The sequence below is a fragment of the Ruegeria meonggei genome, assembly GCF_900172215.1.
Taxonomy (GTDB): domain Bacteria; phylum Pseudomonadota; class Alphaproteobacteria; order Rhodobacterales; family Rhodobacteraceae; genus Ruegeria; species Ruegeria meonggei.
Genome location: NZ_FWFP01000012.1, coordinates 1 through 56,991 on the forward strand (window position 1 = coordinate 1; position 56,991 = coordinate 56,991).

Genomic DNA, 56,991 nt, shown 5'->3' on the forward strand with positions numbered 1-56,991 from the left:
GCTTCCTGTTCTTTGATCATCCCGACTATCTGGGCTTCCGTGAAACGACTCTTTCGCATCTGTTTGCTCCTTCGAAACGTTGAGCAAACTCTACATTAAGGTGAGGGAAGTTTCGGGGGGCAGGTCACAACCTGGAGCGCGTTGCTAAGACCCGAGACATCAATTGCGCTGTTTGGACCAATGTTCAGCTAGGCGCAGAATGCGGAGCCGTTGCTGTCGGCATTCGTCAAAGTGTTTAGAAAAAACGGGTGTTTTTCGGAAGCATCTTCTGCCTTCTTGAACCCTAGATTTGTTCTTTAACTGACAGCTTCCACTGCTATTGCAGTTGCAATATATCCGGAACGCAAAGCTGTCTTCTTGCCGGCATTTTGTCCGCACCATCCGATCGTTTCAGCCGTTTCGGACCGTCTTTGACCTTGATCTTCGGCTTTGCTAGTGGACCCTTCAAGTTCACGGGCCAGGGGCTCTTCGAAAGAGGTTCGCCAATCTTGCGGGGCTGCAGATTTAGGTCCAAAACCTTGCCCGCCACATTAACACCGCCAAAGACGACGACTTGGACATGATCTGTCTCCAATGTGGTTTGTTTCGTCGAAATACTTCCATTTGAAATACTAATCGGCGCGCGCAAACATACAATTGGAGCAACCTTCTGTTTCTCTTTGGTAAACACCCAAGGTAGCACCCCCAATCCTGCCAGATCTAAAAGCTGGGTCTCGATCGAGCCATCACGCATTGAAACTGTGGCATTGCCGCTCATGCTATTGGCAAAATGCTTGGCTGAATCGGTTCTGCCGGTCACCGAAAAATCTGCATAGATCGTACCGCTTGCGCCTTTTTTGAAGTTCAGACCATGAAGAATATCATCCAGCTGCCAGCCGCCCGCTTTGCCGGTCAACGTGAGTAGATGCGCGTCGTTCGAAAGATCCATCTGCCCGCTGACGTCGAAATGAGCACCTCCGTATTCAAACTTCAAAGGTCCGGCCTTAAGCTCATTTTCGTTGAGCGTCAGTTCGCTCTGCAAACTGCTGATGCCCTTGGCTCCTTCGATGTGCCGAAGGTCAACGTCGACATCCATATCCATGCCGGACAAGAGAATTGAGCGCCCGATAGGTTTAAGCGTTACATCTCTTAACGCGCCTTGGTTGCCCTCGTCTTCTTTCTTAGATTCTTTCTCTTCCGGATTTGGGCCGCCTAATTTCCGCAACTGAGCGGCAGCCTGAACGATAGTTCGGATCTGATCTATCATTATCAGGTCACTCTCAATGGAACCCTGCAGCACCGGGTCGCTTGTTGCATCATCAAGATCGGCCATAATCTGCAAGATAGAGTCGGCGACCTCAACATTGGCACTCGCGTTCCAATCAGTGCCTTCGCTAACAAGGTTGATTTCAAGGCGAGCCTGCCCGGTTGCCACACGTTCAAGCGATAGTGCCTCCAAAAGATCCGCTCCGGATGGAACTGCGACATCAATTGCCAAATCCAGGTCCTCGAATTTGAGTACATTCTCGACAGTGCCATGCACCTCAAGGTTCCAGACGTCCGTATCGCTTGTCTTTCCATCCAAATTCGTCAGCGAAAGCTGATTGATGTCGCCGTTCAAATGGAAGTCACCGGAAAACCTGCCAAGCTGGTTGTCTGGTCCCAACAATTCTGGCGATATCAAACTGCTTGCCGGTATATCCATTAGGCCTTCTGCTGATATGCCTTGCAACTGAAGCGCGTCATCGACCGAACCGTTCAAAATGATAAACGGGTCGGCTGGGTTCCCAATTCTAAGGTTGATGTTTCCGACTTTTATAGCGCCTTCTGGTGTTCTGGAAAGCTCGGAGAACTTAATCGGGGGCGGGCCTTCGCCGGACGTGTCCAACGTGAAACCGTTGGTCTTAATGACCATTTGCCGCCGTGGAACTTGCCCGGGTACGCTGTCGATAACCATGTCGACTGCGATAAGTTTAAGATCATATCGCGAGGCGGCTGGGGCTGGTTCCGCATCTTCTGGGTACAACCTAATTCGGGTTGTTAGCGATACGTCTTCCGGATTTCCCAATTCCCCGATCTGCCCCGTCAACGAAAGGCTTTGTCCGCCGGCCAATTCAGCCAATACAGATAGGTCGTCAATTCGTGCTACACCGTCGACTGATGTGAACGTTGCGCCAATATTCCCTGTACCTTCCAAAACGCGGCTCAGCTTCAGGATATCGAGAAGCTGGCCAAGTTCGGCAATCTCTACGGTCGTGGCCACTTGCAGACCGTTCTCTTGAGGAACTTCCTCGGCAACAATCGAAATCTGTTCGAAGTTCACCGCCAACCGAAACGGGTCTTCCGTGGGGAATGTCGCGTTCAGATCAAACCTCTCTCCGTTCAGCGAACCGGCCCCGATTGCCGTCGCAACATCGGTTTCCGTATTACGCTTTAAGAGCAGTTCAGGAAGCTGCAGATCTAGCTCAAGTCCATTTAGGTCGTTCTGGTAAAGAACGGTAATATCGGTCAGGTGAATTCTTTGGTCCGTTAGAATTCCGGCCAACAGCGGCGTCGGGGAATTCGCAGGTTTCCCGGCTTCAGCTTCCGTTTGGGAAATGGACTGCCAGTTTCCGAAGCCGTCTTTGTCTGTGATTAGGTTCAGATGAACACCTGAGAGTGAAAGACCACTCAGTGACAGTTTACTGCTCCAAAGGTCGCGCGCGGAAACTTCAAACTCGATCTCATCGATTGCTGCAAGTTTCACATCAGCATTCGGAGATCCGGGTAATTCCAGCCCTGCCGCTGACACCTGCAATTGCCGGCCAATACCCAGACGCACTTCATCTTCAATTCTAACCTCATGGCCAAGTTTCTTAGAGATCAGATTTTCGACGAAAGCAGCCCTGACCGAGGAAAACAACGCAGAAGACAGGAAAAGCCAAGCTGCAAACACAGCGACAATCGCGACAGCGCAACAAATCAAAATACCTTTTGCAACGTATCGCACGTTCTTCTCCTAAAATTCCGATTCATCCAATGGGCAGCCTAGACCATTTAATCATTAAGTTAATGGAATATATGGTCGGTAAATGATCTGAAATCTGAATGATCTTGACCATATAGGTGATATTCTCGCCTGTTTAGTCGAGCCGCCAAGAAGCGGGTAAATGACAAACGTACGGCTAGTGTTGCGCGCCCGGTTACTAAACGGCTGGCTCGAAGAGAGTTTTACTAGCCAAAACGGATGCGCTGCATGAGCTTTGAACATAGCGGCACGACGTAAGCTTCAACCGACAGGCAGCCAGGTTCCTCCGATTTTCCAAATTTATCTAATTACTGCTATGTGTGAATGCATCAAACGATGAGGGCATGATGAATTCACTAACCAGAATAACACGTGGGATAGGCGTCGCTTTCAAGGACGGTAGAGTGAAAGGCATTCTTGCCTTCACAGTTGGAATGATTTTATGGGCCTCGGTCTTTTATCACTTTGTCGAAGGTTGGAGTTGGCTCGACTCAATCTACTTTTCTGTCGTGACCATTTCGACCGTGGGGTTTGGTGACTTCTCACCTGAGACTGCGGCAGGGAAGATTTTCACAATGGTATACATCATCGTGGGTCTCGGTGTCTTCGTAACCGCAGCGACGACAGTGGCAGATACAATCTTGTCCCAAGACGACAAAAAAGCGGACTAAGAGATCACACTCAATTGAGCCAAGCCGAGTTCGTGCATAGGCATAAGTCTGCCTGTGCACCTCAAGCCGTGATCCAGATTCATTTGCGTCTTCAAGCTGATAGATGATCATCAAAACTCAAAAAATATACATATTATGTTTTTTGAGTGTAATATTCAAAAAACACGGAGGGATGGAATGGAAAAGACTCAGGACGCGAAGATCGTCGATCTGGCAATACGATTGCTCTTTCTAGGACTATTCCTCTACAGCGCCCTGGTCATGGTGGCCCCGCTTGCGAGCGTGGTTATCTGGGCAATGATCCTCTGTGTGGCGCTGTACCCGGCATTTGATTGGCTGCAATCCAAGCTGGGAGGGCGGAAAAAACTTGCCACGACGATCTTGGTTTTGTTGGGCCTTGTTCTGACCCTCGGGCCTGTCGCTACGGCGGTGTCTGGTGCCGCAGAACTTGGGTCTGAATTCGCGGAACAAGCAGACAAGGGTGAGTTGAAAGTCCCACCTGCGCCCGAGGGCCTAAAGGAATTGCCCTTAGTGGGAGACAAAATTGCCGAAGTCTGGGGAATGTTCGAGCGCAATCTTGACGGCGCGCTTGCAAAGTATGGCACGCAAATCCTTGAGATCACCAAATCGCTCTTCGGAAAGGTGCTGGGCATCGGAATAGGGCTGCTTGGCTTAGCTCTGTCCGTATTGATTATGGGGGCTTTGTTCAGCCCCGGGCCAAGTTTGGTCCAGGGTCTTCAGCGCTTTGCCAACCGTGTTTTCGCTCCGCGCGGTGGAGAATTCATAACACTGGCAGGTGCAACAATTCGGAACGTGACAAAAGGCGTGATTGGCGTAGCGGCCATTCAGGCGGTCTGCGTTTGGATACTATTGGCTTTGTTTGGGATTTCTTCGGCCGCCACGCTAGCATTTGTCTGCCTGATACTCTCGATTATCCAAATCGGGCCCGGATTGGTTCTCATACCGGTAATTATATACGCGTGGAGTTCTATGTCCGGTGGCACTGCTTTGATCTTCACCATACTGGCCGTTCCCGTCATGATAATGGACAGTTTCCTGAGACCCGTGTTCATTTCAAAAGGCCTTGAGACTCCCATGTTAGTCATCCTCATCGGTGTTCTCGGAGGTATGATGGCGTACGGTTTGATCGGCGTCTTTATGGGGCCGGTTCTCTTCGCGGTCTTCTATGAGCTGTTCAAGGTTTGGATTGATACCTCGCCCGAAGCTGAGGGTGCTGTTGAAGGTGCGGCGAAATGAGGAAGACGATATGGACAACCCTGGCTGTCATTCTGATTTTTCTTGTCTGGTACCTGGTCGCTGATCGGAAAACGCCATTTACCGGAAACGCCAGAGTAAAAGCCGTGGCGACCCAGATCGTCCCCCAGGTGACAGGAACTGTAACTGAAGTCTTGGTCGAAAATGGTCAGATAGTCTCGGCCGGAGATGTCCTCGTCCGGATCGACTCTCGATCCTACGAGATTCAGCGCGACAAGGCGGAAGCTGACCTCGAGGCAGCCACTCAGGAAGTGGGCGCATCTTCGGCAGAGGTAAGAGCGGCACAAGCCAAACTGGCAAGATCGCAAAGCGATCTGGATACAATGCGCATTCAAACGGAACGTGTATTTGCGCTCGAAAAGAAAGGGTTGGTTGCCGTCTCAAAGGCCGATGATGCACGAGGGCAACTGGCAGAGTCTGAGGCAAACTATGAGAACGCAAAAGCGGATCTGGAAAAAGCAAAACAGAGACTAGGTGACGACGGGATTGAAAACCCGAAAATCCAGCGCGCTCTGGCCGCTCTGGCGGATGCGGAACTGAACCTTGAATGGAGCGAACTACGCGCTCCGGCGACGGGCGTCATTTCCAATCTACTAATAGCGCCCGGGACGTATGCTCGATCCGGTCAGAATCTATTGACGTTTCTGGACGCAACTGACGTCTGGATCGAGGCGTATTTTACTGAGAACAACCTAGGAAGAGCCTCGATAGGGTCTCCGGTTGACGTGGTGTTGGATATGCATCCAGGTCAGATTGTTCCGGGTGTTATTGAGAGCTTTAGTTCGGCGGTTTCCCTAAGCGGCGGTGATGTGCCCGGGCAATTGGCGAGCCCGCCAAGCACCAAAGGTTTTTTACGAGAGCCTGAGAGATTCCCAGTCAGGATCGTTTTACCCGGCTATGAAGCCGGAAGCACCGAAGATGACCTTCGCTTTCAGCTGAATGGACAAGCCGATGTGATCATGTACTTAAGCGACAACTCGTTGCTGAACCTCGTGGGCCGTACCTACATCCGTGTGGTTTCAATTCTGTCCTATGCGTACTGAGGACCAACGCTCTGTCGCCCGGCTTGCGTTGGGTGTTACCGGCGTCTTTTCATTGGGCCTATTTCTTGGGTGGCCGCTTGCCGTCGTTGGGGCGGTGTTTGCCGCACTGTTTTTGCAGGCGCCCGCCGCATTGCCTTTAACAGCATTTGCTAAGCTTTTTGTCTTCTCTATTGGGTTGATGGTCATTTCGTTCCTGTTGTCGTCAATCTTCTCACCATATCCGCTTGTATTTCTGATGCTGGTGGCGATTGGAATAATCCTGTCTTTCATGTGGTCAGTTTCGGGTGCCGGAGTTTTACCCGGTGTCATAGCTCTCATGGGCGCATTGATGATTCCGAACCTGGTTCTGCAATCACAGGACCTGGCTTTGGTGCTCGTGTATTGGATACCGTTGAACCTGCTGTTCGCAGGCTTCGTATCGACACTGATGTTCGTGTTGATACCCGCAGAACCTCAAACGGCGGCTCAAAAAAAAGCTGCAGCGCCGCCGAGTTTCGACCCACATCGCCGAATTGTCAGAATGTCTCTTGTCACAGTGCCGTTTGCTATGGCTTTTTTTGTTTCCGGCGCGTCTGCATTACTGGTTCTGTTCTTTGTCGCGCTCCTGAGCCAGCAACTTGCGGCGATGCCTGCCGCGGGTAAAACGGTTGCAAAAGCTATGCTGACGGCAAATCTGCTTGGGGCGGCAGTATCCATCATTTGCTATGAGATAAACGTAATAGCTCCGGTTATTCTGACGCCCATTTTGCTGTGTTTTTTCTTTTGCCTGACACTCGGAGCACTTGGAAAATCTCAAGTTCCGCTCGCCGCCGCTGCCGGCTCCGCTATTACAACGGCTCTGATTGTATACGGCGGGTCGGTTGCACCGTTTTCAGACGAGGCTGACGTCAAGAGCATCACTCGAGTTTTACAAGTTGCCAGCGCCGCTTTCTTTGTAATCATCGCATATTTCGTGGTGGATGAATTCTGGCCGGAAAAAGAGCGCCAGGCGGCTCAATGAAGTTAGTTGCGATGTGGCGTGGTTCAGAAAGAAGTAGAGTTTCCAGTGTGACCCCCTTTTATTTGATTTATCCGGTCCGAAAGAAGTCAGCTTTGTCCCGCATTGCTGACATTCAGACTTCGTACCTTTGAAATGAAAAGGGGCGCTCTGACGAGCGCCTCCCGTTTCTTTTCTGTCAAAATGCTGGATCAGCCCAGTAATCCCCTGACCTTGGCAACTGTCGCCTCGGCGGTGATGCCGAAGTGTTTGTACAGTTCACCCGCGGGTGCCGAGGCTCCAAAGCCGGACATGCCAATAAAGCCTGCCTTGGCTTCGCGGCCGCGTTCGCCCAGCAGCCAGCGATCCCAGCCTCCGGCGCGGACTGCAGCCTCGATGCCGACACGAACGGGTCCGCCGGGCAGTACGCGTTTGCGATAGGCTTCGTCCTGCTGCGCGAAAAGTTCCATACAGGGCATAGAGACGACGCGGGTGCCAATACCCTCCGCCTCGAGCATGGCCTTGGCTTCCATCGCCAGCGAAACTTCGGACCCGGTGGCAATCAGGATGGCCTGACGCTTGCTTTCAGCATCAGCCAGAACGTATGCGCCCTGAGCGGTCAAGTTTTTGGCCTTGTGGTCCGTACGTACCGTTGGAACGCCCTGACGGGTTAGTGACAGGACCGAAGGGCAGTCTTTGATAGTCAGTGCCAATTCCCAGGCTTCGGCGGTCTCAATCACATCGGCGGGGCGAAACACAAGTGTATTTGGCGTCGCGCGCGAAATGGCCAGATGTTCAACCGGCTGGTGGGTCGGGCCGTCTTCGCCCAAGCCGATCGAGTCATGGGTCATGACGAAAACGGTGGGCACTTTCATCAGCGCCGCCAACCGCATGGACGGGCGGGCATAGTCGGTGAAAGCCATGAACGTGCCACCATAGGGGCGGATGCCGCCGTGCAGTGCCATGCCGTTCATCGCGGCGGCCATGCCGTGTTCACGGATCCCGTAGTGGATGTAACGGCCCTTGCGGTTTTCCGGTAGGAACACGCCCATATCGGCGGATTTGGTGTTGTTCGATCCAGTCAGATCGGCCGAGCCGCCGACGGTCTCGGGCATGATCGGGTTCACGACGTTCAGAACCTTCTCAGACGCCGCGCGGGTCGCCAGTTTTGGCTGATCTTCCGACATCAGTTTTTTAAAGGTACGGATCGCCCCAGCCAGCTTTTTGGGGGCCTCGAACGCATAGGCGCGGTTGAACTCGGCCTGTTTGCGGTCGGATATGGTTGCAAAACGCTCTTCCCATTCGGCGCGATCAGAGGCGCCACGGGCCCCGATGGCCTCCCAGGCAGATTTCACATCGGCCGGGATTTCGAAGGCGTCATGTGGCCAGCCGTAACCGTCTTTCGCAGCTTTCAGCTGCCCCTGATCGGTCAAGGCGCCGTGGCCTTTCGACGTATCCTGTGCCGCGTGACCCAACGCAATGTGGCTTTCGCACGCAATCATCGTCGGCTTGTTGGATTCTTTTGCCTGCACGATGGCTGCATCGATGGCTTTGGGATCGTGTCCGTCAATCTCAATCACATGCCAGCCTGACGCTGTAAAACGGCGCACCTGATCAGTGCGGTCGGCGATGTCGACTGTGCCGTCGATGGTGATATTGTTGTTGTCCCAGAAGACGATCAGCTTGCTCAACTCGTGTCGACCAGCCAGTGTGATGGCCTCTTGGCTGACACCCTCCATAAGGCAGCCGTCGCCGGCGATTACATAAGTATAGTGATCGACGATCTTCTTGCCGTATTGCGCGCGCTGAATTTCCTCGGCCATGGCAAAGCCAACAGCGTTCGAGATACCCTGACCCAACGGGCCAGTGGTCGTCTCGATCCCGTCAACCAGGAAGTTTTCGGGGTGGCCTGCAGTCTTTGCGCCCAACTGGCGGAAATTCTTGATTTCATCCAGTGTTACATCGGCATTGCCCGTCAGGTATAGCAGCGAATACACCAGCATCGAGCCATGGCCCGCCGACAGGATAAACCGATCGCGGTCAGGCCAGTTCGGGGCCGAGGCGTCGAATTTGAGGTGCTTTTCAAACAGGACAGTCGCAACATCGGCCATGCCCATCGGCATACCGGAATGGCCGGAATTGGCGGCGGCGACGGCGTCAAGGGTCAGGGTGCGGATGGCGGCCGCCTTGTCCCAGTGTTCGGGGTTGGCATTGCGCAGCGCAGTCAGGTCCACGGGCGTTGTTCCTTTGGATTACAGGCAGATGGGGCGCTCAATACCATTCAGCCCCCAAAGTGCAAGCAGAACTGGGTTTTGCGGCTGGCAATTGGTTAAAGAAAACGGTCCAAGCTGTTGAAAGCAAACAGTGGGTATTTTCCGCCCCGTTGGGTTAGACTGGGGCAAGCGCGCGGAAATGTTGATTCGGACACTCCGCGAGACAAGGAACCTTGATCAAGAGGTGGCAGGGGCATGAGCCAGATCGAAGAACTACAGCGCCGTATTGTTGCCGCGATGGAACGGATCGGTACCGGCGTCGAGGTGTTGCGGAATGTTGCACCACCCAGCGGCGGCCAGGACGACGCAATACGCGCAGCTTTGGATGATGAACGCGTCGCCAATGCACAGCTGGAAGAACGGTTAACGACGCTGAAGGACCGTCATCAGCAGGAAGTCGACGCGATGCGCGCCGATATGGAAAGTCTGCGAAACGTCCCAACTGAAGACCCGGAAAAAGGCGCGTTGCGCGAACAGCTTGCTGAGGCTACCGCACGGCTGACCTCGGTTGAGGCAGCCCGGGCCGAGCTGGCCGAGGCCAAGGCCGCACTGGAAAACCAGGACGAGTTGGAAGCGCTGAAGGCGGAAAACACAAAGCTGGTGGCTGCCGCAAACAGCACACAGGAGTTGCAGGCCGAAAACAACCGCCTGAAATCCGAGCTTGCCGACAGCGAACGCGTGGCCGAACTGAGCGCTGAGCTTGAGATGTTGCGCGCCGAACGCTCAAGCCATGGAGCGGCGATGTCGCGCCTTGATGATGATTTGCAGCGCATGCGCAAGGCAAACGATCAGCTGCGCAAATCGGTGGATGAACTGCGGGCTGCAGCCGAAGACGGCGTTCCGGATGCCGAGCTTCTTAACCGCGCGACAGTGGCCGAGCTTGAGGCAACACGCGCGGCTCAGGCGACGGATGCCGCCGAGGCGCACGCTGTGCTAGCCCGGTTGGAGCCGTTGTTGTCACAAGCGAGACTGGCCGAGGGAGAGGTAGAATAATGCCTGAATTAACAATTCAAATCGGCGGTCGTGGTTTTGACGTGTCGTGCCAGGAAGGCGAAGAGGTCTTTCTGCAATCAGCCGCGAAGATGCTGGATGACGAAGCGCAAGTCCTGTCCGATCAGATCGGCCGGATGCCGGAATCACGGATGCTACTGATGGCGGGTCTGATGCTTGCCGACAAAGTTGCCGGAACCGATGACAAGTTTAAGTCGCTTGAGGCCAAACTGACTGCGGTCGAGGCCGAGTTACAGTCCCTGCGCAACATGCCTCAGCCCGAACCCGAGAGGATCGAAGTGGCCGTTGTACCGCCGTCCGTGACTGATACGCTGGCAGAATTGGCTGCACGGGCCGAGGCTTTGGCCTCTGTGATTGAGGAAAGCTCTGCCACATGAACACTCTGAAAACTGTCGCTTATGCTGCGGCTCTCGTATGTTCCGCCACGGTGGCCTTGGCCCAGATCGACATTTTGCCGGTCACTTTCACCTGCGACAATGACGTACCTTTGGAAATTGCCTATTTCAACGCCCAGGACGGGTCCAGCGCGGCTGCGATGATAGTTGATAATCAGCTGGTCACGTTGCGCCAAGCTCAAAGCGGATCAGGAATTCGCTATGAATCCGAAGGCGGGGTAGGGACGTATGTCCTGCGATCCAAAGGCTGGGATGCGACGGTGAGCTTTCTGGCGACAGATGCGGATGCCGCCAGTGAGCAGGTCATTTTGGAAAACTGCGTCAGCCGTTGATCAGGCGTTTGCTTCGCGGATTTTGTCGGCTGCTTCCTTGTCATAGCCGACACCGTTCTCTTCAAAAAGAGTATCCAGTTCGCCAGACAGGGTCATTTCGGTGATGATGTCGCATCCGCCGACAAACTCGCCTTTGACATAAAGCTGCGGCACTGTTGGCCAATCGGAATAATCCTTGATACCCTGACGCAGGTCCTCGTCAGCCAGGACATTCACATCTGCAAAATCCACGCCCATATAGTTCAGCACACCGGCCACGCGCGAAGAAAACCCGCATTGCGGCATCTCTTTGGTGCCTTTCATATACAGCACCACGGTATTGGCTTTGACGGTTTCGTCGATCTGCGTTTTAACGTCGGTCATCTTGCATATCCTTTTCACCCGAATCCGGGGCGGTCGTTTCCTCTTGTGACGGGTTGTTGGCCCATCCTTCTTCCTCTAGCCGCCGATGTTCAGCCTGCGCCAAAGCCAGCGGATTCAGCCCATATCTATCAATGCCGTCGACTTTGCTGATTTTGTCCGGGTCTGGACGCATGTCAGCCAGTTTTCGTTTTCTGTTGCGCTTCACATAGGCTTCGATCAACGCGGCGGCAACTATCAATGCTGCGATTGCTGCTATCCAGAACAGCCAACCATTCATTCTTTTGGGGCCATGGCTTTGGCGTATTCATGAGGATCTCTTGGTAATGGGCCAGCTTGTCCTTGATCGCTATTCAGACCGTTATAGCTTGATGCTACGAATGTAGCGTTTTGGCTGGGTGTTGTTCCGCGTTTAGTTAAATAGCGTTTTTTACCAAACGTCGATTTGATGATGAGTACGATACCAATACACGTAATCACCCCGGAAACTGTATGTATCCAAGCAGTGAACGTCATTCAGGCACTTTCGTTGTCAACGCCAATGCATGCAATTCGCCAGCCGGGCCATCCATCTTACCCTTCAATGCCGCATAGACCGCACGTTGCTGTTGCACCCGGTTTTTCCCGCGAAAGCTTTCGTCCACGACCATGGCGGACATGTGCACACCGTCACTGCCGCCAACCTGAATCTCCGCATCTGGAAAGGCTTCGCGCAGCAGGTGTTCGATATCGTTGGCGCTCATCGGCATGTAGGTTTCTCCTGAAGGTCTTTCCCAAGATGTAGAGCGCCGGGCCGGGGCGTGCAAGGGTCAGATAGGCTCCTTGAAACGACAAAACCTGCACCGGTGAAGGCGCAGGTTTCCAGACACTTTACTTTTGATGTCAGGCGACGGCTTCGGCAAAACTGGTGCGGAATGTCGCTGTCATCTCCTCCAGCGGAGCCTCGGAGGTACCGATGCAGACGTTGTCGCCTGTGAACCGCCCGACCGAGACCAGCGGAACACCCGCCTGACCCGCGGCGATCATCAGCGCCTCAGCCTGATCAAAGTTGCAGGCGACTAGATAGCGCGCCTGATCCTCACCAAACAGGAACTCTGTCGGGGCATCGTCCAGACAGACACCAACCCCGGCGGCTTCGGCCAGCTCGAATGCAGCCAGAGCAAGGCCACCGTCGCCCAGATCAGTACAGGCTTTGATCATATCGCGGTTGGCGCTGATGAAGTCACCGTTGCGCTTTTCCGCGTCCAGATCGACATACGGCGCGTCACCGTCTTCGCGGTTGAAAACCTCAGCCAGCAGTGCGGATTGACCTAGATGACCGCTGGTATCGCCGATCACCAGTGCGACGTGGCCCTCGCGGACCTCATTGCCGATGATCTCATCGGTGTGGGTCAGCAGGCCTACCGCGCCAATGGTCGGCGTGGGCAGGATCGCTTGACCGTCGGTCTCGTTATACAGCGAGACGTTGCCGGAAACGATCGGCATATCCAATGCTTCAACTGCGGCACCGATGCCTTTGATCGCTCCGACGAACTGGCCCATGATCTCGGGCTTTTCGGGGTTGCCGAAGTTCAGGTTGTCGGTGGTGGCCAGAGGTTTGGCGCCGACGGCAATCAGGTTTCGATACGCCTCGGCCACCGCTTGTTTGCCACCCTCAACGGGATTGGCGCGGACATAGCGCGGGGTGACATCGCTGGTGAAAGCCAGCGCCTTGTCGGTGCCATGCACGCGGACCATACCGGCACCCAGACCGGGTGTGCGCGCGCTGTCGGCCATGACCATGGTGTCATATTGTTCGTACACCCACTGCTTGCCAGCGTAGTTGGGCGAGGCGAGCAGGGCGCGCAACCCGTCAATCGGATCTATCTGAGGCACTTCGGCCAGTTCATCGGCCTCCGGCGTCGGCTCCCACGGGCGGTCGTATTCAGGCGCGGTTGAGGACAGTTTGGACAGAACCAGATCGGCTTTGACCTCGCCGTTATGGACGATCAGGAAGCGATCCTCGGCAATGGTTTCTCCGACGATCGCAAAATCCAGATCCCATTTTTCGAACACGGCACGGGCCTCGGCCTCAAGCTCGGGCTTCAGAACCATCAGCATTCGTTCCTGCGATTCCGACAGCATCATCTCATAGGCGGTCATGTTGTCTTCGCGCTGGGGGACGTTCTCCAGATCAAGACGCACGCCCAGACCGCCTTTGTCGCCCATTTCGACAGCGGAACAGGTCAGGCCCGCCGCGCCCATGTCCTGGATTGAGATCACGGCGCCGGTCTGCATCAGCTCCAGTGTCGCTTCCATCAGACGCTTTTCAGTGAAGGGGTCACCAACCTGAACAGTGGGGCGCTTTTCTTCGATAGTGTCGTCAAATTCTGCCGAAGCCATGGTTGCACCACCGACACCGTCGCGACCGGTCTTGGCACCCAAATAGACAACGGGCATTCCGACGCCGGAGGCAGCCGAATAGAAAATCTTGTCGCTGTCAGCCAAGCCTGCCGCAAACGCATTTACAAGGCAATTGCCGTTATACGCTGGGTGGAACCGCACTTCGCCACCGACGCAGGGCACGCCGAAACAGTTGCCATAGCCGCCGATGCCTTCGACCACGCCATTGACCAATTGCCGGGTTTTGTGGTGGCCCGGTTCGCCAAAGGACAACGCGTTCATTGAGGCGATGGGCCGCGCACCCATGGTGAAGACGTCGCGCAGGATGCCGCCAACTCCCGTTGCCGCGCCTTGATAAGGCTCGATATAGGACGGGTGATTGTGGCTCTCCATTTTGAAGACAACCGCCTGGCCGTCGCCGATATCTACCACGCCTGCGTTTTCACCAGGGCCACAGATGACTTGAGAGCCAGAGGTTGGCAAAGTCCGCAGCCATTTCTTTGAAGATTTGTAGGAGCAATGTTCATTCCACATGGCCGAAAAGATGCCGAGTTCGGTAAAAGTCGGCTCGCGCCCGATGATCCCGAGGATCATATCGTATTCGTCGGGCTTCAGCCCGTGTGCGGCAATCAGATCCGAGGTGATGGCGGGCTCTTGCATCGTGTGTCCTTGTCCAGGTTGGCCGGGATTGCGGGCCTTTTAGGGCAAGGTGCCGCTTGTGGAAAGGGTCAAGTCAGCGCAGGCCAGCTGTGAAAGTAAAAAACGGAACCGGCGATTGGGCCGGTTCCGTCTGTTGTTTGGAACGTGCGGGTGTCACCCGCTGACGCATCAGCGGATGATCCGTTATCGTTAAGCTGGGTTCTGCGCCTTTCGGGACGCATCTGCAGCCGCAGCGCCAACTGCTGCTTTTTGTTCTTCGGTCAGGTTTTCAGCGTCTTCCAACCCCGGGATCGCAACGCGAACTTCGCGACGAGCAAAGTCGATACCGTTTTCCTTGAAGGCGGCCTTGACCCGGTTGAAGATCTCTTTGCGCAGGGTGAACTGCTTGCCCGGTTTGGCCATGAACTTGCCGCGGATGATCATGCCGACATCGTCAAAGTCGAACACGCCCTGAGATTTGAAGGGCTGCAGGAAGCCGTCTTTGTGAACCTCGTCCTCCATCATCTCAGCACCAATCTTCTTGAAGATCTTCTTCACCTTGTTCGGATCGGTATCGAAGGGCACGGTGAATTTCAGCTTCATGATGACCCAGTCGCGGCTGAAGTTGGTGATCTTCTGAATCTCACCATATGGGATGGTATGAACCAGCCCGCGGTGGTGGCGCAGTTGCATCGAGCGGATCGAGATTTTTTCGACCGTACCCATGGTGCCGCCAATATCGACATATTCACCAACTCGGAACGCATCGTCGATCAGGAAGAAGATTCCGCCGACAATATCCGAGACCAGCTTTTGCGCACCAAAGCCGATGGCCAGGCCAAGAATACCGGCACCAGCCAGCAGCGGCGTGATATCAAGCCCCAGCGCACCAAGCGCGAGCAGGACAAAGATCACCGCAATCGCGACCTGAGCAGTCACGCGCAGAAGGGGCAGAACCGTCGCCAGACGTGATCCACCGGAGCCGCCGCCTTCGCCCGCTTCTTGATCGGCACTTTGTTCAACCGCAGTTTGCTCTTTAGCAAGGCGACGGTTGATCCACAGCGAAACGACTTCGTTCAGGATGTAGCCAACCGCAATGATGATGAAGAACTGAATGATCTTGCTGCCGGACTCATCTCCACCGCCTGCAATTTCACTGAGGTCGAGATCCCATGCCCGGGCGATCATCAGAATGACAAGAATACCTGCCAACACCCGTCCGATCCGGATATAGCTGCGCTTGGTGGACTTATATGCGCGCTCGGCCACGGGGCCTTCGCCGAGCATCGGCGGTTGAAGATGGCCAACCAGCCCACGTATCAGCGTATCCAGAGCGGGCGCGATCAGCAGCCAAGCCATGGTGGTGAAATGCGCACCATTGACGAGCAGCGCCAAAGACGAAGGATTGCGTTGAGCTACAATAAACTCGACCAGCAGCCAGATTACCGCCGACACACCGATTGCGAAGTAAGGGTAGTACTGAGCGACTTCCTCGTCAAATTTGGAGTGATCAGGGTCGGTACCCAGCATCATCTGAGACAGGCCTTCGCGCGCTGTCCACGCGATCACGCCGATGTAGATGTGTATCGATGCGTTTAACCAGAAACCAATGCGAGTTTCGCCACTGGTAATGCCATTCAGCCTGTTGAAATGCAGCAGGAACAGCGTGAAACCCACCAAAATAAGTAGACCGATCAGGTTGCGGTGCAAGTATTTCGCCCAGTGATCATCGGTGTTTACCAGCCGGTAGTGAGGTTTGCTTGGTGCCAGTACGAACCGCGAGGCCGCTGCACCCAAACGTGGAATCCAGATCAGGTAGAAAACGAATGGTGCTGCGTAGGTGATTTGTTCCGGAGTCAGAAGCCCACGCCCGACCGCGCGGATGACGACATAAAACACGACCAAACCTGCGATTTCGCGGCAAAATCGGCGAAACAGGTATCTGACGGCGCCCCAAAGGTCATTTTCATCCCCGACGTCTGCATGTTCGTGCCACCGTCGAGTGAGGAATTCGAATAGCTTTTCGGCTAGGAAGCCGACGACAAGCACACTGAGGATCAGGCCCAAAAGGGTAAATGCGCCGGTTGTACCAAAGGTTGTTGAAAAGTTTTTGAAAGCATCGGCTTGTGCACTGAAAATGTTCGGGACCGTGACGATAACCTGAGTCCACGACGCCACCATTTCGGCCCAAATCTCATTGATTTCTGTGATTGGGTCTTCGCGTTCTTCGGCTTCGGCGGCGTTTTTTTCCGCGACCGCGTCTAGACGCTCCAGCAAGATCGCTCGGACCTGGTCGTCGGACATACGGGCGACCATGTCGTCCACTTGTTCCGGGGTCAGATCATTGGGGATGGTTGTGGTTGCAGTTGAACCGCCAGACGTGGCTTGCTGCGCGGACAGAGGCCCCGAAAGAAAAACAATCGAAAGGATCGCCATCAACAAGCGAATTGGGTGAATCATCGAATCTGTCCTCGAACACAAGTCTTAGTGATTTTTTTTTGATCATAGGTCTAAGTGCCGGACTTTCCCAGATGTTTTGCCACTCGGCGATGGGTCTGATGCGAATGGGCAAAAAAAAGGCCGAGCATAAAGCTCGGCCGTAGTCCAACAGGGAGGTATGAAGATGATGAGCGTTACAGCATCACCGCCTTCGAATGCTCATTTAGTGATCAGTTTGTGAACGATCAAGATGTTTCAGGCTGATCCTTGGACATTCCCGCTATGACCTCGCTGCATAGCTAGAGTTTTCCCATTTGCTTCAGCTGCTTACGTTGAGCGATGATTTCATCCTGTACGAAATCCCGGAAGGCAGCGACGCGTTTGGAATGACGAAGTTCCTCGGGGTAGGCGAGGTACACAGGCACGTCTGCGGTTTCTATATCCGACAGGATCGGCAACAGGTGCGGGAAATCCTGGGTGACGTAATCTGGCAGCAATCCGATGCCCAGATTGTGCAGAACGCCCTGTAATACGCCAAAATAGTTGTTCACCGTCAGCAGTGATTTGGGATTGTAGGTCATCAAATGCCGAACCATCGATGCGCTGGCCCCCACCTGCGGCGCGGACGGGGTTTGGCAGATCAACCTGTGTTTCGAGATATCCTCAAGTGACTCCAACTGTCCGCTTTCGCCCAGATATTCCGGCGTTGCATAAAGTAGCATCTGAACAGTCATCAACCGCTTGCGCACCAGATCGGCCTGGCTGGGCTCTTTCATCCGGATGGCAACGTCCGCCTCGCGCATGGGTAGATCCAGCACACGTTCTTCCAGCATCAGATCAATGTTCAGGTCCGGGTACTGTTCATAGAGCTTGGGCAGGCGCGGGGCGAGCCATAGGGTGCCAAACCCAAACGTCGTGGTGACGCGCAGGACGCCGAACACCTCTTCCTCGCTGTCGCGGATGCGTGCGGCGGCGGCGTCCAGACGTTTGGACATTGCTGAGGTTGCATCAAAAAGCAACTCACCCTGTTCGGTCAGGATCAGGCCGCGGGCATGGCGGTGGAACAGGGTCGAATCAAGCGATTCTTCCAGCGCTCTGATTTGCCGGCTGACTGCCGATTGTGACAGGTTAAGCCTGTCGCCCGCATGAGTCAGACTGCCTGCGTCCGCCACCGCGTGAAATATTCTAAGCTTGTCCCAATCCATCGCCGCAACTTTCGTTTTCTTTCGGACTGCCTATATGAAATAGGTAACAACTTCCACATTCAAACCTTGAAATCCTTAGGTTTCAGTGGATAAAGACTATACAGGTCAATATTTATGACCTAAAATGAACAAAATCATAGCACACTGATCTGACGAGGGGAGGCGTCTGATGAGTCAGCCACAAATATCGCTCAATGACCGTTTCGATCTGGATAGAAATCCCGTTCTTTTGAACGGAACTCAGGCGCTTGTCCGCTTGATGCTGATGCAAAAGGCGCGCGACTTGCAGGCCGGGTTGAATACAGCCGGGCTGGTGACCGGGTATCGCGGCTCACCGCTGGGTGCAGTGGATCAGCAGATGGTGCGTGCGCAAAAGCACCTGACGAAAAGCGACGTCATCTTTCAATACGGCCTGAACGAGGATTTGGCCGCCACCGCGCTGTGGGGCAGCCAGCAGGCTGGACTGCGTGGGGACGGGCGGTTCGATGGCGTGTTCGGCCTGTGGTACGGCAAAGGTCCGGGCGTCGACAGGTCCGGCGACGTGATGCGCCACGCGAATATGGCGGGTACTGCCGAACATGGCGGTGTTTTGGTGGCCATGGGTGATGATCACACCGGAGAAAGTTCGACCGTGCTGCATCAATCCGAATGGTCCCTGGTCGACATGTATATGCCGATTGTCAGCCCGGCGGGTGTGCAAGAGATTCTGGATTACGGTATCTACGGCTTCGCTCTCAGCAGGTTTGCCGGCGTCTGGGTCGGGCTGAAGACGATGAAAGACACGATCGAAGTCACTTCGGTCGTGGATGGCAGTGCCTACCGGATGAAGGTGTCGGTGCCCCAGTTCGACATGCCCGACGGAGGTTTGAACATCCGGCTGGGCGACACCCCGCACCTGCAAGAGGCGCGGATCATCGACTATAAACGTTTTGCGGCCGAGACGTTCTCGCGGGTTAACAAGATGGACAAGCGGGTGTGGGGCAAACCGGGCGCCAAGATCGGCTTTGTTGCGGCGGGCAAAAACTGGCTGGACCTAAGCCATGCAATGTCATTGCTGAATATTGATGAGGCCGAAGCCGAACGGCTGGGGATCACCACCTACAAGATCGGACAGACCTTCCCGCTGGATATGACCGGGTTCCACGACTGGGCTGAAGGCCTGGACCTCATTGTAATCGTAGAAGAAAAGCGAAAACTGATCGAGGTTCAGGTCAAAGAGGCCATCTTTGACGACCGCCGTGGCCGCCGGGTGTATGGCTGGTACAAAGGCGGGGCAGGCGCGTTGCATCGTGAGGAGCTGTTTCCAACTCGGGGCGCACTGGACCCGATCATGATCGCCGAGAAGCTGGGCGAAATTCTGATCGAAGAAGGCCGCGATACCGACGGCGTGCGCGGCGGATTGGCGAAACTGTCCAATGCGCGACGGGCGGATAACGCGGAAGAGATCGCGACACGCCTGCCGTATTTCTGTTCGGGCTGCCCTCATAACAGCTCGACCAAAGTGCCGGATGGCAGCCGCGCCTATGCGGGGATTGGCTGTCACTATATGGTGCAGTGGATGGATCGAAACACCACCGGGTTCACCCAGATGGGCGGCGAGGGTGCCAACTGGATCGGAGAAGAGCCGTTTTCGACGACAAATCACGTATTCCAGAACTTAGGCGACGGAACGTATAACCACTCAGGTGTTCAGGCGATCCGGGCGGCTTTGTCGGCAGGCACCAATATTACGTTCAAGATACTGTTCAACGATGCGGTCGCTATGACCGGCGGGCAGGGGAACGAGGGCGATCTGACCTCAGAACGGATCGTGGCCGAGGTTACGGCCATGGGTGTTCAGCATGTGGCCTTGGTCTATGACGAAAAGGAAGATGTGAACTTCAAGGCGCTGCCTTCCGCCGTCGAAACGTTCGAACGCGCGGATTTGATGCAAGTGCAGGAACGGTTTCGAGAAATCGAAGGTGTTTCGGTCATCGTGTATGTCCAGACCTGTGCTGCCGAAAAACGACGCCGCCGCAAGCGCGGCACATTCCCGGATCCGGATAAACGGGTCTTTATCAACACCGATATCTGCGAAGGATGTGGCGATTGCGGAGTGCAGTCGAACTGCGTCTCGATCGTACCAAAAGAGACTGAACTGGGCCGAAAGCGGGCGATTGACCAGTCCAGCTGCAACAAGGATTTCTCTTGCGTTAAAGGGTTTTGCCCGTCGTTCGTGACCTTAGAAGGCGCGCAAATCCGCAAGGAAGCAACCACCGAGATTGACCTGCCTGACTTGCCCGAACCCGTTCTGCCCAAGATCAACGGGACGCATAACGTCGTAATCACTGGCGTTGGCGGGACAGGAGTGGTGACCTTGGGTGCGGTGTTGGCACAAGCTGCACAGATCGACGGCAAAGGGGCCGGCATGATGGAGATGGCGGGACTGGCCCAAAAAGGCGGCGCGGTGCATATTCATTGCCGCCTGGCCAACCATCCGGAAGACATCAGCGCCATTCGCGTCGCCACGGGTGAGGCGCATGCGCTGATCGGGGGTGACCTTGTGGTATCTGCGGGGGCCAAAACCCTGGGTCTGACGCGGGCGGGCCAAACGGGCGCCATAGTGAACAGCCACGAAACCGTCACCGGGGATTTCACCCGCGATACCGAGTTCCAAATCCCAGGTGACCGGTTGGAGCTGGCTCTGCAGGCGCGGCTGAAAGAAGGCGTGTCGCTGTTTGATGCGACCGATCTGGCGCGGGCAGTGATGGGCGACTCGATCTATTCCAATATGATGATCTTTGGCGCGGCCTGGCAACAGGGCTTGCTGCCGGTCAGCCACAGCGCCATTTTGCAGGCGATTGAGCTGAACGGCACCGCCATTGAGCGCAACAAACGCGCCTTTGACATCGGCAGATGGGCCGTTTTGCACCCTCAGGAAGTCTCAGAGATTCTAAAGCCTAACTTGGCGGAATTGCCCAAAACTTTGGAACAAGTAATCGACCATAGGGCCCAACACCTGAAGGCTTATCAAAATGCGCGTCTGGCCAAACGGTATCAAAAGTTGGTCAACACGTTCGAGGATGATGATCTGAAAGAGGCTGTGGCAAAAGGCTATCATAAGCTGTTGTCCTACAAGGACGAATACGAAGTCGCCCGGCTGATGCAGGACAGCCGCGATAAGGCTGCAGCCGAGTTTGACGGTGATTTCAAGATGACCTTCCATCTCGCGCCGCCCATTCTTGGAAAATCAGGCCCCGACGGGCGACCGCAAAAGAAGGCTTTTGGCGAATGGATGCTGGGGCCGATGAGGGTATTGGCCAAGCTGAAAGTTCTTCGCGGGACGCCTTTGGATATCTTTGGTTACAGTACCGAGCGCCGGATGGAGCGTGCTTTGATCAAGCAATATGAGAGGGATATCAAAGAGGTAACGTCGCTTGTTACCCCACAAACCCGCGACGCTGTGATATCTCTGGCGCGGTTGCCTCTGGATATTCGCGGGTTCGGTCCGGTGCTACAGGCCAACGAGGCTAAAGCAGCGAAACGACGCGAAGAATTGCTGGCTACTATTCGTCACGGAGGGCCGGAACTGCGCAGTGCCGCTGAGTAAATCGTCACAGGAATGTCACGATCCCTAGGCAAAATTGTTGCTTACGCCTATCCTGCAGGCAACAACCTACGGAGACCAGAATGCCCTCGCGCCGTCATGTCGTTCGTGACATTTCCTACGCCTATTCTGCCGAAACCAAAGGCGGACGTATGGTGATCAAACTGATGGAGAACACGACCGGGCGCATGCGCCTGATCAAACGTGCCGACGGGTATGAGCAAGAGGTCGCCCAGGGACGCGATTTCTGGGAAGTGATCGTCGAACGCTATGGTCTGACGCTGGACGTGGTCGGTGGGGCGTTGTCCAACATCCCAAAAGACGGCCCGCTGATCCTGATTGCCAACCACCCCTATGGTATTCTCGACGGTTTGATGATGGGCCATATGCTGGCGCAGGCACGCGGAGATTTTCGCATTCTAGCCAACCACGTCTTTCGCAAGGCCGAAGATCTGAACCGTATCGTTCTGCCAATCTCGTTCGATGCAACCAAAGAGGCAATGAAGCTGAATCTCGATACCCGGAAAACGGCGTTGAATTACCTGGGCGAGGGCGGTGCGATCGGGATATTCCCTGGCGGCACGGTCAGCACGGCGGTTAAACCGTTTTCCTACCCGATGGATCCAGGGTGGCGTGGGTTCACGGCACGGATGGTAGCCAAATCCAACGCCACGGTTGTTCCGGTGTTTTTTGACGGCCACACCTCGCGCCTGTTTCAGATTGCCAGCCATCTGCACAACACTCTGCGCATGGGTTTGCTGATCAAAGAGTTCAAAAAGCGCGTTGATACAAATGTCAAAGTCGTGATCGGTGAACCCATCGGTCGCGACGTTCTGGACCCGATGGGCAAGGACACGCGCAAGATGATGGATTTCTTGCGCAAAGCCACGTATGAGCTGTCCCCAACGCCGTTGGAGTCATATGACTACGGCTATGAATTTGAGGAACGGCATCGCGCCTAAAGGGGCAAATGGCAGTAGGCATTTTTGATTCTGGTTTGGGCGGTCTCACCGTTCTGGACGCCGCGCAGAAACGTCTGCCGGACGTGGATTTCCTGTATTTCGCGGACAATGTTCACGCGCCTTATGGCGTGCGTGATGCAGAAAACATCTACGACCTTACGCGCAGCGCGGTAACGGACCTGTGGAACAGGGGCTGTGATCTGGTGATTCTGGCCTGCAATACCGCCAGCGCCGCGGCGCTGCGCCGGATGCAGGAAGAAGGCGTTCCCGAAGGCAAGCGGGTCTTGGGGGTCTTTGTACCACTGATCGAGGCGCTGACCGAACGGCAATGGGGTGACAACAGCCCGCCGCGCGAAGTGGCGGTCAAACACGTGGCGCTGTTTGCAACGCCTGCGACCGTGTCCAGCCGGGCGTTTCAACGCGAACTGGCGTTTCGCGCCATTGGTGTGGATGTCGAGGCACAGGCCTGTGGCGGCGTGGTCGATGCCATCGAGGACGGCGACATGATCCTGGCCGAGGCTTTGGTGCGTAGCCATGTGGATGCGCTGAGACGCAAAATGCCAGAACCGCAGGCTGCAATTCTGGGGTGTACCCATTACCCGTTGATGGCCGAAGCTTTCCAGAAAGCGTTGGGTCCGGATGTGCAGGTGTTCAGCCAGGGTGATTTGGTGGCTGAAAGTCTGGCGGATTACTTAGAACGCCATCCAAAAATGATGGGGGCAGGTTCGGGTGGCTATCTGACGACCGGAAAGCCGGAATTTGTCAGCGACCGGGCGACACAGTTCCTCCGACGACATATCTCGTTTCAGGCCGTCTGACTTCGGTCAAGGACTGCGCCTTTCTCATTCCTTAACTCAAAGACCGTCACATCGGCGGTCGTGACATGTGACACACTGAACGAGAGGTCTGACATGACCCACAAAATCGCAATTTTGGGTGCATCCGGCTATACCGGCGCCGAACTTGTACGGCTGATCGCCGAGCACCCGAATATGACCATCGCCGCCCTGGCCGCTGAGCGAAAGGCGGGCCAGTCGATGGCGCAGGTCTTTCCGCATCTGCGCCACATGAACCTGCCGGATCTCTGCAAAATCTCGGAAATTGATTTCTCGCAGATCGATCTGTGCTTTTGCGCCTTGCCGCACAAAACAAGCCAGGAGGTTATCCGCAACCTTCCAAAAACTCTGAAGATCGTTGATTTGTCAGCAGATTTTCGGCTGCGGGATGCTGATGAATATGAAAAATGGTACGGGAACCCGCACACTGCTTTGGATGATCAGCAAGAGGCTGTCTACGGCCTGACCGAGTTTTACCGGGACGACATCCGTGCAGCACGGCTGGTGGCGGGTACAGGTTGCAACGCGGCTACAGGGCAGTATGTACTGCGGCCGTTGATTTCGGCCGGGGTGATTGATCTGGACGATATCATTCTGGACATGAAATGCGCTGTGTCCGGCGCTGGCCGTTCGCTAAAGGAAAACCTGCTGCATGCAGAACTGAGCGAAGGCTACAGTGCCTATGCTGTCGGCGGAACGCACCGTCACTTGGGTGAGTTCGATCAGGAGTTCTCGGCCTTGGCTGGACGCACCGTGCACGTACAGTTCACGCCGCATCTGATCCCGGCCAATCGGGGCATTCTGGCCACGGCTTATGTCAAAGGCGATCCGACAAGTGTGTACGAAACGCTGTTGAATGCTTATGAAAATGAACCGTTTATCCAGATGCTCCCGTTTGGCGAAACCCCGTCGACGCACCATGTGCGGGGCTCGAACTTTTGCCATATCGGTGTGGTTGCCGACAGGATCGAGCGTCGCGCCATTGTCGTCGGTGCGTTGGATAACCTGACAAAAGGTAGCAGCGGCCAAGCCTTGCAGAATGCCAACCTGATGTTAGGTGAGATTGAAACCCAGGGGCTGATGATGGCGCCTTTGTTCCCGTGAGGACGGTATGAAAACGCTCAAGAAACGTCGTCGTGTCCAAGTTATCGTGTTGGCAGTCGTGGCTCTGGCCTTGTCTACAGCGTTGATCGGCTATGCGATGCGGGACGGGATCAACTTTTTCCGCTCGCCCAGTCAGGTGATCGCCGAACCACCCAAACCGACCGAGGTATTTCGCATCGGCGGTCTGGTCGAGGAAGGCTCGATCATTCGCGGACAAGGTGAGACGGTGCAATTTGTGGTGACCGATGGCGGCGAAAGCGTGCCCGTGGCGTTTACTGGCGTGTTGCCGGACCTGTTTACCGAAAATCAGGGGATGGTGGGCACCGGATCTTATGTGGACGGTGTGTTTGTTGCCACTGAAATCCTCGCGAAACATGATGAGACCTATATGCCAAAAGAGGTCGTGGATGCCCTGAAAGAGCAAGGCGTCTACAAGGAAGCCGGCGAGGGTTGAAACACAACTCAAAGCGATAGTCTGAAAAGGGCGTTGCGTGTTCAGGACATGCACCGCCCTTTCTAATTGCCCCTTCTTAACCGGCTTGCCCCAGCGTTTGATCATATCAACGGCGGAGGGTGAGATGCAGACGGTGCGACGGATTGCGACGGAAATCGTGGCGCGCGAAGGTGGATTTGTCGACGATCCCGATGATCCCGGAGGGGCGACCAAATTCGGTGTGACCATTCATACCATGCGGCGCCTGGGGCTGGACCTGTCGGGGGATGGGCACATTGACCGGTCTGATGTGCGCTTGCTTAGTAAATCTCAGGCTGTTGATGTGTTTGTGCGTCACTACTTTGAGCAGCCGCGACTGGGATTGCTGCCCGAGGTCCTGCAAGACTCAGTGTTCGACATGTACGTCAATGCAGGCGCACAGGCAGTGAAAATTCTGCAAAGGCTGCTGCAAGACATGGGATTCGGCGTCACTGTGGACGGGCTTGTAGGCCCGGAAACAGCACAAGCCTGTCAAAGCGCCGCTGTCCCGGAACCAATGGCCCTGCGCGATGCTTATGGGGTGGCGCGACGGAACTATTATTTCCGTCTGGCCGACCGCCGGCGGTCCTCGCGCAAGTATGCTCGGAGCCGGGCGGGTGGAAAAGGCGGTTGGATTCGACGGGCCGAGAAATTCATCTCACCTGCTTATCACTATAGCGACGCGGAATTTCGAAAGAGGGTAGCAGGATGGGATTGATCTCGAACGTATTGGCGTTTCTGTTTGGCGGCGGACGCAATGTCGTTCGCGAAACCGCCGAAGTTTTTCGGGAAAACGCTGAAAAAGGTGCTGAACGCAACCTTACCCGTCAACATCAGGCGATGGCGCAGTTTGCGTCAGAGTTTCAAGCACCGACTAAGGGCGCGTTTGATCGGTTTATGGATGGCCTCAACCGGCTGCCACGGCCAGCGATGGCGTTGGGGACTCTGGGCCTGTTTGGTGCGGCGATGGTCGACCCGCTGTGGTTTACTGCAAGGATGCAGGGAATTGCGTTGGTGCCGGAACCACTTTGGTGGCTGCTGGGGGTCGTTGTGTCATTTTACTTCGGCGCGCGGCATCAGACCAAGGTTCAGGACTTGCAGCGCGAGATATCGGTTACGATGCAACGCACGCCTCAGGTGATGCGAAATCTTGAAGCGCTGAGTAAATTGCGCGCCGACAGCGTGGGCGCAGCAGATCCGGGCACAGACGCGGTTTTGGCAGAAGAAGCGGCCCACCCAGAAGAAAATCGCGCGCTGGAGGATTGGCGAAGCAGCCGTGCAGCTTAACCCGCGACACTATGCTCGCCCCGAAGGGGGCGAAAGTGATTGGTGCTTGCCGGGCAACAGGATTATATCCAAGGCCATGATTACAGAACTTGGCCACTTCGCCCTGATACTCGCCTTTCTGGTTGCGATCGTGCAATCAGTTGTTCCCCTTATCGGTGCTGCCAAGCGGTGGCCGGGGTGGATGTCATTCGCCGAACCTGCGGCGATCATTCAGTTCCTGCTGGTCGGGTTTTCCTTTTGGGTGCTGGTTTGGGCGTTTGTTACGTCCGATTTTTCGCTTCGGATCGTGGTCGAGAACAGCCATTCCGCCAAACCGATGCTTTACAAGATCAGTGGGACATGGGGCAACCACGAGGGCTCGATGCTGTTATGGGTCCTCATCGTTTCACTGTTTGGGGCCATGGCTGCGGTGTTTGGTGGTGGTCTGCCGCCAACGCTGAAAGCCAGGGTTTTAGCAGTTCAGTCAGCGATTGCTGTGGCATTCTTTGCCTTTATTCTGTTCACCTCAAACCCGTTCGACCGGCTGATCGTTGCCCCGTTTGATGGGCGGGACCTGAACCCGCTGCTGCAGGATCCCGGTTTGGCTTTCCATCCACCGTTTCTGTACCTGGGTTACGTTGGTCTCAGCATGGCGTTCAGCTTTGCGGTCGCCGCCTTGATCGAGGGGCGCGTTGACGCAGCCTGGGGTCGGTGGGTAAGACCCTGGACACTGGCCGCCTGGATTTTCCTGACCATTGGTATCGCGCTGGGGTCCTGGTGGGCCTATTACGAACTTGGCTGGGGCGGTTTCTGGTTCTGGGATCCGGTGGAAAATGCGTCATTCATGCCATGGTTGTTGGCTGCTGCGTTGCTGCATTCGGCCATTGTGGTTGAAAAACGCGAGGCGCTGAAAAGCTGGACTATCCTGCTGGCGATCATCGCGTTCGGGTTTTCTCTGATCGGGACGTTCATTGTGCGGTCCGGGCTGCTGACATCGGTCCATGCCTTTGCCAATGACCCGGAGCGCGGTGTGTTCATCCTGTTTATTCTGGTCATCTTCATCGGAGGTGCGCTGACGCTGTTTGCCGCTCGTGCGCAGGCGATGGAGGCCAAAGGCGTTTTTGGTATGGTCAGCCGCGAAAGCGCGCTGGTTCTGAACAACGTCCTGCTGGCCGTCAGCTGTTTCGTGGTGTTTTTCGGGACGATGTGGCCGATGGTGGCTGAGATGGCCTTTGACCGCAAACTCTCGGTCGGGGCACCGTTTTTCAACGCCGCCTTTACACCGTTCATGATTGCATTGGGCATCGCAATGCCGGTGGGGGCGATGCTGCCGTGGAAACGGGGCAAAATCGGCAAAGCAGCCTTTTCATTGCGCTACGCCTTTGTGTTGGCGGTTGCCTTGGCATTGCTGGTCTGGGTGATGCAGACTGAACGCAGCGCTCTGGGCCCGATTGGGCTGTTTTTGGGCGCATGGATCACCTTTGGCGCTATCGTTGATCTCTGGAGTCGTACGGGCCGCAAGGGCAGTTTCCAGCGCCTGTTCCGTCTGCCCGGGGCGGATTGGGGCAAGGCCGTGGCCCATACAGGCATGGGCGTGACCATGTTCGCTATTGCTGGTCTGACCGCGTGGGAGGTTGAAGACATCCGCGTCGCGCAGCCCGGTCAACCTTTTGAGGTTGGTCAATTCACTCTGACACTGGAGGATGTCCGCAACGTCGAGGGACCTAACTACTTCTCGACCACCGCCGATGTTCTGGTGCAGCAGGACGGGCGGACCATTGGTACGCTCCATCCGGAAAAGCGCGACTATCCGGTAGCGCGCATGCCAACCACCGAAGCGGCCATCGACTACCGCTTTTTGCGGGACCTTTATGTGGTTATCGGCGATCAGCAAGCTGATGGCGGCTGGGTTATGCGGACGTATATCAAACCCCTGGCAAATTGGATCTGGGGCGGGTGTATCCTGATGGCTCTGGGTGGGCTGCTCAGCTTGTCTGACAGACGGTTCCGTGTCGCTGCCGGTGCGCGCAAGGCTCCTGCTGGCGGGGTACCTGCGGAATGAAGCGTCTGGTTCTTATCTTTGCGCTGATTGCATCGCCTTTGTTCGCCGTCCAACCTGACGAGGTACTGGATGATCCGGTTCTGGAACAGCGCGCCCGTGATCTGAGCACCGGCTTGCGCTGCCTCGTCTGCCGCAACGAGAGCATCGATGAAAGCAACGCCGAACTGGCCCGTGACCTGCGATTGCTGCTGCGCGAGCGGCTTGTGGCCGGTGACACCGACAAGCAGGCGATTGCCTTTATCGTGGATCGGTATGGCGAGTACGTGTTGCTGAAGCCCACGGTGGCAGGGTCAAACCTGATGCTGTGGCTGGCAGGACCGATCATGTTGCTGATCGCAGCCGCTGTGGGGTGGAGCTTTCTGCGCAAGAGATCTCAGGCCCAACCCGCTGGCGGCAACGACGCCCTCAGCGAGGCCGAGAAGGAGCGCCTGCGCCAGATTCTCGAGGAATGACCCAGGGTTCATCTTTTCCTTTGCCGCTATATAGTTCAGGGTTCTGGCAAATTCAGATCCCCGGAGGCGTTGATGGAATACGAAGAGGTCCTGTTGGACGTTACGGACGATTTAGCGGTTGTCACCCTGAACCGACCGGACAAAATGAATGCCATGACAGCACAGATGCGGGCCGAGATTACGCATGCCATGAAACACGCCGCGCGCCATGCTCGTGCCGTTGTTCTGACAGGCGCAGGACCCGCTTTTTGTTCCGGACAGGATCTGGGCGATGCTTCGAGCACCGGTAAAATCGACCTCGAACGGACGCTGCGCGACGAATATGAGCCGATGCTGGAGACAATTTACAATTGCCCCGTTCCAACGATTGCTGCGGTCAACGGACCCGCGGCGGGGGCAGGGGCCAACGTTGCGCTTTGCGCGGACGTCGTGATCGCAACCGAAAGCGCCTATTTCCTGCAGGCTTTCGCCCGCATTGGCCTGTTGCCTGACGCGGGCGGCACATGGTTCATGCCTCGTCAGATGGGGTTTGCCAAAGCCATGGGTGCAGCGTTGTTTGCCGATAAGATCAGTGCGCGGCAAGCGGATGAATGGGGTTTGATCTGGGAAGCTGTGGCCGACGATGCGTTCCAATCCCATTGGCGCAAACGGGCAGAGTATTTGGTCAAGGGTCCGACAGCTGGATTTGGCGCGATCAAACAGGCAATCCGTGGCACTTATGACAACAATTTGCCTCAGCAACTGGCCAAAGAGGCGCATTTGCAGGGCGAATGCGGACGGTCGCGGGACTTTTCCGAAGGTGTTGTAGCTTTCATGCAAAAACGCCCTCCGAAATTCGAAGGGCGTTAAAAGCGTTATGCGCGGCGGCGCCTACGAGTGCGCCGCTCGGGCGCGGCATCTTCACCGGTGCCGTCTGACGCCGACGAAAATGGCCCCAGTGCATCCGTAATCTGGTCCAGCGTTGGCCGCGTGCCTCGGGGGCGGGTATCCAACGCCTCGCGCATCTTGCGCAGATGCGCCGGCATCGTGCCGCAGCACCCGCCGATGATGGTGGCGCCTGCATCCCGGGCCATGGCAGCGTATTCGCCCATTAATTCAGGCGTGCCGTCGTAGTGGATGTGGCCATCTACATACTTCGGAATCCCGGCATTGCCTTTTGACACCACAGGCCGTTCGGTTCCCTGTGCCGCAAACCCCAACACGGTGCGCAAGATGTCCGACGCTCCGGTGCCGCAATTCGCACCAAAGGCGACCGGCGGGTTGGGCAGGGTTTCGACCAGCAGCGCAAGATCGGACGATGTCACGCCCATCATAGTGCGCCCGGCGGTATCAAAGCTCATGGTGCCGCACCAGGGCATGTCGGCCAGGGCAAAAGCCTCAGCTGCGGCGCGGAATTCTTCGGGTGCACTGATGGTTTCCAGCCACAGAACATCCGCACCACCGGCTTTCAGCGCATCGGCCTGTTCATGAAACATTTCAACGGCCTCTGCGTGGGACAAGCTGCCAACAGGTTGCATGATCTCACCGGTCGGACCGACCGATCCGGCAACGATCACAGGACGCCCGGCCTGATCCGCCACTTCGCGGCCAAGTTCGGCCCCGATGCGGTTCAACTCGGCCACCCGGTTCTGCGCCTCGTGCAGCTTGAGCCGTGCGGACGTACCGCCAAAGGTATTGGTCAGGAACAGATCGCTGCCCGCATCAACCGATCCCTGGTACAGGGCACGGATCTTGTCGGGCGCGTCTACATTCCACAGTTCGGGGGCATCCCCCGATTGCAGGCCCATATTGAACAGATTGGTCCCTGTGGCCCCATCGGCAAGGATGGTTTCATTGGTTTCCAAAAAGGTGTTCAGTGCGTTTGTCATTGGGATATTCCGGGAAGAGGCCCAGGAGCGGCCAGTACAAATAACAGACGCCCCGTGTCTCATGACAGGGGCGTCAAATCAAATTCATAAATCTCATGATGATCATGAGGCTTGTAGCTAGGGTCTCAGGATTCGGCTTCCGCCATCACTTGTTCCTTGGCTTCAACCAGCAGTTCGACCATCTTTTCACGGATTTTAGTTTCATCCGCCAGATTGCCCAAGTAGCCTTTTACAGCTTCAACAACATCGTCTTCGCTGACATTTTGAAGGTCGGTGTGAACAAGTTCCTGCCCGTAGGCGCGCGCCTGTTCCACAGTTTCACCCTTCAGCGCCGAAGCCCAAACCGCCATAAACCGGTTGCGGCGCATCCGTGCGATGAACTGCATCTTTTCGTCATGGGCGAATTTGTTTTCAAACGCGGCTTCACGTTCGTCGAATGTGGTCATTGGTTGGGGACCCCTTGGATTGCATGTTCTTTCCTGATGATATGACTATACGACGCCTTGGGTGCAAGGGATTTGCGCTGTGTCAAAGCCTCTCGGGTCGGTGAACTTGCGGGAAAGGGGGGCTTAGATTAAGAGGGCGCTAACGTGAGGGGACTCATTCCCGCTCGACAGACTGGAAAGGTCGCTTATGGCGCGTCGCAAGAAAATCTATGAAGGTAAGGCCAAGATTCTTTATGAAGGCCCTGAACCGGGTACGATCGTTCAGTATTTCAAGGATGATGCCACCGCCTTTAACGCCGAGAAAAAAGACGTGATCGACGGCAAGGGTGTCCTGAACAACCGCCTGAGCGAGTTTTTCATGAACGGCCTCACTCAGATCGGTGTGCCCACCCATTTTATCCGCCGTCTGAACATGCGTGAACAGCTGGTGCGCAGCTGCGAAATCGTTCCGTTGGAAGTGATCGTACGCAATTACGCCGCAGGAACCATGTCGAAACGTCTGGGCATCGCCGAGGGTACGCAACTGCCGCGTCCTATTGTCGAATACTGCTATAAGGACGATGCGCTGGGGGACCCTCTGGTCAGCGAAGAACATATCGCCGCCTTTGGCTGGGCCAGCCAGCAGGACATGGAAGACATCCTGAGCCTGGCGCTGCGCGTGAACGATTTCATGAGCGGTGTGATGTTCGGTGTCGGCATTCGCCTCGTTGATTTCAAGATCGAGATCGGCCGTGTTTACGAAGGGGATTTCCAGCGTCTGATCATTGCCGATGAGATCAGCCCCGACAGCTGCCGCCTGTGGGACATTGAAACCGGCGAGAAGCTGGACAAAGATGTGTTCCGTCGCGATCTGGGCAATCTTACCGATGCTTATTCCGAAGTGGCCCGTCGTCTGGGCGTCTTGCCCAAAACAAACGTCGCCAAGCCAACGCTGATAAACTAAGCGATTGACAGAGTTATCACGTCCAAACGCGCAGCTTCTCTTGAGGCTGCGCTTTTTTCTTTGTACTTCGCGTCATGAAAGACTTGCCGCCGGGCTCGGGTTCACACGGCAAGCGGATAGAACAGGGTGACGTTCGATATGGCTGAATTGTTCGACCAAGCGGTGTTTCTGAAGTTCCTCGCCGCCTTGCTGGCGATTTTCAATCCGCTTTACGGTATCCCGATCTTTCTGGGAATGACCGAGGGCTACAGCGCGCCGGAACGCAAACGGGTGGCGTTGGTGGTTACCGGAACAATTGTTGTCGTAGCGCTTTTGTCTGTGGTGGTTGGTGAAAAGATACTGGCGATATTTGGTATCGACATCCCCTCGTTCCGTATTGCCGGTGGGTTGATCATATTCGGTGTGGGCATGTCGATGATGAACGCCTCAGACCGTACGCCGGGCGATCAACAGGCTGCAGAACACGGGCATCTGAAAAAGAGCAGCATCGCCGTGGTTCCATTGGCGATCCCCTTGACCATCGGACCGGGCACAATTGCTACGACGATCGTGTTTGCCCATACGCTTACGGATGGTGAGGCAATCGTAACCCTTGGGTTGGCTGTTTTGATCGCCTGTGCAGTAGTCGGAATAGGGCTGTTGTTTGCTGATCCGATCTCGCGGTTTTTGGGACCGACGATGATCAATGTCATCACTCGGGTCATGGCCATCATTCTGGTGGCGGTCGCGGTAGAGATGCTGGTGACCGGTGTGTTCAACGCCATTGATACGCATTATCCCGGGCTCACATCTGGTAGCGGCAGTTAAAGGCCCAGCCTTGCGGCGCAAACAGGGTTGTCGAACGCCCCTTGGCGCGCTATCCCCCGCGCAACGGAACGGGCCTGGAACGATGGCCCTCAGCTGGAGTTGCAGGAATGAAAGCACGGGTGCATGTGATGCTGAAGACCGGGGTTCTTGACCCGCAAGGCGAGGCCGTGCGCCACGCATTGGGCGCCATGGGCTTTAATCAGGTCGAAGGTGTGCGTCAGGGCAAGGTGATTGACCTTGAACTGGCCGATGGCGCGACCGAGGCCGATGTGACCGACATGTGCGAAAAGCTGTTGGCCAACACTGTCATCGAACGCTACGAGATCGAACTGGTCTGACCGGATGCCGGAAGCGCCAAATACAACTTTGAACCAGGTAAGTGAAAATCTTGCCGCCGTTGACCTGCTGACGCCGTCCGGTGTTGCTGTGGTCACCGATTTAGTCTCGTAGGAGGGCCCGCAATGCGTGCAGCCGTCATCGTTTTCCCCGGTTCTAACTGTGATCGGGACCTTGCAGTCGCTTTTGAACAGGCGGGGTTTCAGGTCGATATGGTCTGGCATAAAGACGCCGCACTGCCAGAGGGGATCGATATCGTTGGCGTTCCGGGTGGGTTTTCCTATGGTGACTACCTGCGCTGTGGGGCCATTGCGGCGCAGTCGCCGATCTGCCAGGCCGTTGTCGACCACACCAAACGTGGCGGTTATGCGGTAGGGGTCTGCAATGGGTTCCAGATTCTGACGGAAACCGGCATTCTACCTGGTGCGTTGCTGCGTAATGCTGGTCTGAAATACATCTGCAAGACCGTAGGGTTAAAGGTCGAAACCAGCGACAGCGCGTTCACCCAAGGCTACAATGCAGGTGATGTGATCGGCATTCCGATCGCCCATCACGACGGAAACTATTTCGCCGATGATGCTATATTGTCCACGCTTCGGGATCAGGACCGGATCGCATTCACCTATACCGAGAATCCAAACGGCTCGGCCGGTGACATCGCTGGTATTCTGTCCGAGAACCGCAGGGTCCTTGGTATGATGCCTCATCCCGAACGTGCCGCCGACGAAGGCCATGGCGGCACAGATGGAACGGCATTGTTTCGCGCATTGTCAGGGGCTCTCGCACCCGCGTGACTTGAGCTTGCCACAAAGCACGCGTAATTTTCCGGGATGAGTTCCGCTGATCAATCTGTCTGGTCTGTTTTGACAAAACCGTTCCGGGGTGCGCCGCTGGGCTGGCGGCTTCGTGTTGCCGTCCTGATTTTGCTGGTGGCAACCGTTTCGACGGTCTGGATCACCAACCGTCTGTTGACAGACAGGTTCACAGAATCCACGCGAAATCGGGCTGAACTGCGGCTTGCGCTCTACTCTGGAAACCTGCTGAGCGAGCTGCGCAGGAACGCCATTGTTCCACAGCTGCTGTCGCGGGATCCCACGTTGATTTCTGCGCTACAGTCCAGTGACTATTCGCTGTCTACACAGCGGCTGATCTCGTTTGTTGAAGAAATCGGCGCGGCCTCGTTGATGTTGCTGGATGGCGATGGTCGCACGGTCGCTGCAACCGACAGGAACCGGCTGGGCGAAGCGCATCGGAGTTCGCCCTATTTCATTGACGCTGTCCGCTCGAACGCAACGATTTTCACAGTCAGTGAAAAGGAGGCCGGAGGCTACAGTTTTGTCTATTCGCGCAGGATTGACGCCAATGCCGAGAACCTTGGGGTCATCGTAGTCGAGGTTGATCTGCAGAAGTTCGAAAGCGCCTGGGCCGGGATTTCGGATGCGGTGATGGTGGCGGACAGCACCGGCCGGATCATCTTGTCGACCGAACCACAATGGCGCGGCCTGGAAGAGGGCGAGGCGATGCTACGGCAGCCCCCGCAAGGCGCAATCGAGCGTGCCATCAGGGCCACCACCGATTGGACCGCACTGCCGCCTGACGCCTATCTGCAGGGTGAGGCGGTGATGCGGATGCAGACACGGATTCCATTCCGCGGCTGGCAGATGACATCATTCACCACATATGCGTCGATCCGTGAAAAGGTGAACAGCGTTCTGGCGCTGGAAATCATGGGGTTTGCGATTCTTCTGGCGCTGGCCTTTTACGCGCTTAGCCGCAGGGCCACGCTGCGAATGGCATTGTTCCAGCGCGAGTCGGCAGAGCTTCGCGCATTGAACGCAAGGCTACAGCGGGAAATCGCTGAGCGGGAAAGGGTTGAAAAGACACTGGAAGTTGCCGAGCAAACGTTGGCGCAAAGCTCGAAACTTGCCGCCTTGGGCGAGATGTCTGCTGCCGTCAGTCACGAGTTGAATCAACCACTGGCTGCAATGAAGACCTACTTGGCCGGGGCCCGTCTGTTGTTGCGCAGAAATCGCCCCGAAGAGGCGCTGGCCAGCTTTGGCCGCATCGACGGTTTGATCGAACGGATGGGGGCGATCACGCGGCAGCTCAAGTCTTATGCACGCAAGGGCGCCGATGCGTTTTCCCCTGTAAACCTTAGCGAAGCGCTCGCTGCCAGCCTCTCAATGATGGAGCCGCAGCTGCGTCAACGGCACGTCAAGATCACGCAGATCCTGCCCGAAGAAGCCGTCATCGTGATGGGGGACCGGATGCGGATCGAACAGGTTATGGTGAACCTCTTGCGCAATGCGCTGGACGCCACCAAATCAGTATCAGAACCGGATGTGGAAATCATTCTGGCTGCCGGCGATACGGCGGTACTGACTGTGCGCGACAATGGTCACGGGATCGAAAATATCGAGAACCTGTTTGAACCGTTCTATACGACCAAGCAGCCCGGCGACGGGGTTGGGTTGGGTCTTGCTATCTCGTCCGGTATCGTGAACGACCATGGCGGGCGGCTGACCGCCCGCAACAGCCAGCACGGCGGTGCAGTGTTTGAGATGCAGCTGCCGATACTGGGAAGCGACGGCCTTGAGGCCGCTGAATAACGAGGAAGACCTATGGCACAGGCCATGAAAATCGCCATTGTGGATGATGAACAGGACATGCGCCAATCGATCAGCCAGTGGCTGGCGCTGTCAGGCTATGACACTGAAACCTTTTCCAGCGCGGAAGACGCGTTGAAGGTTCTTGGGCCGGAGTATCCGGGTATCGTCATCTCGGATATCAAAATGCCGGGGATGGACGGTATTCAACTGCTGAAAAAGCTGATGGGAGCCGACAGCACATTGCCGGTCATCATGATCACCGGCCACGGAGACGTTCCGATGGCGGTTGAAGCGATGCGCGTCGGGGCGTTTGATTTCCTTGAAAAGCCGTTCAACCCGGATCGGATGTCGGAGCTGGCCAAACGCGCCAGCAACGCACGGCGTCTGACATTGGACAACCGGGCATTACGGCGAGAGCTATCCGGTGGCACGCAGATCATGAACAAGCTGATTGGTGCCAGCCCCGTGATGGAGCGTCTGCGCGAGGATATTCTGGATCTCGGCCAAGCCGATGGTCATGTTTTGATCGACGGCGAAACCGGCACTGGTAAGACGTTGGTGGCCCATGCGCTGCACGCGGTCGGCAGCCGAGCAGGTAAGAAATTCGTTCTCGTCTCGTGCGCAGCGCTTGAGGAAGAAGCACTGTCGAAACGCCTATTTGGCCCGATGATGCCGGAAGACGCTCAGCTGCCAGCAATTGAAGAAGCGCGCGGCGGAACCTTGGTTCTGGAAGACGTCGAAGCACTGAGCGATACGCTACAGGCCCGTCTGCTAAGCGTCATGAACGATCAGGGCACGCCTGCCGAGACACGGATCGTGGCGATTTCGAACCTGCAAGAGGCCGGCAAGACCAGTGAAGATGTTCTGCGTCCCGACTTGTTCTATCGCTTGGCCGCCCTGCGCATCACCATGCCGCCGCTGCGCCAGCGCGGAGAGGACATTCTGACCCTGTTCACCCGCCTAAGCGAGCAGTTTGCCGAAGAATACGGCTGCGACGCACCTCAGGTCAGTGCGCAGGAAGCTGCGCAGTTGTTGCAGGCCCCTTGGCCGGGCAACGTGCGGCAGTTGATCAATATCGCGGAACGCGCGGTGCTGCAATCGCGGCGCGGGTCGGGAACAATTGCGTCCTTGCTGATGTCCGATCACGAAGAAATGCAACCGGTCATGACCACTGAAGGCAAACCGCTGAAGGAATACGTCGAAGCGTTTGAGCGGATGTTGATCGACAACACGATGCGGCGGCACAAGGGCTCGATCGCGTCAGTGATGGATGAGCTGTGTCTGCCACGTAGGACGTTGAATGAAAAAATGGCGAAATACGGCTTGCAGCGTTCAGACTATTTGTAGGTGAGGGGGGGGGCAGCCCCCCTCTTGGCCTATTCGGCCAATTCTCCCCCCGGGATATTTTGGGCCAGATGAAGCGATCCCGAACAGTGTTCGGGGTCTCTGTGCAGTTTGCCCATTGTCTTTTCCACAGGACTGCTTTTATTGTGTCGGAACGGGCAGGGCCGTTTTGGTGCCTTTTTGCCCCGAATCTTAGAGTTTCGCTGCGACGCCGCAGGTGGTGAAAGATCCCACGAGGCGACGCAGACCGATTGTGCCTCGACTGGGGCAGCTGAACGCCTGAGCCCGCAAAAGCGGGTGAAAGGAATAAATGGGCAGGAAGCGGTGAGCCGCGCCTGTCGGAGAAGAACCGCGATGACGCGCGCGCAACCATTGAGTGTACGGGCAGGGGGCCACAGCGCCAGACCCTGCCGCGCGCCGTCCGAAATCGCCCTTACAAGACACCACCCCAAAAGCGCCTGTCCCCCCGGATGGGTTAGGACAACGCGTTTGGCGCGGTGCACCAAGGAAACATGGCTAAGAAAATGCTTATCGATGCCACCCACACCGAGGAAACTCGGGTTGTGGTGGTCGACGGAAACAAGGTTGAGGAATTTGACTTTGAATCCGAAAACAAACGGCAACTTGCCGGCAACATATATCTAGCAAAAGTCACCCGGGTCGAGCCTTCGCTACAGGCCGCATTCGTGGATTACGGCGGGAACCGGCATGGTTTTCTGGCGTTTTCCGAGATTCATCCGGATTACTACCAGATCCCGGTCGCTGACCGCGAAGCGCTGATGGAAGAAGAACGCGCTTACGCTGAGGCTTTGAAAGCGCGCGATGAGGCGGAAGAGGCCAAGCCAAAGCGGCGGCGTTCACGCTCGCGGACCAAAGCAGCCGATGTGAAATCGGATGACCCAGTCGAGTCGATCGACGTGTCGTCTGAGCCCACAGGCATGGAAACCATCGATCTGGATGAGAGCGAAGAGGGTGCCGATACATCGGTTCCCGAAGGCACGTCTCCGGCGGATCGCGTGGCGGATACTCCGGTAGAAGAGCCCGTTGATGAAGCGGGTGAAGAGACTGCTGGTGAGGCTGAGTCCGATGTGACCGCGGAGGTTCCGTCGGAAGAGGCTGCGGTGGTACCTGATGCCGAGGTTGAACAGGCCGAAGAAGCGCCCGCTGAGGACGCATCGACTGACACTGAAGAGCCTGCCGAGAATTCTTCGAACGAGGATGATACCAAGGACGACGATGCAGAGGCAGAAGCGCGTTCAGACGCGTCTGCCAAAGATGACAGCATTGAATCCGTGGCAGACGAGGATGACAGCGAGGACATTCGACCGCCGCGCAAGCCGCGCCCGCGCCGGTACAAGATTCAGGAAGTCATCAAGGTTCGGCAGGTACTGCTGGTGCAGGTCGTCAAGGAAGAGCGTGGCAACAAGGGTGCCGCTCTGACCACGTATTTGTCGCTGGCCGGTCGCTATTGCGTTTTGATGCCGAACACAGCGCGCGGCGGCGGCATCAGCCGTAAGATCACCAATGCGCCGGACCGTAAAAAACTGAAAGAGATTGCTGCGGAAATCGATGTGCCTACCGGGGCTGGTCTGATCATTCGGACTGCAGGGGCCAAACGCACCAAATCCGAGATTAAACGTGACTATGAATACCTACAGCGCATGTGGGAACAGATCCGCGAACTGACGCTGAAATCCATTGCGCCCGCGAAAATCTATGAAGAAGGCGATCTGATCAAACGCTCGATCCGTGATCTTTATAACCGCGAGATCGATGAGGTTCTGGTCGAAGGCGAAGGCGGATACCGCATCGCCAAGGACTTCATGAAGATGATCATGCCGTCCCACGCCAAGAACGTGAAACGGTACGAAGATGCTCTGCCACTGTTCGCGCGCTATCAAGTTGAAAGCTATCTGACTGGCATGTTCAACCCGACCGTTCAGCTGAGGTCGGGTGGCTATATCGTGATCGGTGTGACCGAAGCGCTGGTTGCGATCGACGTGAACTCTGGCCGGGCCACCAAGGAAGGTTCGATCGAGGAAACCGCACTTAAAACCAACCTTGAGGCCGCTGAAGAAGTGGCGCGGCAGTTGCGGTTGCGGGACCTTGCCGGTCTGATTGTCATCGACTTTATCGATATGGACGAGCGTAAGAACAACGCGTCCGTCGAAAAGCGTCTGAAAGACAAGCTGAAAACAGATCGTGCGCGTATTCAGGTCGGCCGGATCTCGGGCTTTGGCCTGATGGAGATGAGCCGTCAGCGGCTGCGTCCCGGCATGCTAGAAGCGACCACACAGCCTTGCCCAGCTTGTCATGGCACTGGTTTGATCCGGTCGGACGACAACATGGCTCTGACCATTCTGCGCCAGATCGAAGAAGAGGGTACCCGCCGTCGTTCCCGCGAGGTTTTGGTGCGCTGCCCGGTCAGCATTGCCAACTTCCTGATGAACCAGAAGCGCGAACATATCGCTCAGATCGAATCGCGTTATGGCTTGTCTGTTCGGATCGAAGGGGATGTACATCTTGTCAGCCCCGATTTCTCGATGGAGAAGTTCAAGACTGCCAGCCGCATCGTGCCCGAAGCCACTGCACCTGTCGTGTCCGTGGATGCGTCCTTGATGGATATGGTGGACGCGGACGAAGAAGAGGCGGTCGTCGAAGAGGAAGAAACGGTTCAGGCCGAAGAAGAGACCAAGCCCAAGCGCAAACGCCGTCGGCGTCGGCGGAAAAAGGGCAATGGATCGGGCGAAACGCCTGAAGTTGAAGGCGAAGAGGGTGAAACAGCTGCCGCTGAGGCAGGTGAAGAACCCGCTTCAGAACCTGTTGCTGAAGCGGCTTCTGAGGAAGAAAAACCCGAAAAGCCCAAGCGCCGCCGTGCACCACGTCGCAAGAAGAAAGACGTCGAGGCAACCGAGGAAGCCGTACCTGCAGAGGCCGACGCAAAAGCTGCGGAACCTGCGGCTGACGCAACAGTTGACGCGCCTGCAGTTGAAGAGGCCCCGGCCGCCGAACCTCAGGAATTGATTAGCACGGATGTACCGACTGAGACTGCGCCCGAACCTGCGGTTGAGGTCGAAGCAGACACGACGCCCGAGCCCGCGGTAGAAGCCGCACCAGAACCCGTGGCAGAGGAACCGGCCCAGGACGAAACGCCCGAGCCGGTCGCGGAAGAGCCAGTTCAGGAAACTCCCGAGCCTGTGCTTGAGGTGGTGACTGATGAGCCGGAACAACCCAGCGAACCGGCCAAGCCCAAGCGACGCGGCTGGTGGTCTTTGGGCCAGTAACAGAAAGGCGGGCTCAAGTGCCCGCCTTTTTCTTTTTGGGTAGGCAGTTTTGCCCTCAGCCAGTTTTTTGAATGACGTAAATCTGGTGCCCGTCTGCATCGTCCTGCGAAAGCAGTTGATGCCCGCTTTCAATGCAGAAATGCGGCACGTCTATAATGGCGGCCGGATCATCCGCCAGTACACGCAACACGCTGCCTTCGGGCATGGATTTCAAGCGTTTTCGGGCTTTTAGAACCGGCAGCGGGCACAACAGCCCCAGCGCATCGAGCGTTTCCGTAGGATCAGACATAAACCTCAGATATTTGCACTTTGTCGTGGTGTCCAGCGTGCAACCACGAGGATGTGACCGAATGGCCCCGTGACGCGGTGGGTATGATACCATATGTGCTGATCTATGTTCGGAATAGAAATCATAGACGCGGGCCTGCTGCCCGCCATGCTCGTCGCTCTGCTTGGCGGGTTGATCAGCTTTTTGTCTCCCTGCGTTTTGCCTATCGTTCCCCCCTATCTTGCCTATATGAGCGGTGTGTCGATCAATGAGATGCAGGACGAAGCGCAGGCGCGGCGCAAGGCAACTCTGTCGGCGCTGTTCTTTGTTCTGGGCCTGTCGACTGTGTTCTTGTTGCTTGGATTTACCGCGTCGGCTTTCGGGGTGTTTGTACTGAAAAATCAGGTCTTGTTTGCCAAACTATCGGGCGCGGTTGTGATTGTCTTTGGTCTTCATTTCCTGAACGTCATTCGCATTCCATTCCTTGACCGTGAGGCGCGGATTGAAGCGGGCGATTCTGGCGGTTCCGTGTTCGGCGCCTATATTTTGGGTCTTGCTTTCGCGTTTGGCTGGACACCGTGTATTGGTCCGCAATTGGGGGCGATCTTGTCGCTGGCCGCGTCCGAGGCCTCGGTTGCGAGGGGAACCTTGCTGCTGGGCGTTTACGCGGCGGGGCTGGGAATTCCGTTCTTGCTGGCGGCAATGTTCCTGAACCGGTCGATGTCCGTCATGAACCGCATCAAACCGCATATGGCAACAATCGAAAAGGTGATGGGCGGCCTATTGCTGTTTGTCGGCATCATGCTGATCACCGGACTGTTCACCGAATTCAGCTGGTGGCTGCTTGAAACATTCCCAGCGCTGGCCAATTTTGGCTAATCGACCGATCTGACTTACCTTGGCGTTCATGCTGCGCTAACCTGCACGGCAGAAGGTAAGGCTATGAGCAGTCAACAAAATCAGCCTCAGGTTCGCAGGCGTCGGGTGTTTTACATTCCCGGCTACGATCCGATTCACCCGCGCCGATACCGCGAACTCTATCGCAAGGAAAGCCAGGCGCAGGCCGCGATCTCGGGGTACGAAATTTCCCTGTCCCCCAAATCGGACGAAGGACCGTATGGCTGGCATGTCCGCTCGCGTCAGGACGGGGTGGATATTCAGGCGGATATCGACGTGCTGGTCTGGTCGGACATCGTGCGCGACACAATGGCGACCTCGATTCCAGCGACTTATCTGCAATTGGTCCGAACGGCCTGGATCTATATCGGGTCCGGGACGCTTTGGCGACTGATGAGGTTGCGCAAAGGTCCGGTGATTGCGGCGCTCTACCCGGTTGGAATGCTGATTGTGCAACTTGCTGTCGCCTTTGCAGTTGCTTGGGGTCTGACTGCACTGCTTACCCCAGTGGTTGGCTGGCTGGCGCTGATCCCTGCGGCGGTTGTTGTATACGCGCTGCTTCACTGGTTTCGCAAAATCGATCACCGGTTGTTTGCCTATTACCTGATGCATGACTATGCCTATTCTGCTGCGCAAAAGGGCGCAATTCCGGCAGAATTGAACGCGCGCCTATCCACGTTTACGGACCATATTCGCGGCGCTCTGACCTCGGATGAAGATGAGGTTTTGGTGGTCGGCCATTCCTCGGGAGCACATCTGGGCGTTGCAGTGCTGGCTGATCTTATCCGCACGGGCGCAATGTCAGACCGCCATCCACCACTGTCCTTTCTGACATTGGGACAGGTGGTGCCGATGGTTTCTTTTCTGCCCAATGCCGACGCATTGCGCAGCGACCTGCAATTTCTATCTGAACGGGACGAACTGACATGGGTCGACGTATCAGCACCGGGGGATGGCTGCGCCTTTGCCCTTTGTGATCCCGTGGCAGTGACCGGAGTAGCAACGGAAAAGACCCGCTGGCCACTGGTGTTGTCCGCAGCCTTTACGCAAACCCTGACACCAGAACGCTGGCAAGAACTGCGCTGGCGGTTTTTTCGACTGCATTTCCAATATCTGTGCGCATTTGATCGACCGAAGGATTACGATTACTTCAGGATCACGGCAGGGCCGCAGACTTTGGGGCAACGCTTTTCCCAGCGCGCGCCGTCAAAGTCGCGTATCGAACGACCGACCTCAAAATACAGATCGGTTCGGCCATGAAACCGCCAAAGCCAACACCTCGTCCGGACAAGGTAACGCTTTGGCAGTATCTAAAGCTGTTTCGCAAAGACCTGCTGTCGGCCCAGCCGCAGCGCCTGTACCGCGCCTGGATGGCCGAGTTTCGCACACCGTTCTTCCGGTCTTATCTGGTGAACCAGCCCCACCTCGTTGACACGGTCCTGAAACAACGCCCTGACGATTTCCCAAAATCCAATCGCATCAGCGAAGGCCTGCGCCCGCTGCTGGGCAATTCGGTATTTCTGACCAATGGTGAGACATGGAAACGGCAACGCCGCATTATTGATCCAGCTTTTGAGGGCGGGCGGCTGAAGGACACATTTCCCGCCATGCTGGGTGCCGCACAGGCCTGTGTCGAGCGTTTACGGGACCAGACCGGAACCGTTGTAGAATGCGAAGAGACTACCAGCCACGCGGCGGCTGATGTGATTTTCCGAACGTTGTTCTCGGTCCCGATCGAGGATGAAGTGGCTGCTCAGGTGTTTGACAAATTCCAGGATTATCAACGCCAGCAGCCTTTGTTGAACCTTGCGGCCTTTATGCCGATCCCGCGTTGGGTACCGCGCGTGCATTCCCGAACTACACGCAGGAATGCCAAGGACATTAAGGCATTGATCACTCGGCTGACGTCGGAACGGGCAGAGCTGATCGCCAAGAGGCAAGCACCGGACGATCTTGCCACCAAGATCATGACCACGCCCGATCCCGAAACCGGGCGCTGCTTTGACACGCGGGAAATGGTGGATCAGGTCGCGATTTTCTTTCTGGCCGGTCATGAAACCAGTGCCTCGGCCCTTGCCTGGACATTGTACCTGGTGGCGCTTTATCCCGAATGGCAGGAAAAGCTAAGCGCGGAGGCGCAGGCGCTGGACGCATCTGACTTTGCCGCTGTGTCCAAGCTCCGCCTCAGCCGCGATGTGTTCCGCGAGGCGCTGCGGCTGTACCCACCGGTGCCGATGATGGTGCGTGAAACCACATCTCCCGAACACTTTCGGGGCAGGGATGTTCCCACGGGGTCACAGATCGTACTCAGCCCCTGGCACCTGCATCGTCAGGAACGCTTGTGGGACCGACCGGATGAATTTGATCCAACACGGTGGAGCACCGAAAACGGCAAAAGCTGCCAACGCACGGCTTATATCCCGTTTTCGGCTGGCCCTCGCGTTTGCACCGGGGCCGGGTTCGCCATGATCGAAGGACCGCTTTTGCTGTCCACATTGCTGCGGCATTTCCGGTTCGAAGTTGTCGAGGGGCGAACACCCGTTCCGGTCGCACATTTAACGGTCAGATCCAAAGATGGAATTTGGTTGCGCGTGGTTGAGCGCTAACAAACTACCATCACCCTCCGCCTTGCTGTATGCGGTTGCAAAACGCGGAATCATTATTGAACGGGAAACTCTTATGTCCAAAGCACAACAGCGCGAGCAAATGTCGAACGGCGCAGGATTCATTGCGGCACTGGATCAAAGCGGCGGTTCGACGCCCAAGGCGTTGGCTTTGTACGGAGTTGAAGAATCCGACTACAGCTCGGACGCAGAAATGTTCGGTGAAATTCAGAAAATGCGCGCCCGGATCATTCTGGCCGACGAATTCACAAAGAACAAAGTGATTGGTGCGATCCTGTTCGAACGCACCCTCGGCGAGCAGATCGACGGTCGCAAAGTTGCCGATTACCTGTGGTCGGTCAAAGGCATCGTGCCGTTTCTGAAGATCGACAAAGGTCTGGAGGAACAAGCCAACGGTGTTCAGGTGATGAAACCGATCCCCGGCCTAGCGGAAACATTGGCCAAAGCAGAAGGTGTTTTTGGCACCAAGGAACGCTCGGTAATCCATGAGGCCAATGCCGAAGGGATCGCCGCCGTGGTTGCGCAGCAGTTTGATGTCGCCCGCGAAGTGACCGCTGCCGGAATGATTCCGATTGTTGAACCAGAGGTGAACATCAACTCGGCCACCAAAGCCGAAGCGGAAGATATTCTGAAGGCTGAGATTCTGAAGAATCTCGACCAGCTGGACGAAGGGCAGGATGTGATGCTGAAACTCACCATCCCCAACAAAGCGAACCTGTTCGACGCCTTGGCGGATCATCCGCGTGTTCTGCGTGTTGTAGCTCTGTCGGGTGGTTATTCGACTGAACAAGCCTGTGATCTGCTGAGCCAGAACGGAAAGATGATCGCATCTTTCTCACGCGCTTTGACCGAAGGCCTGTCCAAACAGCAATCAGATGCCGAGTTCAATGACGCTTTGGGCAGCAATATCGACAAGATCTTCCGCGCTTCGGTCTGAGTGGCGCAATTCCGGTCTGATGAAATCGCGGCGCAACTGCGCCGCTTTTTCCCGCATGACGCACCCGATTGCGTGGTCGTTCACCAGCCCCATAGCCTGCATGAACGCAAACACGGTGGTTGGGCCGACAAATTTCCAGCCGCGTTTCTTCAGATCCTTGGACATAGCCACGGATTCCGGTGAGGTGGACGCTGTTTGCGGCTCGGGCGAGGTTTCAGCCTCATACCGCCAAACATAGGCGGCCAAAGAGCCTTCAGCCGCCACAAGTTCTTGTGCGCGGCGAGCGTTGTTGATCACGGCTTCGATTTTACCGCGGTGGCGTACAATGCCCTTGTCTTGCAAAAGACGTTCAATATCTGCCTCGTCAAACTCGGCTACCGCATTGTAATCAAACCGATTAAAGGTCTTTCTAAAGTTCTCTCTCTTGGCCAGAATGGTGCGCCAGCTTAGTCCGGACTGAAAGCTTTCGAGGCACAATTTCTCGAACAATCTCTGGTCGTCGGCTACCGGGTAACCCCATTCCTGATCATGGTAGTCATAGAACTCAGGGGCGGAGCTGCACCAGCCGCATCGTGGTAGGCCGTCTGGCCCGGGAATGGTGTTGCTCATCACTTGTACTCTTTTTGTTCTCGGTAAAGATACAGGTAAGTCAGCGAAGGATGCAAGGGATCAGTTGGGGGTTCTGTACCACTTCAGAATAAACACCCGAATGGCCGAAGCCAGACCAATTTCGGGATCACGCGCAACATCAATTTCTGCCGCTAACACATTGATTGGAATTTCTTTCGCCTGCGCGATCTCTCGAAAGGCGAGCCAAAATTCATCCTCAAGCGAGACCGAAGTGCGGTGACCTTTTAGGGTCAGGGATCGTTTGACCGGGCGACTGCTCATTCATCCAACTCACGATCATCCAAGTCTCGATGAAACTTGTCACGTTCGAATTTACTCTCAATCTTTTCGGATTTGGTCCGTCCGAATTTCACGGCGTTTTGGTCTGCGCGGGCCTTTGACTGGGCCCGCGCTTTTTCCTTTCGATACCGGTTCAGGTTGACCGGCTTGCTCATTTGTCCTTGGGGCCGATCATATGTTCGGGGCGAACTACGGCGTCAAAGGTTTCCTCATCCACAAAGCCCAACGCGATTGCCTCTTCTTTGAGGGTCGTGCCGTTCTTATGCGCCGTCTTGGCGACCTTGGTGGCGTTATCATAGCCAATGGTCGGCGCCAGCGCAGTCACCAGCATTAGCGATTCTTTCATCAACTTGTCGATCCGCGGTTCGTTGGCCTGAATGCCCAGCAACATACGTTCGGTAAAGCTGTCGGTGGCGTCACCGAGCAATTGAATGGATTGCAGCAGGTTGTAGGACATCATCGGGTTGTACACGTTCAACTGGAAATGACCCTGCGAGCCTGCAAACTTGATCGCGGCGTCATTACCCATCACATGGGCGGCGACCTGTGTCAGTGCTTCGGCCTGCGTCGGGTTCACTTTCCCGGGCATGATCGACGATCCGGGCTCGTTTTCCGGCAGGATCAACTCGCCTAGACCAGAGCGCGGACCAGAACCCAACAGGCGGATATCATTGGCAATTTTATAGCAAGATCCAGCAATGGTCGCCAAGGCACCAGACAGGAAGACCATGGCGTCATGAGCGGCCAGCGCTTCAAATTTGTTTGGCGCAGTAACGAAGGGCAGGCCGGTGATCTCAGCCATGTTGGCCGCGACTGCCTCATCCCATCCGTGATGTGTATTCAGGCCGGTGCCAACAGCAGTGCCGCCTTGTGCCAGCTCATAGATGCCGGGCATCGAGGTCACAACCCGTTCAATCCCCTGACGGATCTGATGCGCGTAGCCGCCAAATTCCTGTTCCAGTGTCAGCGGGGTGGCGTCCTGCGTATGCGTCCGGCCGATCTTGATGATGCCTTCGAATTCCTTGGCCTTCTTCTCCAGGGCCGAAGCGAATTTCTCTAACCCCGGCAAAAGAACGTCCCTCACGCTCATTGCGGTGGCAATGTGCATGGCGGTGGGAAACGTGTCGTTCGACGATTGCCCCATGTTGCAATGATCGTTGGGGTGCACTGGGTCTTTTGAGCCGATAACACCGCCCAGAATCTCAATCGCACGGTTCGCGATGACCTCGTTCGAGTTCATGTTCGACTGGGTGCCCGACCCGGTCTGCCAAACAACCAGCGGAAAGTTGTCGTCGAACTTGCCATCGATCACCTCACCGGCGGCCTGAATGACTGCGTCCGCGATTTTGCCGTCCAGTTTTCCAATCGCCTTGTTTTCCATGGCGCAGGCTTTTTTGATCACGCCCAGCGCCCGCACGATGGCTGTGGGCTGCTTTTCCCAGCCGATCGGAAAGTTCATGATTGAACGCTGAGTCTGGGCGCCCCAGTACTTATCAGCAGGGACTTCCAACGGGCCAAAGCTGTCGGATTCGGTGCGGGTCTGAGACATCGGTCACTCCGTCTTGTATGCAGTCGTATGCCGTGTACCCGTGACAGTGTCATCGTGCAATCGGCCAGTTGCGCACACCATAAACGTATGGCCTGCAAAGGTATAGAAGCGGGGGGTGCGTCATTTTTCTTTTGAAAGGCGGTCACAGCGGCATTGTGCGCAGGGATGGCTGGGTTACAATCAATGCATCACCACATTGGAGGTTGAGGTGGGTATTATTGATAGGACCCGTCCCCTGAAGATCATCGCATTTTCACTCGGGATTTTATTTTGGACCGCTTTGTCAACCGTTCAAGCCTTTGCGGCAGACATTTCGGCTTTTGTCGGCGATTATGTCGGGTCCGCAACCGTGGTGGACGGTGACGGAACCGAAACCCCACGCGATATGAGCGTGTCGATCCACGAAAACAGGCAGGGCTTTAACGTCAGCTGGAAAACGACGACCTACAAGTTGGACGGACGTGTCAAGGATCAAAAATTCTCGATTGATTTCAACCCGTCCGACCGGTCCGACGTTTATTCAGCAGCAATGAAGCGCAACGTGTTCGGGCATGAGGTGCCGCTGGATCCGATGCAGGGTGAGCCATTTGTCTGGGGTCGTATCGAAGGTGATACGCTGACCGTGTTTTCCCTTTTTATCGGTGAGACAGGCGATTATGAGCTGCAGCAGTTTGACCGCACACTGGCCGACGGCGGACTGAACCTGTCCTTCTCAAGGTTTCGAAACGGGATAAAATCCCGCTCCGTTGAGACGTTTCTGAAAAAGAAATAGAGGCCGCTGTACGGCGTTACTTCCGGAAACTGTCCAGAGACACCACATCGGCGTCCTGGTGGTCTTCTTCCTCTTCGACCTCAATCGAATCTTCAACATAGGCTTCGCTCTCGTCTTCATCTTCGGGGCTTTCAAAGCGCAAGCCGAATTCGACGGATGGGTCCACGAAGGTCTTGATTGATCCGTACGGAATATAAAGCGTCTCGGGTGCGTCACCGAAGTTCAGCGTGATGCCGAAACCGTCATCTCCGACTTCGAGATTCTCGAACCAGTGCTGCATGACAACGGTCATTTCTTCAGGATACCGCTCGCGCAGCCAATCGGCGAGCTCAACACCATCCTGACGTGTATCAAAGGTAATGAAGAAATGATGCGCGCCCGGCAGGCCGTTTTCAGAAACGTCGGTCAAAACGGTTTTGATCAGCCCGCGCATCGCGGTGTGCATCAGGTTTCCATAATCGATGTCTTGCGACATGTGTAATCCTCAAAAGTGGTTAACCTCAGAATAGAGGTTTTCATCGGAAACGAAAGACCGGGTATCAGGTGATTGTTCAAAGGAAATGAAATCCCATTCCAATCGCAGCAACAACGGTCAGAGTTGTTGCCATTCCAAATTTAAACTTAAAAATCAATAGGCCAGCGATCACCGTCAGGATCAAAGCCCTCAGGTCCAGGCTTGTAAGCTCCGGCCACGGTAGGGTCACTGGCCCCCAGGACTGGTTGGGAACTTCTGCGAAAAGAACGTTCAAACCAAACCAAACGGACAGGTTAAGAATCACACCTACGACAGCGGCGGTGATCCCGTGCAATGCCGCAGACAAACGAGGGCGCGCCGCCAATTGATCCAGGTAAGGGGCCGCCAGAAATATCCAAAGGAAACAAGGGACAAAGGTTGCCCATATTGCGACCATACCAGCAGCTATCGCAAGCGTTGCCCCACCCGATATCTGACCCGTCAGCATGGCGACAAATTGGGTTACCAGAATCAAGGGGCCGGGCGTGGTCTCGGCCAGACCCAACGCGTCTATCATCTGATCGGTACTGATCCACTGGTGTTTGTCCACGACAGTCTGGGTCATATAGGCCAGCACGGCATAAGCGCCGCCAAAGGTCACAACTGCCAAACGGGCAAAGAACCATCCCAAATCACTGAGCAGTTTCTGCCCCGATAGGTTGAGCGCAAGCAGTGGCCCAAGCCACAACATCAACCACAGGGCACCCATTCGGATCATGCCCGTCACCTTGGGAGCCTGGGGGATGTCTGAGGTCTGAGGCTGTCCCTGAAACGTGACAAATCCCCATATTGCCGCGACCATAATAATCAGCGGGAACGGTAGGTTCAGCGCAAAGATGGCCAGGAATCCCAGCCCGGCAATCGCCTTGTGCTGCGTATCTGTAAGCGCCTTGCGCGACAGGTTTCTAAGTGCCTGCAGCACGATGACAATGACCGTTGCCTTCACCCCCAGAAACCCGGCTTGAACCAAGGGCAGGTTACCAAACGCCGCATAAAGACCGACAAGGGCTGCGATGATAAAGGCACCGGGCAGGACAAACAGGGCACCGGCGATCAAGCCACCGGTGACGCCGCGCAGTCGCCAACCTGCATAGGTGGCCAATTGCATAGCTTCGGGGCCGGGTAACAGCATGCATAGCGACAGCGCCCGCAAATATGTCTGTTCGTCCAGCCAGGGGCGTTTTTCTACCAGTTCCTGATGCATCAATGAGATTTGGGCGGCGGGGCCTCCGAAGGAAAGCAGGCCAATACGCCCAAACACACGGACCAATTCTGAACGTGTCGGTGTCATGCCTTGCGATCCGTCGGCCAGTCATGCCCTTCCTCGGACCCGTCCCGTGCCCAACGGTAAAGCGCATCATAAAGGTGCAGCCCTGCCGCAAGGTTTTGGTGGTCGTCGCGGTATTGCCGGGACAAGCCTACCGACACGGCCAGCAGCCCTGCCGCCTCGGGCGCAAGGTTGTGGCGGTTGGTATCTGCCGCCCGAACAACCGTGGCGAGACGGTCCAGGGCTGGGGTGTGCAATGCGAACTCATCAAGCATGGTGTCGAAGGTGCAGTGGTCCTCTCGGTGGGTCCAAAACGTGTTTTCGATATCAAACGGCGTGGCGCCAAAAACCTCGGCAACCGAGGTGACTTCGGATGGGGCCACAAACAGGAAACGCGCCGTGGGATCGACAAAGCGGCGGATCAGCCAGGGGCAGGCAATACGATCGATTTTGGGGCGATGACGCGTGACCCAGAGTGTCGTGCCCTCAACGCGTTCGGGCAAAGCGTTGGCGGGGACACGCGGCGCATCTGTTATGGCACGCCAACCGTACATGCCACCCTCCAGATACTCGGCGTTACATCCTTCGCTGCGCAGCCATGAGACCAAGCCCTGACTGAGCTTTTTGCCTTTTTGGCAAACGATAACGGCCGAACGGTCGCCGATCAGACCGACAAGGCCCTGAAAGTCCTGCGCTGCATGGCGCCTGGATCCAGGGATCAGATAGGGATCAGCTTCAAAGTCGGGGTCCAGACATATGTCGATCAAAACCGGTGCCTGAGGCGTTCCGATCAGTCGCAACAACTGCTTTGGGGTAATTGAGTTTGGCGCGGGCATAGCATGTCTCCTGGTTTAGGCGGATACATGCGAAACTTGGGCTGACGCCTCACGGGGCGTTCGCAATCTTACCCCATGGCCATTGCTTACGTGCAAGCGCCATGAGGGTCAAGATTACGTGGGCATTACATCAGGCCCATTCCAGCCTTTGACCTGTCATGCAAACGGGCAGAGTGTCTTCAGGAAACTGGCCAAGTTGTTCGAACAAAGAGATGAAGTCGAACTGGTTATATGCCTCGACCATGCGCCCATCACGTACACGGGCAATAACGCTGCCAGCGGCCTGCAATGGGGCGCCGTTGTCCGCACGGGTCGTTTTCACCTTGATAATGGCAGACACCCAATCGTCCTGTTCAATAACCTTGGGCAGTTCCACATGAATCTCTCCAAGGACATGCCGAAACGCCATGACAAGATCGCGGAATTCATCGGCGCCAACCTGCATTTCCGGGATTATTCCTTCGGCCATCGTGTCTGGCGCAAAATACTGGTCGATTGCGTCGGTATCTCCCTTTTCCCAGACCTCGGCATACCAGTCCCTGAGTAAATCCGCGTGTGCCATCCCAGCTCTCCTTTTCCTGTCGCCGTCAGCATGAGACGAAAGAATGAAAAAACTCTGAACGTGAACAAGACGTTGGGAATACAGCAAACATTTGGGTGGAAATGCAGGTTTCTGTTGCCAGGTACCTGCGAACCCCGCCTTACGCGGCTAGGCGCAAGGGCTTAAGTTTCGGTCTTGCTACTGCTTACGCAGCAACTGCAACCGGAGCACGATTGTCATTTGCAATTGTACTTTTTGGGCCGGTACGGTGGCACCCCGCCGAAACAAAGCTAACCCCTTTAGACGTTCGTCGATCCTATTTCGGCCCCCCGATTCTGACGAAATCCTCAAATGAAGGATACCTCCAGAAGGTATATGGTGGAGCCGCCGGGTACCGCCCCCGGGTCCGATCCGCTTATTACGAGCGCGTTTATGTCCATAGTCCCGAAGGACATACCCTATATAGGTGAGCATGAAGCTGGATGCAAACCGGGAATTTCTCACCCCGGTCGGTTATAAAACAATATCTTACGCAGATTTGTTGATGTTCGCCAAAATCAACCACAGAGCAAGAACCAGTTCGATTCCACCAAATATCAGCGCCTTGGCCAAAGGTGGGTTGTCCAAAACAACCGACACAAACCGGCCAAGGGCGGCGCCTGCGTAAACCACGCCCAGCATTGCATAGGCCATGGGGTTGTTCAGCCACAAAACGGCCACCCCGGTGACTACGAACAACCCGCCGACTGACGCACGCATCTCACTTAGGCCCATATTGCTGGTGGTTGGGGCCAGATCCAATGAGGTGGCCGTCCAGGCTGGGGCCAGAAATCCGAACAGACCAAAGACGATGGTCAGGATGGCAGCAGCTATGTTCAGGGCAGTGATCATCGACACCTCATCACGCGGGTTTGCGTCGCTGTTGGGCGACATCCTGCGCCAGTTTACGCGTGTAGTTTTCAAGCTTTACAAGTGTTGCGTCCACTCTGTCACCGTCACGGTTTTCCAGCGCATCCGCGATTTGGGTATGCAGAACGATGATTTCTTCGCGGGACCGGGCGGTGAAAGTGATCATGTTCATCAAGGGCTGCATCGCCTCAACTGCACCGGCGAGTTGATAAGACAGAACCGGGTTGCCCGCACCGTCGACAAGCGCGCGATGGAAGGCGACGTCCGAAGCGCAGAAAGCCTCATCCGTCAGGCCAGGCTGGGCTTGGCGAAAAATCTCGGCGCGCATGGTGGCCAGTTGATCGGCGGTCCGGCGGTGGGCCGACAGCGGTGCGCAGGCCCGTTCCAACGCATAGCGCGCCTCGCACGCGGTATCGAAGCTGACCGCATTCATCGACAAAAGCAGCGTCGAGGTGGTGATCTGCTGGGTATAGGCATCTTCAAACCCCAGCCGATTGACAAATGCACCGCCCGTCGCGCCCCGTTGCGTGCGTATAAGCGATTGTGCAGCAAGGCGTTTCAGCGCTTCGCGCACGGTGGGCCGGGAAACGTTGAACTGATCAGACAGTTCCGCCTCGGACGGCAATCTCTCATCCACGATCAATTTGCCCGAGACGATTGCATCCCGAATGGCCTGAGCGATTTGGGCTGATAAATCCGCAGGTTTCTGGGGGTCGATTTTCATTTTCCGGGAGCCGTAGGTAATTTTCATTTGTCTGACATTTAAAAGTCTGACATTTGAATTGCAAGAACTGAGTCGGGAGGAAGAAGTGAGTCGCACAGTTCTCCGCAACGGATTCTGGTTGGGATTCTACGCCCTGATCCTGTGGTCGTGGTGGATGATGTTCACCATGAGCCGCGATATGGATCTGGACTGGGTCGGCCGCCCCGGTCCGATGGGCGAGGCCATGCGCGCCATGGACCCCCGCATGGACATGTACATGCCGATGGCTGAGTTTGGCCCGTTGTTCTGGATGTGGGCGATCATGATGGCGGCCATGATGTTGCCTACTCTGGTGCCAACCCTGCGCAGCTATGATGACCTGATCCGCAGCGCCAATGGCACGCGGGCAGGGTGGATCGGCGTTCTGACCGGGTATTTCATCGTGTGGGTAGGCTTCGCAGCGCTGATTACAGGTGTGCAACTGATCCTGCTTTTTGGCGGCGTTGTGGATATGCTGGGTATTGCCAAATCAACCTACCTGTCGGGCGGTCTGTTGATTATCGTCGGCGCATTCCAGTTCACCCGCGTTAAAGAAGTGTGTCACGGCGTCTGTCATTCACCCATGTCCTATTTTCTGGGCCATTGGAAAACCGGTTTCGCAGGCGGGCTGCGGATGGGCCTTGGGCTTGGCACCTTCTGTGTCGGCTGCTGCTGGGGGTTCATGGCTCTTGGCTTTGTCGGCGGTGTCATGAGCCTGTTGTGGATGGGCGCAGCGACCTTTTTCATGGTGTTGGAAAAACTACCCCAGATCGGGCACGCTATCACGCGCCCGCTGGGATTTGCATTGATCGCAGGCGGGCTTTTTTTGCTCGTCTACCCCTTAGCTTTCGGAGGATAAGCTTATGGCTAACATGGAAATTACTCCCGCAGATTGGTCCATCAAGGGTGAGTTGATTCTGAACTGCTCGTGTGAACTGTTTTGCCCTTGTGTGGTCTCTCTGGGGGCGCACCCTCCGACCGAGGGGCATTGCCACGCATGGATGGGGATCGTCATTGATGAAGGGCATTATGAAGGCGAAGACATCTCGGGCATGAATGTCGGGCTTCTGGTCGATATCCCGGGTCGCATGGGAGAGGGTCAGTGGAAGGTCGCGGCCTATGTCGACGAACGGGCCACGGACGCAGCCTATGACGGTCTTCTGCAGATTTTCAGCGGTCAGGCCGGGGGGACAACAAGCCTGTTCACCATGCTGGTCAGCGAAATCATCGGTGCCGAGCGCGCACCGGTTCAGATCGAGCGGGACGGCACCAAACGCCGCATCACCATCGGACGTAAAATCCAGGGCGAAATTGAAATGCTGGCCGGTTCCAACCCTGAAAACCCGGTAATGGTGTCGAACTCGAAATACTGGATGGGGCCAGATATCATCGTAGCCCGCGGTACAAAATCCAAGGTGCGTGATTACGGCCGAGTCTGGGATTTTGGCGGCAAATCGGCAGAGATTTGCCCCATCGACTGGCATGGGCAAAAGTGATGATCACAGCCAGTTTCGCCCAAGAGATGGCGCGGTATAATCACTGGCAAAACAGCCAGTTGAAAGAGTTTCTTGTGGCATTGTCACCCGAGGAGCTAACCTGCGAACGGGGGGCCTTCTTTGGCTCGATCATGGGGACCGCAAATCACCTGTTATGGGGCGACTGGATCTGGATGTCGCGCTTTGACAATGGGCAGGGTCCTGGCGGCGGCATCCCAGCCAGCAAATCTCTGTGCGCGGACCTGTCGGAATGGTTGCCTCTGCGCGACACGGTGGATCAGCGCATCACCGAGTGGGCAACCGCTTTGCCAGACGGGGTGTTGACCGGGCCATTCACCTGGTTTTCAGCGGCTAAAAATGAAGATGTCACAAAGCCTTATGCGCAATGTGTCATTCATTTTTTTAACCACCAGACACATCACCGGGGACAATTGCATCAAATGCTGACCGAAACCAGATCAGCCGCCCCCGTCAGTGATCTGGTCTTTCTGCCAGAGGAGGTCTAAGTGGCTCAGATTTCATTGTCCCGTCGCTTGCGCCGCACGCCTTTTTCTGAAGGGGTCGAGGCGGCTGGTGTCAAAGGGTTCACTGTCTATAACCGAATGCTCTTGCCGACTGTGTTTGAAAGCGTGCAGGCAGATTACCGACATCTGAAATCCCATGTTCAGGTCTGGGACGTCTCCTGCGAGCGGCAGGTTGAGCTGCGCGGCCCAGACGCGGCCCGATTGATGCAGATGCTGACCCCGCGCGATTTGCGGGGCATGTTGCCCGGACAGTGTTATTACGTGCCCATCGTGGATGAAACCGGCGGCATGCTGAATGATCCGGTGGCGGTGAAGTTGGCCGAGGATCGGTGGTGGATATCGATTGCTGACAGTGACCTGTTGTTGTGGGTCAAGGGCATCGCCAACGGATACCGTCTGGATGTGCTGGTCGATGAACCGGATGTTTCGCCGTTAGCCATTCAGGGGCCCAAAGCAGACGAGTTGATGGCACGTGTCTTTGGGGACCGTGTCCGCGATATCCGTTTTTTCAAGTTCGACATGTTCGAATTTGAAGGTCGTGATCTGGCGGTGGCCCGTTCTGGGTATTCCAAACAGGGCGGGTTCGAGATTTATGTCGAGGGATCCGACATTGGAATGTCGCTGTGGAACGCTTTGTTTGCGGCTGGCGAAGATCTGCAGGTGCGCGCCGGTTGTCCCAACCTGATTGAGCGGATCGAGGGCGGATTGCTGTCTTATGGCAATGACATGACCGATTACAATACGCCTCATGAATGTGGGCTGGGCAAATTCTGCAACACGCACACGGCGATTGGCTGCATCGGTCGGGACGCGCTGTTGCGCGTGGCCAAAGAGGGGCCGGTTCAGCAGATACGCCCAATCACAATCCACGGAGATGAGGTTCCCCCCTGTGATCGCCCCTGGGCAGTGTATGCTGGCGGTAAGCGGGTCGGGCAGGTCACCTCGGCTGCGTGGTCCCCGGACTTTGAAAGCAACGTTGCGATCGGGATGATGCGGCTCAGCCATTGGGATGCGGGCGCGGAGGTTGAGGTCGAAGCCCCGGACGGCACGCGCCGCGCCACAGTCAGAGAGGCGTTCTGGATTTAAAGGGCTCGGGGGCTCTGCCCCCGTTGCTGCGCAACTCCCCCGGGATATTTTTTGCCAGGTGAAGTTTGCGGCCTGGTGAATTGAAAGTGAAAGGAATGATCAGATGTTCAATGCATTGGTGATGGACAAAGACGAAGACGGCGGCCTGGCCAGCGCGTCGGTGAAGCAGTTGTCACTTGAGGATCTGCCTCAGGGCGAGGTCACAGTGGCTGTTGAGTATTCAACGGTGAACTACAAAGACGGGCTATGCCTGTCACCAAAGGGGGGTGGTCTGGTCCGCACCTATCCGCATATCCCCGGCATCGATTATGCTGGAACGGTCGAGGCGTCCTCGGATGATCGCTATAAGCCCGGCGACAAAGTGGTTTTGACCGGCTGGCGCGTGGGTGAGGCGCATTGGGGCGGGTACACGCAAAAAGCGAATGCGCGGGCCGATTGGTTGGTGCCTCTGCCCGAGGGTCTGAGCTCCCGTCAGGCGATGGCCGTGGGGACCGCAGGTTTTACCGCGATGTTGGCCGTTATGGCGCTGGAAGATCACGGGATGACGCCCGGGCACGGGCCGGTTCTGGTGACCGGGGCCGCGGGTGGGGTTGGATCGGTTGCCACGGCTATTCTGGCTAATCTGGGCTACGAGGTTGCCGCCGTCACTGGGCGCCCTGAGACGGGTGACTACCTGAAATCTCTTGGGGCGACGACAATTGTGCCCCGAGAGGAACTGAATGAAACCACCAAACGCCCGCTGGAAAGCGAATCCTG

Annotated in this window: 56 protein-coding genes and 1 other RNA gene (1 of these 57 only partly in view); 34 read left to right on the forward strand and 23 right to left on the reverse strand. The window is 56.1% G+C overall.

Going from position 1 to position 56,991, the window contains the following annotated elements:
• Positions 1-316 precede the first annotated feature (316 nt).
• A complete protein-coding gene (locus RUM8411_RS17680) occupies positions 317-2,968 on the reverse strand; it encodes an AsmA family protein (RefSeq protein WP_085824047.1) in 2,652 nt (883 codons plus the stop codon).
• 422 nt (positions 2,969-3,390) lie between these two features.
• Here RUM8411_RS17680 and RUM8411_RS17685 point away from each other — a divergent pair, with 422 nt between their 5' ends.
• The 4 genes from RUM8411_RS17685 (at position 3,391) to RUM8411_RS17700 (ending at position 6,975) form a co-directional block, all read left to right on the forward strand.
• Positions 3,391-3,657, forward strand: a complete 267-nt coding sequence (locus RUM8411_RS17685; RefSeq protein WP_234995285.1) for a potassium channel family protein — start codon at positions 3,391-3,393, stop codon at positions 3,655-3,657.
• Between the two features lie 135 nt (positions 3,658-3,792).
• Complete coding sequence (locus RUM8411_RS17690) at positions 3,793-4,914, forward strand: AI-2E family transporter (protein WP_234995286.1); 1,122 nt, start codon at positions 3,793-3,795, stop codon at positions 4,912-4,914.
• 104 nt (positions 4,915-5,018) lie between these two features.
• The gene (locus tag RUM8411_RS17695) at positions 5,019-5,975 is read left to right on the forward strand and encodes an HlyD family secretion protein (RefSeq protein WP_159453925.1); all 957 of its coding nucleotides are present in this window, start codon (positions 5,019-5,021) and stop codon (positions 5,973-5,975) included.
• Entirely contained in the window at positions 5,965-6,975 is a 1,011-nt protein-coding gene (locus tag RUM8411_RS17700) for a DUF2955 domain-containing protein (protein WP_085824051.1), read from the forward strand. Before RUM8411_RS17695 ends, RUM8411_RS17700 begins: the two co-directional genes overlap by 11 nt.
• Before the next feature lie 188 nt (positions 6,976-7,163).
• Here the strand turns inward: RUM8411_RS17700 and tkt are convergent, their stop codons facing one another.
• Positions 7,164-9,185, reverse strand: coding sequence for a transketolase (gene tkt, locus RUM8411_RS17705; RefSeq protein WP_085824052.1), 2,022 nt, complete (start codon positions 9,183-9,185; stop codon positions 7,164-7,166).
• A 234-nt stretch (positions 9,186-9,419) separates the two neighbouring features.
• Here tkt and RUM8411_RS17710 point away from each other — a divergent pair, with 234 nt between their 5' ends.
• Genes RUM8411_RS17710 through RUM8411_RS17720 form a run of 3 tightly spaced genes read left to right on the forward strand, consistent with a single transcriptional unit; the run spans position 9,420 to position 10,962 of the window.
• On the forward strand, positions 9,420-10,217 hold the full coding sequence (locus RUM8411_RS17710; RefSeq protein WP_085824053.1) for a hypothetical protein: 798 nt from the start codon (positions 9,420-9,422) through the stop codon (positions 10,215-10,217).
• Positions 10,217-10,612: a cell division protein ZapA gene (locus RUM8411_RS17715; RefSeq protein ID WP_085824054.1), complete on the forward strand. Its 396-nt coding sequence runs from the start codon at positions 10,217-10,219 to the stop codon at positions 10,610-10,612. Before RUM8411_RS17710 ends, RUM8411_RS17715 begins: the two co-directional genes overlap by 1 nt.
• Positions 10,609-10,962, forward strand: coding sequence for an MliC family protein (locus RUM8411_RS17720; RefSeq protein ID WP_085824055.1), 354 nt, complete (start codon positions 10,609-10,611; stop codon positions 10,960-10,962). The genes RUM8411_RS17715 and RUM8411_RS17720 overlap by 4 nt, the downstream gene beginning before the upstream one ends.
• On the opposite strand, the gene grxD is transcribed toward RUM8411_RS17720, so the two are convergent.
• The 7 genes from grxD to RUM8411_RS17750 form a co-directional block, all read right to left on the reverse strand.
• Entirely contained in the window at positions 10,963-11,325 is a 363-nt protein-coding gene (gene grxD, locus RUM8411_RS17725; RefSeq protein WP_085824056.1) for a Grx4 family monothiol glutaredoxin, read from the reverse strand.
• Entirely contained in the window at positions 11,312-11,602 is a 291-nt protein-coding gene (locus tag RUM8411_RS17730; protein WP_085824057.1) for a hypothetical protein, read from the reverse strand. The genes grxD and RUM8411_RS17730 overlap by 14 nt, the downstream gene beginning before the upstream one ends.
• Complete coding sequence (locus RUM8411_RS22570; protein WP_143534932.1) at positions 11,599-11,838, reverse strand: hypothetical protein; 240 nt, start codon at positions 11,836-11,838, stop codon at positions 11,599-11,601. The genes RUM8411_RS17730 and RUM8411_RS22570 overlap by 4 nt, the downstream gene beginning before the upstream one ends.
• Positions 11,835-12,071: a BolA/IbaG family iron-sulfur metabolism protein gene (locus RUM8411_RS17735; protein WP_085824058.1), complete on the reverse strand. Its 237-nt coding sequence runs from the start codon at positions 12,069-12,071 to the stop codon at positions 11,835-11,837. The genes RUM8411_RS22570 and RUM8411_RS17735 overlap by 4 nt, the downstream gene beginning before the upstream one ends.
• A 133-nt stretch (positions 12,072-12,204) precedes the next feature.
• Positions 12,205-14,364 carry a phosphoribosylformylglycinamidine synthase subunit PurL gene (purL, locus tag RUM8411_RS17740; RefSeq protein ID WP_085824059.1) on the reverse strand — a complete coding sequence of 720 codons (2,160 nt, stop codon included), beginning with the start codon at positions 14,362-14,364 and terminating at the stop codon, positions 12,205-12,207.
• A gap of 189 nt (positions 14,365-14,553) precedes the next feature.
• The gene (locus RUM8411_RS17745) at positions 14,554-16,803 is read right to left on the reverse strand and encodes a mechanosensitive ion channel family protein (RefSeq protein WP_085824060.1); all 2,250 of its coding nucleotides are present in this window, start codon (positions 16,801-16,803) and stop codon (positions 14,554-14,556) included.
• Positions 16,804-17,081: 278 nt separating this feature from the next.
• Positions 17,082-17,987, reverse strand: coding sequence for a LysR family transcriptional regulator (locus RUM8411_RS17750; RefSeq protein WP_085824061.1), 906 nt, complete (start codon positions 17,985-17,987; stop codon positions 17,082-17,084).
• A gap of 169 nt (positions 17,988-18,156) precedes the next feature.
• Here RUM8411_RS17750 and RUM8411_RS17755 point away from each other — a divergent pair, with 169 nt between their 5' ends.
• The 10 genes from RUM8411_RS17755 to RUM8411_RS17800 all read left to right on the forward strand — a co-directional run bounded on the left by RUM8411_RS17755 (position 18,157) and on the right by RUM8411_RS17800 (position 29,576).
• A complete protein-coding gene (locus RUM8411_RS17755) occupies positions 18,157-21,576 on the forward strand; it encodes an indolepyruvate ferredoxin oxidoreductase family protein (RefSeq protein ID WP_085824062.1) in 3,420 nt (1,139 codons plus the stop codon).
• An 80-nt stretch (positions 21,577-21,656) separates the two neighbouring features.
• A complete protein-coding gene (locus RUM8411_RS17760; RefSeq protein ID WP_085824063.1) occupies positions 21,657-22,535 on the forward strand; it encodes a lysophospholipid acyltransferase family protein in 879 nt (292 codons plus the stop codon).
• An 8-nt stretch (positions 22,536-22,543) separates the two neighbouring features.
• Positions 22,544-23,353: a glutamate racemase gene (locus RUM8411_RS17765; RefSeq protein ID WP_085824064.1), complete on the forward strand. Its 810-nt coding sequence runs from the start codon at positions 22,544-22,546 to the stop codon at positions 23,351-23,353.
• 93 nt (positions 23,354-23,446) lie between these two features.
• On the forward strand, positions 23,447-24,475 hold the full coding sequence (argC, locus tag RUM8411_RS17770; RefSeq protein WP_085824065.1) for an N-acetyl-gamma-glutamyl-phosphate reductase: 1,029 nt from the start codon (positions 23,447-23,449) through the stop codon (positions 24,473-24,475).
• A 7-nt stretch (positions 24,476-24,482) separates the two neighbouring features.
• On the forward strand, positions 24,483-24,929 hold the full coding sequence (ccmE, locus tag RUM8411_RS17775) for a cytochrome c maturation protein CcmE (protein ID WP_085824066.1): 447 nt from the start codon (positions 24,483-24,485) through the stop codon (positions 24,927-24,929).
• A 124-nt stretch (positions 24,930-25,053) separates the two neighbouring features.
• Positions 25,054-25,665: a holin-associated N-acetylmuramidase gene (locus RUM8411_RS17780; protein ID WP_085824067.1), complete on the forward strand. Its 612-nt coding sequence runs from the start codon at positions 25,054-25,056 to the stop codon at positions 25,663-25,665.
• Positions 25,656-26,234 carry a holin family protein gene (locus RUM8411_RS17785; protein ID WP_085824068.1) on the forward strand — a complete coding sequence of 193 codons (579 nt, stop codon included), beginning with the start codon at positions 25,656-25,658 and terminating at the stop codon, positions 26,232-26,234. Before RUM8411_RS17780 ends, RUM8411_RS17785 begins: the two co-directional genes overlap by 10 nt.
• Before the next feature lie 76 nt (positions 26,235-26,310).
• Positions 26,311-28,275 (forward strand): heme lyase CcmF/NrfE family subunit, encoded by a 1,965-nt coding sequence (locus RUM8411_RS17790; RefSeq protein ID WP_085824069.1) that lies wholly within the window; start codon positions 26,311-26,313, stop codon positions 28,273-28,275.
• Complete coding sequence (locus tag RUM8411_RS17795; protein WP_085824070.1) at positions 28,272-28,727, forward strand: cytochrome c-type biogenesis protein; 456 nt, start codon at positions 28,272-28,274, stop codon at positions 28,725-28,727. The genes RUM8411_RS17790 and RUM8411_RS17795 overlap by 4 nt, the downstream gene beginning before the upstream one ends.
• 72 nt (positions 28,728-28,799) lie before the next feature.
• Complete coding sequence (locus RUM8411_RS17800) at positions 28,800-29,576, forward strand: enoyl-CoA hydratase-related protein (RefSeq protein WP_085824071.1); 777 nt, start codon at positions 28,800-28,802, stop codon at positions 29,574-29,576.
• A gap of 5 nt (positions 29,577-29,581) precedes the next feature.
• Here RUM8411_RS17800 and bmt read toward each other — a convergent pair whose 3' ends face one another.
• On the reverse strand, positions 29,582-30,595 hold the full coding sequence (gene bmt / locus RUM8411_RS17805) for a betaine--homocysteine S-methyltransferase (protein ID WP_085824072.1): 1,014 nt from the start codon (positions 30,593-30,595) through the stop codon (positions 29,582-29,584).
• 125 nt (positions 30,596-30,720) lie between these two features.
• Positions 30,721-31,041 carry a DUF1476 domain-containing protein gene (locus tag RUM8411_RS17810; RefSeq protein WP_085824073.1) on the reverse strand — a complete coding sequence of 107 codons (321 nt, stop codon included), beginning with the start codon at positions 31,039-31,041 and terminating at the stop codon, positions 30,721-30,723.
• A 187-nt stretch (positions 31,042-31,228) separates the two neighbouring features.
• Between RUM8411_RS17810 and purC the strand changes: the two genes are divergently transcribed.
• From purC to RUM8411_RS17845, 7 genes are all read left to right on the forward strand, one after another.
• A complete protein-coding gene (gene purC, locus RUM8411_RS17815) occupies positions 31,229-31,984 on the forward strand; it encodes a phosphoribosylaminoimidazolesuccinocarboxamide synthase (RefSeq protein WP_085824074.1) in 756 nt (251 codons plus the stop codon).
• A gap of 138 nt (positions 31,985-32,122) precedes the next feature.
• Positions 32,123-32,791 carry a MarC family protein gene (locus tag RUM8411_RS17820; protein ID WP_085824075.1) on the forward strand — a complete coding sequence of 223 codons (669 nt, stop codon included), beginning with the start codon at positions 32,123-32,125 and terminating at the stop codon, positions 32,789-32,791.
• 107 nt (positions 32,792-32,898) lie between these two features.
• Entirely contained in the window at positions 32,899-33,129 is a 231-nt protein-coding gene (gene purS, locus RUM8411_RS17825) for a phosphoribosylformylglycinamidine synthase subunit PurS (RefSeq protein ID WP_085824076.1), read from the forward strand.
• Between the two features lie 123 nt (positions 33,130-33,252).
• Positions 33,253-33,921 carry a phosphoribosylformylglycinamidine synthase subunit PurQ gene (purQ, locus tag RUM8411_RS17830; RefSeq protein WP_085824077.1) on the forward strand — a complete coding sequence of 223 codons (669 nt, stop codon included), beginning with the start codon at positions 33,253-33,255 and terminating at the stop codon, positions 33,919-33,921.
• A 36-nt stretch (positions 33,922-33,957) separates the two neighbouring features.
• Positions 33,958-35,736 carry a sensor histidine kinase gene (locus tag RUM8411_RS17835; RefSeq protein WP_085824078.1) on the forward strand — a complete coding sequence of 593 codons (1,779 nt, stop codon included), beginning with the start codon at positions 33,958-33,960 and terminating at the stop codon, positions 35,734-35,736.
• Positions 35,737-35,748: 12 nt separating this feature from the next.
• A complete protein-coding gene (locus tag RUM8411_RS17840; protein ID WP_085824079.1) occupies positions 35,749-37,083 on the forward strand; it encodes a sigma-54-dependent transcriptional regulator in 1,335 nt (444 codons plus the stop codon).
• 509 nt (positions 37,084-37,592) lie between these two features.
• Entirely contained in the window at positions 37,593-40,364 is a 2,772-nt protein-coding gene (locus RUM8411_RS17845) for a ribonuclease E/G (protein ID WP_085824080.1), read from the forward strand.
• A 55-nt stretch (positions 40,365-40,419) separates the two neighbouring features.
• Here RUM8411_RS17845 and RUM8411_RS17850 read toward each other — a convergent pair whose 3' ends face one another.
• Entirely contained in the window at positions 40,420-40,653 is a 234-nt protein-coding gene (locus RUM8411_RS17850; RefSeq protein WP_085824081.1) for a sulfurtransferase TusA family protein, read from the reverse strand.
• 105 nt (positions 40,654-40,758) lie between these two features.
• On the opposite strand from RUM8411_RS17850, the gene RUM8411_RS17855 reads away from it, so the two are divergent.
• From RUM8411_RS17855 to RUM8411_RS17870, 4 genes are all read left to right on the forward strand, one after another.
• Positions 40,759-41,511 (forward strand): cytochrome c biogenesis CcdA family protein, encoded by a 753-nt coding sequence (locus RUM8411_RS17855; RefSeq protein ID WP_085824082.1) that lies wholly within the window; start codon positions 40,759-40,761, stop codon positions 41,509-41,511.
• 63 nt (positions 41,512-41,574) lie between these two features.
• Positions 41,575-42,789: a hypothetical protein gene (locus tag RUM8411_RS17860; RefSeq protein WP_085824083.1), complete on the forward strand. Its 1,215-nt coding sequence runs from the start codon at positions 41,575-41,577 to the stop codon at positions 42,787-42,789.
• Entirely contained in the window at positions 42,786-44,135 is a 1,350-nt protein-coding gene (locus RUM8411_RS17865; RefSeq protein WP_085824084.1) for a cytochrome P450, read from the forward strand. The genes RUM8411_RS17860 and RUM8411_RS17865 overlap by 4 nt, the downstream gene beginning before the upstream one ends.
• Before the next feature lie 73 nt (positions 44,136-44,208).
• A complete protein-coding gene (locus RUM8411_RS17870) occupies positions 44,209-45,090 on the forward strand; it encodes a fructose bisphosphate aldolase (RefSeq protein WP_085824085.1) in 882 nt (293 codons plus the stop codon).
• Here the strand turns inward: RUM8411_RS17870 and RUM8411_RS17875 are convergent.
• Genes RUM8411_RS17875 through fumC form a run of 4 tightly spaced genes read right to left on the reverse strand, consistent with a single transcriptional unit; the run spans position 45,025 to position 47,548 of the window.
• Positions 45,025-45,699: a DNA-3-methyladenine glycosylase I gene (locus tag RUM8411_RS17875; RefSeq protein WP_085824086.1), complete on the reverse strand. Its 675-nt coding sequence runs from the start codon at positions 45,697-45,699 to the stop codon at positions 45,025-45,027. The genes RUM8411_RS17870 and RUM8411_RS17875 overlap by 66 nt on opposite strands.
• 60 nt (positions 45,700-45,759) lie before the next feature.
• Positions 45,760-45,981, reverse strand: coding sequence for a ribbon-helix-helix domain-containing protein (locus RUM8411_RS17880; protein ID WP_085824087.1), 222 nt, complete (start codon positions 45,979-45,981; stop codon positions 45,760-45,762).
• Positions 45,978-46,154 carry a DUF4169 family protein gene (locus tag RUM8411_RS17885; protein ID WP_085824088.1) on the reverse strand — a complete coding sequence of 59 codons (177 nt, stop codon included), beginning with the start codon at positions 46,152-46,154 and terminating at the stop codon, positions 45,978-45,980. Before RUM8411_RS17885 ends, RUM8411_RS17880 begins: the two co-directional genes overlap by 4 nt.
• Complete coding sequence (gene fumC, locus RUM8411_RS17890; protein ID WP_085824089.1) at positions 46,151-47,548, reverse strand: class II fumarate hydratase; 1,398 nt, start codon at positions 47,546-47,548, stop codon at positions 46,151-46,153. Before fumC ends, RUM8411_RS17885 begins: the two co-directional genes overlap by 4 nt.
• A 208-nt stretch (positions 47,549-47,756) precedes the next feature.
• Here fumC and RUM8411_RS17895 point away from each other — a divergent pair, with 208 nt between their 5' ends.
• Positions 47,757-48,320, forward strand: a complete 564-nt coding sequence (locus tag RUM8411_RS17895) for a hypothetical protein (RefSeq protein ID WP_306372902.1) — start codon at positions 47,757-47,759, stop codon at positions 48,318-48,320.
• Between the two features lie 16 nt (positions 48,321-48,336).
• On the opposite strand, the gene RUM8411_RS17900 is transcribed toward RUM8411_RS17895, so the two are convergent.
• From RUM8411_RS17900 to RUM8411_RS17930, 7 genes are all read right to left on the reverse strand, one after another.
• On the reverse strand, positions 48,337-48,795 hold the full coding sequence (locus tag RUM8411_RS17900; RefSeq protein WP_085824090.1) for an SspB family protein: 459 nt from the start codon (positions 48,793-48,795) through the stop codon (positions 48,337-48,339).
• Positions 48,796-48,871: 76 nt separating this feature from the next.
• Entirely contained in the window at positions 48,872-50,125 is a 1,254-nt protein-coding gene (chrA, locus tag RUM8411_RS17905; RefSeq protein ID WP_085824091.1) for a chromate efflux transporter, read from the reverse strand.
• On the reverse strand, positions 50,122-50,937 hold the full coding sequence (locus RUM8411_RS17910; protein WP_085824092.1) for a chromate resistance protein ChrB domain-containing protein: 816 nt from the start codon (positions 50,935-50,937) through the stop codon (positions 50,122-50,124). The genes chrA and RUM8411_RS17910 overlap by 4 nt, the downstream gene beginning before the upstream one ends.
• Positions 50,938-51,067: 130 nt before the next feature.
• Complete coding sequence (locus RUM8411_RS17915; RefSeq protein WP_085824093.1) at positions 51,068-51,499, reverse strand: ester cyclase; 432 nt, start codon at positions 51,497-51,499, stop codon at positions 51,068-51,070.
• Positions 51,500-51,599: 100 nt separating this feature from the next.
• Positions 51,600-51,970, reverse strand: a transfer-messenger RNA (tmRNA) gene (gene ssrA, locus RUM8411_RS17920).
• A 36-nt stretch (positions 51,971-52,006) separates the two neighbouring features.
• Entirely contained in the window at positions 52,007-52,369 is a 363-nt protein-coding gene (locus RUM8411_RS17925; RefSeq protein WP_085824191.1) for a DUF4345 family protein, read from the reverse strand.
• Between the two features lie 10 nt (positions 52,370-52,379).
• Positions 52,380-53,111: a FadR/GntR family transcriptional regulator gene (locus tag RUM8411_RS17930; protein WP_085824094.1), complete on the reverse strand. Its 732-nt coding sequence runs from the start codon at positions 53,109-53,111 to the stop codon at positions 52,380-52,382.
• Between the two features lie 85 nt (positions 53,112-53,196).
• Here RUM8411_RS17930 and RUM8411_RS17935 point away from each other — a divergent pair, with 85 nt between their 5' ends.
• The 5 genes from RUM8411_RS17935 to acuI all read left to right on the forward strand — a co-directional run.
• Positions 53,197-53,988 carry a DUF2182 domain-containing protein gene (locus RUM8411_RS17935; RefSeq protein ID WP_234995287.1) on the forward strand — a complete coding sequence of 264 codons (792 nt, stop codon included), beginning with the start codon at positions 53,197-53,199 and terminating at the stop codon, positions 53,986-53,988.
• Positions 53,989-53,992: 4 nt separating this feature from the next.
• Positions 53,993-54,625 (forward strand): DUF1326 domain-containing protein, encoded by a 633-nt coding sequence (locus RUM8411_RS17940; RefSeq protein WP_085824095.1) that lies wholly within the window; start codon positions 53,993-53,995, stop codon positions 54,623-54,625.
• A complete protein-coding gene (locus RUM8411_RS17945; protein WP_085824096.1) occupies positions 54,625-55,131 on the forward strand; it encodes a DinB family protein in 507 nt (168 codons plus the stop codon). The genes RUM8411_RS17940 and RUM8411_RS17945 overlap by 1 nt, the downstream gene beginning before the upstream one ends.
• Complete coding sequence (locus tag RUM8411_RS17950; RefSeq protein WP_085824097.1) at positions 55,132-56,235, forward strand: dimethylsulfoniopropionate demethylase; 1,104 nt, start codon at positions 55,132-55,134, stop codon at positions 56,233-56,235.
• A gap of 103 nt (positions 56,236-56,338) precedes the next feature.
• Positions 56,339-56,991: the 5' portion of an acryloyl-CoA reductase gene (gene acuI / locus RUM8411_RS17955; protein WP_085824098.1), read on the forward strand. Its footprint extends 343 nt past the window's final position; the window shows 653 of its 996 coding nt (coding positions 1-653); the start codon lies at positions 56,339-56,341; its stop codon lies beyond the right edge, outside the window.

Coding starts and splice junctions, on each gene's coding strand:
- RUM8411_RS17690 (WP_234995286.1), top strand. CDS start 3,793: ATGTTTTTTGAGTGTAATATTCAAAAAACACGGAGGGATGGAATGGAA.
- RUM8411_RS17700 (WP_085824051.1), top strand. CDS start 5,965: ATGCGTACTGAGGACCAACGCTCTGTCGCCCGGCTTGCGTTGGGTGTT.
- RUM8411_RS17710 (WP_085824053.1), top strand. CDS start 9,420: ATGAGCCAGATCGAAGAACTACAGCGCCGTATTGTTGCCGCGATGGAA.
- RUM8411_RS17715 (WP_085824054.1), top strand. CDS start 10,217: ATGCCTGAATTAACAATTCAAATCGGCGGTCGTGGTTTTGACGTGTCG.
- RUM8411_RS17720 (WP_085824055.1), top strand. CDS start 10,609: ATGAACACTCTGAAAACTGTCGCTTATGCTGCGGCTCTCGTATGTTCC.
- grxD (WP_085824056.1), bottom strand. CDS start 11,325: ATGACCGACGTTAAAACGCAGATCGACGAAACCGTCAAAGCCAATACC.
- RUM8411_RS17730 (WP_085824057.1), bottom strand. CDS start 11,602: ATGAATGGTTGGCTGTTCTGGATAGCAGCAATCGCAGCATTGATAGTT.
- RUM8411_RS22570 (WP_143534932.1), bottom strand. CDS start 11,838: ATGACGTTCACTGCTTGGATACATACAGTTTCCGGGGTGATTACGTGT.
- RUM8411_RS17735 (WP_085824058.1), bottom strand. CDS start 12,071: ATGCCGATGAGCGCCAACGATATCGAACACCTGCTGCGCGAAGCCTTT.
- purL (WP_085824059.1), bottom strand. CDS start 14,364: ATGCAAGAGCCCGCCATCACCTCGGATCTGATTGCCGCACACGGGCTG.
- RUM8411_RS17745 (WP_085824060.1), bottom strand. CDS start 16,803: ATGATTCACCCAATTCGCTTGTTGATGGCGATCCTTTCGATTGTTTTT.
- RUM8411_RS17750 (WP_085824061.1), bottom strand. CDS start 17,987: ATGGATTGGGACAAGCTTAGAATATTTCACGCGGTGGCGGACGCAGGC.
- RUM8411_RS17755 (WP_085824062.1), top strand. CDS start 18,157: ATGAGTCAGCCACAAATATCGCTCAATGACCGTTTCGATCTGGATAGA.
- RUM8411_RS17760 (WP_085824063.1), top strand. CDS start 21,657: ATGCCCTCGCGCCGTCATGTCGTTCGTGACATTTCCTACGCCTATTCT.
- RUM8411_RS17765 (WP_085824064.1), top strand. CDS start 22,544: ATGGCAGTAGGCATTTTTGATTCTGGTTTGGGCGGTCTCACCGTTCTG.
- argC (WP_085824065.1), top strand. CDS start 23,447: ATGACCCACAAAATCGCAATTTTGGGTGCATCCGGCTATACCGGCGCC.
- ccmE (WP_085824066.1), top strand. CDS start 24,483: ATGAAAACGCTCAAGAAACGTCGTCGTGTCCAAGTTATCGTGTTGGCA.
- RUM8411_RS17780 (WP_085824067.1), top strand. CDS start 25,054: ATGCAGACGGTGCGACGGATTGCGACGGAAATCGTGGCGCGCGAAGGT.
- RUM8411_RS17785 (WP_085824068.1), top strand. CDS start 25,656: ATGGGATTGATCTCGAACGTATTGGCGTTTCTGTTTGGCGGCGGACGC.
- RUM8411_RS17790 (WP_085824069.1), top strand. CDS start 26,311: ATGATTACAGAACTTGGCCACTTCGCCCTGATACTCGCCTTTCTGGTT.
- RUM8411_RS17795 (WP_085824070.1), top strand. CDS start 28,272: ATGAAGCGTCTGGTTCTTATCTTTGCGCTGATTGCATCGCCTTTGTTC.
- RUM8411_RS17800 (WP_085824071.1), top strand. CDS start 28,800: ATGGAATACGAAGAGGTCCTGTTGGACGTTACGGACGATTTAGCGGTT.
- bmt (WP_085824072.1), bottom strand. CDS start 30,595: ATGACAAACGCACTGAACACCTTTTTGGAAACCAATGAAACCATCCTT.
- RUM8411_RS17810 (WP_085824073.1), bottom strand. CDS start 31,041: ATGACCACATTCGACGAACGTGAAGCCGCGTTTGAAAACAAATTCGCC.
- purC (WP_085824074.1), top strand. CDS start 31,229: ATGGCGCGTCGCAAGAAAATCTATGAAGGTAAGGCCAAGATTCTTTAT.
- RUM8411_RS17820 (WP_085824075.1), top strand. CDS start 32,123: ATGGCTGAATTGTTCGACCAAGCGGTGTTTCTGAAGTTCCTCGCCGCC.
- purS (WP_085824076.1), top strand. CDS start 32,899: ATGAAAGCACGGGTGCATGTGATGCTGAAGACCGGGGTTCTTGACCCG.
- purQ (WP_085824077.1), top strand. CDS start 33,253: ATGCGTGCAGCCGTCATCGTTTTCCCCGGTTCTAACTGTGATCGGGAC.
- RUM8411_RS17835 (WP_085824078.1), top strand. CDS start 33,958: ATGAGTTCCGCTGATCAATCTGTCTGGTCTGTTTTGACAAAACCGTTC.
- RUM8411_RS17840 (WP_085824079.1), top strand. CDS start 35,749: ATGGCACAGGCCATGAAAATCGCCATTGTGGATGATGAACAGGACATG.
- RUM8411_RS17845 (WP_085824080.1), top strand. CDS start 37,593: ATGGCTAAGAAAATGCTTATCGATGCCACCCACACCGAGGAAACTCGG.
- RUM8411_RS17850 (WP_085824081.1), bottom strand. CDS start 40,653: ATGTCTGATCCTACGGAAACGCTCGATGCGCTGGGGCTGTTGTGCCCG.
- RUM8411_RS17855 (WP_085824082.1), top strand. CDS start 40,759: ATGTTCGGAATAGAAATCATAGACGCGGGCCTGCTGCCCGCCATGCTC.
- RUM8411_RS17860 (WP_085824083.1), top strand. CDS start 41,575: ATGAGCAGTCAACAAAATCAGCCTCAGGTTCGCAGGCGTCGGGTGTTT.
- RUM8411_RS17865 (WP_085824084.1), top strand. CDS start 42,786: ATGAAACCGCCAAAGCCAACACCTCGTCCGGACAAGGTAACGCTTTGG.
- RUM8411_RS17870 (WP_085824085.1), top strand. CDS start 44,209: ATGTCCAAAGCACAACAGCGCGAGCAAATGTCGAACGGCGCAGGATTC.
- RUM8411_RS17875 (WP_085824086.1), bottom strand. CDS start 45,699: ATGAGCAACACCATTCCCGGGCCAGACGGCCTACCACGATGCGGCTGG.
- RUM8411_RS17880 (WP_085824087.1), bottom strand. CDS start 45,981: ATGAGCAGTCGCCCGGTCAAACGATCCCTGACCCTAAAAGGTCACCGC.
- RUM8411_RS17885 (WP_085824088.1), bottom strand. CDS start 46,154: ATGAGCAAGCCGGTCAACCTGAACCGGTATCGAAAGGAAAAAGCGCGG.
- fumC (WP_085824089.1), bottom strand. CDS start 47,548: ATGTCTCAGACCCGCACCGAATCCGACAGCTTTGGCCCGTTGGAAGTC.
- RUM8411_RS17900 (WP_085824090.1), bottom strand. CDS start 48,795: ATGTCGCAAGACATCGATTATGGAAACCTGATGCACACCGCGATGCGC.
- chrA (WP_085824091.1), bottom strand. CDS start 50,125: ATGACACCGACACGTTCAGAATTGGTCCGTGTGTTTGGGCGTATTGGC.
- RUM8411_RS17910 (WP_085824092.1), bottom strand. CDS start 50,937: ATGCCCGCGCCAAACTCAATTACCCCAAAGCAGTTGTTGCGACTGATC.
- RUM8411_RS17915 (WP_085824093.1), bottom strand. CDS start 51,499: ATGGCACACGCGGATTTACTCAGGGACTGGTATGCCGAGGTCTGGGAA.
- RUM8411_RS17925 (WP_085824191.1), bottom strand. CDS start 52,369: ATGATCACTGCCCTGAACATAGCTGCTGCCATCCTGACCATCGTCTTT.
- RUM8411_RS17930 (WP_085824094.1), bottom strand. CDS start 53,111: ATGAAAATCGACCCCCAGAAACCTGCGGATTTATCAGCCCAAATCGCT.
- RUM8411_RS17940 (WP_085824095.1), top strand. CDS start 53,993: ATGGCTAACATGGAAATTACTCCCGCAGATTGGTCCATCAAGGGTGAG.
- RUM8411_RS17945 (WP_085824096.1), top strand. CDS start 54,625: ATGATCACAGCCAGTTTCGCCCAAGAGATGGCGCGGTATAATCACTGG.